The 57,671-nt window shown below is 73.0% G+C and carries 44 protein-coding genes (1 of these 44 cut by a window edge); 30 read left to right on the plus strand and 14 right to left on the minus strand.

Going from position 1 to position 57,671, the window contains the following annotated elements; all coding sequences use genetic code 11:
- The 11 genes from EAO73_RS11190 to EAO73_RS11240 form a co-directional block, all read left to right on the plus strand.
- Window positions 1–2,266: ATP/GTP-binding protein (locus EAO73_RS11190; RefSeq protein WP_224756233.1), on the plus strand; the 2,266-nt coding region annotated here is incomplete at its 5' end.
- A gap of 135 nt (window positions 2,267–2,401) precedes the next feature.
- The gene (locus EAO73_RS11195; RefSeq protein ID WP_147971211.1) at window positions 2,402–3,970 is read left to right on the plus strand and encodes a PucR family transcriptional regulator; all 1,569 of its coding nucleotides are present in this window, start codon (window positions 2,402–2,404) and stop codon (window positions 3,968–3,970) included.
- Between the two features lie 107 nt (window positions 3,971–4,077).
- On the plus strand, window positions 4,078–5,523 hold the full coding sequence (locus tag EAO73_RS11200) for an aldehyde dehydrogenase family protein (RefSeq protein ID WP_147971212.1): 1,446 nt from the start codon (window positions 4,078–4,080) through the stop codon (window positions 5,521–5,523).
- A gap of 205 nt (window positions 5,524–5,728) precedes the next feature.
- On the plus strand, window positions 5,729–7,675 hold the full coding sequence (locus tag EAO73_RS11205; protein ID WP_147971213.1) for an acyl-CoA dehydrogenase family protein: 1,947 nt from the start codon (window positions 5,729–5,731) through the stop codon (window positions 7,673–7,675).
- 92 nt (window positions 7,676–7,767) lie between these two features.
- A complete protein-coding gene (gene aroA / locus EAO73_RS11210; protein WP_147971214.1) occupies window positions 7,768–9,003 on the plus strand; it encodes a 3-phosphoshikimate 1-carboxyvinyltransferase in 1,236 nt (411 codons plus the stop codon).
- Window positions 9,004–9,078: 75 nt separating this feature from the next.
- Entirely contained in the window at window positions 9,079–10,341 is a 1,263-nt protein-coding gene (gene dxr / locus EAO73_RS11215; RefSeq protein ID WP_191133990.1) for a 1-deoxy-D-xylulose-5-phosphate reductoisomerase, read from the plus strand.
- The gene (locus tag EAO73_RS11220; RefSeq protein WP_147971216.1) at window positions 10,338–11,648 is read left to right on the plus strand and encodes a M50 family metallopeptidase; all 1,311 of its coding nucleotides are present in this window, start codon (window positions 10,338–10,340) and stop codon (window positions 11,646–11,648) included. The genes dxr and EAO73_RS11220 overlap by 4 nt, the downstream gene beginning before the upstream one ends.
- A 187-nt stretch (window positions 11,649–11,835) precedes the next feature.
- Complete coding sequence (ispG, locus tag EAO73_RS11225) at window positions 11,836–12,990, plus strand: flavodoxin-dependent (E)-4-hydroxy-3-methylbut-2-enyl-diphosphate synthase (RefSeq protein WP_147971217.1); 1,155 nt, start codon at window positions 11,836–11,838, stop codon at window positions 12,988–12,990.
- Between the two features lie 163 nt (window positions 12,991–13,153).
- The gene (locus tag EAO73_RS11230) at window positions 13,154–13,999 is read left to right on the plus strand and encodes a GNAT family N-acetyltransferase (RefSeq protein WP_191133991.1); all 846 of its coding nucleotides are present in this window, start codon (window positions 13,154–13,156) and stop codon (window positions 13,997–13,999) included.
- 40 nt (window positions 14,000–14,039) lie between these two features.
- Complete coding sequence (locus EAO73_RS11235) at window positions 14,040–14,606, plus strand: GNAT family N-acetyltransferase (RefSeq protein ID WP_147971219.1); 567 nt, start codon at window positions 14,040–14,042, stop codon at window positions 14,604–14,606.
- Between the two features lie 73 nt (window positions 14,607–14,679).
- On the plus strand, window positions 14,680–16,383 hold the full coding sequence (locus tag EAO73_RS11240; protein ID WP_147971220.1) for a proline--tRNA ligase: 1,704 nt from the start codon (window positions 14,680–14,682) through the stop codon (window positions 16,381–16,383).
- Window positions 16,384–16,438: 55 nt separating this feature from the next.
- Here EAO73_RS11240 and EAO73_RS11245 read toward each other — a convergent pair whose 3' ends face one another.
- From EAO73_RS11245 to EAO73_RS11255, 3 genes are read right to left on the minus strand one after another with little or no spacing between them, the layout of a single operon-like run.
- Entirely contained in the window at window positions 16,439–17,362 is a 924-nt protein-coding gene (locus EAO73_RS11245) for an aminoglycoside phosphotransferase family protein (protein ID WP_147971221.1), read from the minus strand.
- A 43-nt stretch (window positions 17,363–17,405) separates the two neighbouring features.
- Window positions 17,406–17,888 carry a ferritin-like domain-containing protein gene (locus tag EAO73_RS11250; protein ID WP_147971222.1) on the minus strand — a complete coding sequence of 161 codons (483 nt, stop codon included), beginning with the start codon at window positions 17,886–17,888 and terminating at the stop codon, window positions 17,406–17,408.
- Window positions 17,885–18,424, minus strand: coding sequence for a hypothetical protein (locus EAO73_RS11255; protein ID WP_147971223.1), 540 nt, complete (start codon window positions 18,422–18,424; stop codon window positions 17,885–17,887). Before EAO73_RS11255 ends, EAO73_RS11250 begins: the two co-directional genes overlap by 4 nt.
- A 175-nt stretch (window positions 18,425–18,599) precedes the next feature.
- Between EAO73_RS11255 and rimP the strand changes: the two genes are divergently transcribed.
- From rimP to EAO73_RS11300, 9 genes are all read left to right on the plus strand, one after another.
- Window positions 18,600–19,097: a ribosome maturation factor RimP gene (rimP, locus tag EAO73_RS11260; RefSeq protein ID WP_147971224.1), complete on the plus strand. Its 498-nt coding sequence runs from the start codon at window positions 18,600–18,602 to the stop codon at window positions 19,095–19,097.
- A gap of 2 nt (window positions 19,098–19,099) precedes the next feature.
- Entirely contained in the window at window positions 19,100–20,140 is a 1,041-nt protein-coding gene (gene nusA / locus EAO73_RS11265; protein WP_147971225.1) for a transcription termination factor NusA, read from the plus strand.
- A 119-nt stretch (window positions 20,141–20,259) separates the two neighbouring features.
- The gene (locus EAO73_RS11270) at window positions 20,260–20,538 is read left to right on the plus strand and encodes a YlxR family protein (RefSeq protein WP_191133992.1); all 279 of its coding nucleotides are present in this window, start codon (window positions 20,260–20,262) and stop codon (window positions 20,536–20,538) included.
- Window positions 20,539–20,685: 147 nt separating this feature from the next.
- Window positions 20,686–23,763 carry a translation initiation factor IF-2 gene (infB, locus tag EAO73_RS11275; protein WP_147971227.1) on the plus strand — a complete coding sequence of 1,026 codons (3,078 nt, stop codon included), beginning with the start codon at window positions 20,686–20,688 and terminating at the stop codon, window positions 23,761–23,763.
- A 137-nt stretch (window positions 23,764–23,900) separates the two neighbouring features.
- Window positions 23,901–24,197, plus strand: a complete 297-nt coding sequence (locus tag EAO73_RS11280) for a DUF503 domain-containing protein (protein ID WP_018521454.1) — start codon at window positions 23,901–23,903, stop codon at window positions 24,195–24,197.
- Window positions 24,198–24,221: 24 nt separating this feature from the next.
- On the plus strand, window positions 24,222–24,674 hold the full coding sequence (rbfA, locus tag EAO73_RS11285) for a 30S ribosome-binding factor RbfA (RefSeq protein ID WP_147971228.1): 453 nt from the start codon (window positions 24,222–24,224) through the stop codon (window positions 24,672–24,674).
- Window positions 24,671–25,624: a tRNA pseudouridine(55) synthase TruB gene (gene truB / locus EAO73_RS11290; RefSeq protein WP_224756234.1), complete on the plus strand. Its 954-nt coding sequence runs from the start codon at window positions 24,671–24,673 to the stop codon at window positions 25,622–25,624. Before rbfA ends, truB begins: the two co-directional genes overlap by 4 nt.
- 196 nt (window positions 25,625–25,820) lie before the next feature.
- Window positions 25,821–29,558 carry a S1 family peptidase gene (locus EAO73_RS11295; RefSeq protein ID WP_147971230.1) on the plus strand — a complete coding sequence of 1,246 codons (3,738 nt, stop codon included), beginning with the start codon at window positions 25,821–25,823 and terminating at the stop codon, window positions 29,556–29,558.
- A gap of 43 nt (window positions 29,559–29,601) precedes the next feature.
- Window positions 29,602–30,555 carry a bifunctional riboflavin kinase/FAD synthetase gene (locus EAO73_RS11300; RefSeq protein WP_147971231.1) on the plus strand — a complete coding sequence of 318 codons (954 nt, stop codon included), beginning with the start codon at window positions 29,602–29,604 and terminating at the stop codon, window positions 30,553–30,555.
- 75 nt (window positions 30,556–30,630) lie between these two features.
- Here the strand turns inward: EAO73_RS11300 and EAO73_RS11305 are convergent, their stop codons facing one another.
- From EAO73_RS11305 to eccE, 8 genes are all read right to left on the minus strand, one after another.
- On the minus strand, window positions 30,631–31,632 hold the full coding sequence (locus tag EAO73_RS11305; RefSeq protein ID WP_147971232.1) for an ABC transporter ATP-binding protein: 1,002 nt from the start codon (window positions 31,630–31,632) through the stop codon (window positions 30,631–30,633).
- Window positions 31,629–32,657 (minus strand): ABC transporter ATP-binding protein, encoded by a 1,029-nt coding sequence (locus EAO73_RS11310; RefSeq protein ID WP_147971233.1) that lies wholly within the window; start codon window positions 32,655–32,657, stop codon window positions 31,629–31,631. The genes EAO73_RS11305 and EAO73_RS11310 overlap by 4 nt, the downstream gene beginning before the upstream one ends.
- Window positions 32,654–33,604: an ABC transporter permease gene (locus tag EAO73_RS11315; RefSeq protein ID WP_147971234.1), complete on the minus strand. Its 951-nt coding sequence runs from the start codon at window positions 33,602–33,604 to the stop codon at window positions 32,654–32,656. Before EAO73_RS11315 ends, EAO73_RS11310 begins: the two co-directional genes overlap by 4 nt.
- A complete protein-coding gene (locus EAO73_RS11320) occupies window positions 33,601–34,680 on the minus strand; it encodes an ABC transporter permease (RefSeq protein WP_147971235.1) in 1,080 nt (359 codons plus the stop codon). The genes EAO73_RS11315 and EAO73_RS11320 overlap by 4 nt, the downstream gene beginning before the upstream one ends.
- Window positions 34,681–34,779: 99 nt before the next feature.
- Window positions 34,780–36,654 carry an ABC transporter substrate-binding protein gene (locus tag EAO73_RS11325; protein ID WP_147971236.1) on the minus strand — a complete coding sequence of 625 codons (1,875 nt, stop codon included), beginning with the start codon at window positions 36,652–36,654 and terminating at the stop codon, window positions 34,780–34,782.
- A gap of 197 nt (window positions 36,655–36,851) precedes the next feature.
- Window positions 36,852–39,803, minus strand: coding sequence for an SCO5717 family growth-regulating ATPase (locus tag EAO73_RS11330; RefSeq protein ID WP_147971237.1), 2,952 nt, complete (start codon window positions 39,801–39,803; stop codon window positions 36,852–36,854).
- A 353-nt stretch (window positions 39,804–40,156) separates the two neighbouring features.
- Window positions 40,157–40,876 (minus strand): hypothetical protein, encoded by a 720-nt coding sequence (locus tag EAO73_RS11335; protein WP_147971238.1) that lies wholly within the window; start codon window positions 40,874–40,876, stop codon window positions 40,157–40,159.
- Window positions 40,876–42,045 (minus strand): type VII secretion protein EccE, encoded by a 1,170-nt coding sequence (gene eccE / locus EAO73_RS11340; protein ID WP_147971239.1) that lies wholly within the window; start codon window positions 42,043–42,045, stop codon window positions 40,876–40,878. The genes EAO73_RS11335 and eccE overlap by 1 nt, the downstream gene beginning before the upstream one ends.
- 269 nt (window positions 42,046–42,314) lie before the next feature.
- Between eccE and eccB the strand changes: the two genes are divergently transcribed.
- The 4 genes from eccB to EAO73_RS11360 all read left to right on the plus strand — a co-directional run bounded on the left by eccB (window position 42,315) and on the right by EAO73_RS11360 (window position 45,864).
- Complete coding sequence (gene eccB / locus EAO73_RS11345; protein ID WP_147971240.1) at window positions 42,315–43,841, plus strand: type VII secretion protein EccB; 1,527 nt, start codon at window positions 42,315–42,317, stop codon at window positions 43,839–43,841.
- 22 nt (window positions 43,842–43,863) lie between these two features.
- Complete coding sequence (gene mycP, locus EAO73_RS11350) at window positions 43,864–45,051, plus strand: type VII secretion-associated serine protease mycosin (protein ID WP_147971241.1); 1,188 nt, start codon at window positions 43,864–43,866, stop codon at window positions 45,049–45,051.
- A gap of 118 nt (window positions 45,052–45,169) precedes the next feature.
- Complete coding sequence (locus tag EAO73_RS11355; RefSeq protein ID WP_147971242.1) at window positions 45,170–45,520, plus strand: hypothetical protein; 351 nt, start codon at window positions 45,170–45,172, stop codon at window positions 45,518–45,520.
- A 38-nt stretch (window positions 45,521–45,558) separates the two neighbouring features.
- A complete protein-coding gene (locus EAO73_RS11360; RefSeq protein ID WP_147971243.1) occupies window positions 45,559–45,864 on the plus strand; it encodes a WXG100 family type VII secretion target in 306 nt (101 codons plus the stop codon).
- 73 nt (window positions 45,865–45,937) lie between these two features.
- Here EAO73_RS11360 and EAO73_RS11365 read toward each other — a convergent pair whose 3' ends face one another.
- Window positions 45,938–46,171 (minus strand): DUF397 domain-containing protein, encoded by a 234-nt coding sequence (locus tag EAO73_RS11365; RefSeq protein ID WP_147971244.1) that lies wholly within the window; start codon window positions 46,169–46,171, stop codon window positions 45,938–45,940.
- A gap of 114 nt (window positions 46,172–46,285) precedes the next feature.
- Entirely contained in the window at window positions 46,286–50,197 is a 3,912-nt protein-coding gene (gene eccCa / locus EAO73_RS11370; RefSeq protein ID WP_191133993.1) for a type VII secretion protein EccCa, read from the minus strand.
- A gap of 217 nt (window positions 50,198–50,414) precedes the next feature.
- On the opposite strand from eccCa, the gene eccD reads away from it, so the two are divergent.
- The 6 genes from eccD to EAO73_RS11400 all read left to right on the plus strand — a co-directional run bounded on the left by eccD (window position 50,415) and on the right by EAO73_RS11400 (window position 57,508).
- Window positions 50,415–51,863 (plus strand): type VII secretion integral membrane protein EccD, encoded by a 1,449-nt coding sequence (eccD, locus tag EAO73_RS11375; RefSeq protein ID WP_147971245.1) that lies wholly within the window; start codon window positions 50,415–50,417, stop codon window positions 51,861–51,863.
- Window positions 51,864–52,038: 175 nt separating this feature from the next.
- On the plus strand, window positions 52,039–52,329 hold the full coding sequence (gene rpsO / locus EAO73_RS11380) for a 30S ribosomal protein S15 (RefSeq protein WP_003965855.1): 291 nt from the start codon (window positions 52,039–52,041) through the stop codon (window positions 52,327–52,329).
- Window positions 52,330–52,599: 270 nt separating this feature from the next.
- Window positions 52,600–54,813: a polyribonucleotide nucleotidyltransferase gene (locus EAO73_RS11385; protein ID WP_018521473.1), complete on the plus strand. Its 2,214-nt coding sequence runs from the start codon at window positions 52,600–52,602 to the stop codon at window positions 54,811–54,813.
- Window positions 54,810–56,189 (plus strand): M16 family metallopeptidase, encoded by a 1,380-nt coding sequence (locus EAO73_RS11390; protein ID WP_147971246.1) that lies wholly within the window; start codon window positions 54,810–54,812, stop codon window positions 56,187–56,189. The genes EAO73_RS11385 and EAO73_RS11390 overlap by 4 nt, the downstream gene beginning before the upstream one ends.
- A gap of 39 nt (window positions 56,190–56,228) precedes the next feature.
- Window positions 56,229–56,981: a 4-hydroxy-tetrahydrodipicolinate reductase gene (dapB, locus tag EAO73_RS11395; protein ID WP_147971247.1), complete on the plus strand. Its 753-nt coding sequence runs from the start codon at window positions 56,229–56,231 to the stop codon at window positions 56,979–56,981.
- An 11-nt stretch (window positions 56,982–56,992) separates the two neighbouring features.
- Window positions 56,993–57,508, plus strand: a complete 516-nt coding sequence (locus EAO73_RS11400; protein ID WP_147971248.1) for a tetratricopeptide repeat protein — start codon at window positions 56,993–56,995, stop codon at window positions 57,506–57,508.
- 67 nt (window positions 57,509–57,575) lie between these two features.
- Here the strand turns inward: EAO73_RS11400 and EAO73_RS11405 are convergent, their stop codons facing one another.
- Window positions 57,576–57,671, minus strand: partial view of a hypothetical protein gene (locus EAO73_RS11405; protein WP_147971249.1) — the end only. The gene runs 456 nt beyond the window's last position; 96 of the gene's 552 nt are visible here — the last part of the coding sequence; the start codon falls outside the window, past its right edge; it ends in the stop codon at window positions 57,576–57,578.

Genomic DNA, 57,671 nt, shown 5'->3' on the forward strand with positions numbered 1-57,671 from the left:
CGCGCACACCCCGGTCCCGGGTGGCGCCGCGCCCACCGCCGACTGGCTCGACGCGCCACGCCCCGAGGCCGGCCCCGGCATCTGGCGGTACCGCTTCGTGCCCCGGCCCGCCGAGCGCACGTCCCGCCCCTCGCTGGTGGGCCCCGCCGCCACCCTCGTCCTCTGGCTCCTGCTGTGGCTGCTGCTCACCGAACGCAGCGTCCCCTACGTCAGCAAGCCGATCGAGATCATCACCGGCCCCGAGTGGTGGTCCTTCGGCGGGCTCAGGGAGGACGCGCCCGCCCTCGTCGTCAACTCCACGACCCTCTACTACCAGGTCCTCATCCTCGGCCTCGGCTTCTGGGCCGCCCGGGTCGGCGGCTGGGCGGTCGTCTTCCGCCACTTCACCGGTCCGAACTTCGCCCGCGCCCGGCTCGTGCTCACCCTGGGCGGCGCGCTGCTCACCCTGTGGCTCGTCTGGACGCGCAAGGTCCCCCTCGCCGACCTCGTCTTCCCCGCGGTCCCCACCAGCTGGATGCAGGGCGGCGGCAACCAGTACGCCGCCCTGCTCGTCGCGCTCGTCCTGTACGCCCTGATCGCCTCGGCCATCGTCTGGCCCTTCGCCCGGACCGGCCACTGGTCGACGGAGCTGGGCCCGTTCCTGCGCCGCGAGCCCGCCCCGCAGGAGCCGTCCGCGGCCCCCGACCCGGAGGACGGCCCCCCGCGCGCGCAGTGGCCCGAGCTGCGCGCCGCCGGCTCCACCGACGCCGCCGAGGCGCTGACCGCCGCCGTGTACGCGGGCCGGCTGAACGACGTGGACTGCGTACGGCTGCGCCACGCCTGGACCGGGGCGCGCGGCCGCCCCGACCGGCTGGCGTCCTTCACCGACACCGTGCTCCGCAAGGGCGCCGACGCCTATCTGCACCCCTCCGGCCTGCGGGACGTGCCCCGGCGCACCGCCACCCACGACCCGCTGACCGGCCAGGTCCGGATCGGGGAGTGCGCCGACGACCCGCGCAACCCCTACCCGCGCCGGGGCTCCGGCCTGGCCCTCGAACCCGCCGCGCTCGGCACCTCCCTGCTGGCCGTCGGCCCGCCCGGCTCCGGCAAGACGGACCGGGTCGTCGCGCCCGTCGTCGAGGCCCTCGCCCTGCGGGCGCTCACCGGACAGGCCGCGGTGCTCGCCGTCGGCGGTGCGGGCGGTGCGCTCGGCCCGGACGACGCCTACGACGTGGTCATCCGGATCGGCGACCCCGCGTCCCTGCACGACTTCGACCTGTACGGCGGCACGAGCGACCCCGACGAGGCGGCGGCGGCCCTCGCGGAGGGACTCGCCGGGGACATCCCCACCCTGGACACCCGCCGCGCGGCCACCGCGCTCGGCCAGCTGCTCGGCCCGTTCCGTGCCGTCCACGCCCGCTTCCCGTCCGTTCCCGAACTCCGCGAACTCCTGGAGGGCTCCGCCGCCGCGCTGGGCAGTCTGCGCCAGACCCTGGAGACCGGGGGACACCACGCGATGCTGCGCGAACTGGAGGCCAGGGCCCGCCAGGCGGGCTCCGCCGCCGACCCGGCCGCCGTCCTGGCGGACCGGATCGCCACGCTCGACCGCCCCGCCTTCGCCGGCTTCTTCGCCACCGGTGAGGACGCCCGCCCCTTCTCCCTGCGCTCCCTGGGCCGGCACCCGCTGCGGGTCCGCGTCGACCTGCCCGAGCGTGTCCACGCCGAGGCGTCCCGCGTCCTGGCCCGTCTGGTGCTCGCCCAGTTCAACGCCGTCGCCGCCGCCCGCACCGACCGCTCCCTGTTCGTCTGCCTCGTCCTCGACGACGCCACCCACACCGTCACCGCCGACACCGTCCGGGGCATCCGGCGGCTGCGGTCCGTCAACGCCGGGGCGGTCCTCGCCCTGCGCACCCTGGACGACGTGCCCGAGGGACTGCACGCGGCACTGCTCGGGGCGTTCGGCTGCACCATGGTCTTCCCCGGCCTCACCACCTGGGACGGCAAGCGCTTCGCGGAGGCCTGGGGCAAGGAGTGGGTGGAGGTCCGCGAGGTCGCCCAGCACGGGGTCTTCGCCGACCAGCCGCTCACTCGCGCCCTGCACTCCCTGCGCAAGATGGCCACCGGCAAGGCCGTGACCACGGACGCGGTGACCGTGCGCCAGGTCGAACGGGAGCGCTGGTCCGCCTCCGCCCTCGCCTACGAACTGCCGCCCGGCCACGCGGTGCTCTCGCTGACCACGGTCGGCGGCGAGCACATGCCCCCGCTGCTCGTGCGGCTGGCCGGCTGACGGCGGGGCCGGGACGGAAGGGGCGGGAGCGGCGCGAGTGGCTGCGGTGACAGGGACTCTGCCACCCTGGCAGAATCGAAGTGAGCCGTTCATACGGGACGGCGAAATCGCCCCCTGCCGAAGGCTCTCCTCCCCATGCCGCCCACGCTCGCCTCGCTCGTCCAGCACTCGGCGCTCAGACTCACGGTGCGCGCGGGGGCGGACCGCCTCGACACACCGGTGCGCTGGGCGCACGCCAGCGAGCTGACCGACCCCGTCCCCTATATGGAGGGCGGCGAACTGCTGCTGGTCACCGCGACCAACCTGGACGCGGAGAACCCGGAGGCGATGGGCCGCTATGTGCGCCGGCTGGCCGGCGCCGGGGTCGCCGGGCTCGGCTTCGCCGTCGGGGTCAACTACGACGAGGTGCCCCGGCCTCTGATCGGGGCCGCCGAGGAAGCGGGCCTGCCGCTGCTCGAAGTGCCCCGCCGCACCCCGTTCATCGCCATCGCCAAGGCCGTCTCCTCGCAGATCGCCGCCGATCAGTACCGGGCCGTGACCGCCGGCTTCGAGGCGCAGCGGGAGCTGACGAGCGCAGCACTCGCCGGGGACGGCCCCGACGCGCTCCTGGCCCGCCTCGCCGCCCACGTCAACGGCTGGGCCGCCCTCTACGACGCCGCCGGGGCCGTCGTGGCCGCCGCCCCCGACTGGGCGGCCCGCCGTGCCGCCCGGCTCACCCCGGAGGTGGAGCGGCTGCGCGCCCGCCCGGCCCCGGCCAGCATGGTCGTCGGCGACACCGACGACCGCGTCGAACTCCAGTCCCTGGGCACCGGCCGCAGGGTCCGCGGCGCCCTGGCCGTCGGCACCGGAGCGGCCCTCGGCACCGCCGAGCGGTACGCCGTGCACTCCGCGGTCGCCCTGCTCACCCTCACCACCGCCCGCTCCCGCGCCCTCCAGGGCGCCGAACAGCGTCTCGGCGCTGCGGTCCTGCGGATGCTCCTCGCCGGCCAGCCCGATCACGCCCGCGCCGTCGCCGGGGACCTCTACGGCGGGCTGCTCGACGCCCCGTTCCGGCTGCTCATCGCCGAGGCGCCGGACCCGTCCGCCACGGCGTTGCTGGCCGACGCCATGGACACCGCCGCCGACCGGTCCGGCGAGACCCTGCTGATGGTGCCCGAGGGCGGACGCCTGCTGGTGCTGGCAGCCGACGGTGGCGAGGCGGTGGCCGCCTGCGCGGCGTACGCCCGAGCGCAGGACGATCTGACCCCGCGCGAGCCGGCCGCCGCCCAGGACACCGATGTCGTCGTGGGCATGTCCGCCCCGGCCGGCCCGGTCGCCGTGTCCGCCGCGTACAAGCAGGCCGAACAGGCCCTCTCGGTGGCCCGCCGCCGGGGCAGGGCCCTGGTCGAGCACGCGGAACTGGCCACCGGGTCCGTGCTGCCGCTGCTCGCGGACGACGCGGTCCGGGCCTTCGCCGACGGCATGCTGCGCGCGCTGTACGAACACGACGCCAAGGGCCGGGGCGACCTGGTCGCCTCCGTACGGGCATGGCTCTCGCACCACGGGCAGTGGGACGCGGCCGCCGCCGACCTCGGAGTGCACCGGCACACCCTGCGCTACCGGATGCGGCGGGTGGAGGAGATCCTCGGCCGCTCGCTGGACGACCCGGACGTCCGCATGGAGCTGTGGCTCGCCCTGAAGGTCACCACACCCCCTGGCCAATAAGGCGCACCCGGGTCGCGGTCCGCTCCACGCCGGACAAACGCCAGGCGACCTCCCCGGCCCTACCGTGGGGGCGGACACACCCCACGTCATCGAAGGGCCGGAACGCCATGACCTCCACCCACGCCTTCTGGCTGGCCGGCCGCCAGGCCACCGGCGAGGAAAGCTTCGACGTCACCAACTCCTGGGACGGGCGCCTCGTCGGCACGGTCTCCGTCCCGACCGAGGCCCAGGTCGAGGAGGCCGTCGCCGCCGCGCACGCCGTGCGCGAGGAGTTCGCCGCGACCCCGGCCCACGTCCGCGCCGCCGCGCTGGACCACGTGGCCCGCCGGCTGGCCGAGCGCACCGAGGAGATCGCCCAGCTGATCTCCGCCGAGAACGGCAAGCCCATCAAGTGGGCGCGCGGCGAGGTCGGGCGCGCCGTGTCCGTCTTCCGCTTCGCCTCCGAGGAGGCCCGCCGGTTCAACAGCGGCGAGGCCCAGCGCCTGGACACCGACGCCGGCGGCACCGGCCGGCTCGGCCTGACCCGGCGCTTTCCGCGCGGCACCGTCCTCGGCATCGCGCCCTTCAACTTCCCGCTGAACCTCAGCGCCCACAAGGTCGCCCCGGCCATCGCCGTCGGCGTCCCGATCATCCTGAAGCCCGCCCCGGCGACCCCGCTCTCCTCGCTGATCCTGGGCGAGCTGCTGGCCGAGACGGACCTGCCGGCCGGCTCCTGGTCCGTTCTCACGGTGCCCAACGACCGGATGCCCGCCCTCGTCCAGGACGAGCGGCTGCCGGTGATCTCCTTCACCGGGTCCGCCCCCGTCGGCTACGCGATCATGGACTCGGTGCCCCGTAAGCACTGCACGCTGGAACTCGGCGGCAACGGCGCCGCCGTCGTGCTCGGCGACTACGCCTCCGACGAGGACCTGGACTGGGCCGCGACCCGCATCGCGACCTTCTCCAACTACCAGGGCGGCCAGTCCTGCATCTCGGTGCAGCGCGTCATCGTGGACGCGGCCGTCCACGACCGGCTGCTGCCGAGGATCGTCGCCGCCGTGGAGGCCCAGGTCACCGGCGACCCGTCCGACCCTGCCACCGAGGTCGGTCCGCTCGTGGACGAGGCCGCCGCCCGGCGCGTCGAGTCCTGGGTCGACGAGGCCGTCGCCGCCGGGGCCCAGCTCCTCGCGGGCGGCAAGCGCGACGGGTCGACGTATGCGCCGACCGTCCTCGCCGACCTGCCCGACGGCGTCACCCTCGCCACCGAGGAGGTCTTCGGACCGGTCCTTTCGGTGCAGAAGGTGAACGGCGAGACCGAGGCGTTCGCCGCCGTCAACGCCTCGCAGTACGGGCTCCAGGCGGGCGTGTTCACCCATGACATCCAGGCCGCCTTCCGCGCCCACCGCGCGCTGGAGGTCGGCGGCGTGATCATCGGCGACGTCCCCTCGTACCGCGCCGACCAGATGCCGTACGGCGGTGCCAAGCAGTCCGGCGTGGGCCGCGAGGGCGTCCGCTACGCGATGGACGACTACACCTACGAGCGCGTCCTCGTCCTCACCGGCCTCGCCCTCTGACACTCACGCGGACGCATGCCGCATCCGGCGGCGGGCACTGGAGTGGCGGCCGACCCGATCGGCGCCCCGAGGCTGGTCGGGGCGGCCGTAATCGGGTACATACGGACGAGTAGAACCGGACAGGTACGCACGGCTCACGGCCCCCCGGGGCCGCCCGTGCGCCTGCCGGGTCCACCCACCCGACGACGCGGCGAGGTGAGCCCTCATGTCCGCTCCATCCGCACAACAGCCCACGCCCAAGGTGACCGAACGCGAAGCGCGCCAGGTGGCCGAGGACGCGCGGGAACGGGACTGGCGCAAACCCAGTTTCGCCAAGGAACTCTTCCTGGGCCGCTTCCGCCTGGATCTGATCCACCCGCATCCGCAGCCCGCCGGCGAGGACGTCCGGCGCGGCGAGGAATTCCTCGCCCGGCTCCGCGAGTTCTGCGAGACCCGGGTCGACAGCGCCCTCATCGAACGCGAGGCGAGGATCCCCGACGAGGTCGTCAACGGCCTCAAGGAACTCGGCGCGCTCGGCATGAAGATCGACGTCAAGTACGGCGGCCTCGGCCTGACCCAGGTTTACTACAACCGGGCCCTCGCCCTGGCCGGCTCCGCGAGCCCGGCGATCGGCGCGCTCCTCTCCGCCCACCAGTCCATCGGCGTGCCCCAGCCGCTGAAGACCTTCGGCACCCAGGAGCAGAAGGACACCTTCCTGCCCCGGCTGGCTCGTACGGACATCTCGGCGTTCCTCCTCACCGAGCCGGACGTGGGCTCCGACCCCGCGCGGCTCGCCACCACCGCCGTCCGGGACGGGGACGACTACGTCCTCGACGGCGTGAAGCTGTGGACCACCAACGGTGTCGTCGCGGACCTGCTGGTCGTCATGGCACGCGTACCGGAGTCGCCGGAGAGCAAGGGCGGCATCACCGCGTTCGTGGTCGAGGCGGACGCCCCCGGCATCACCGTCGAGCACCGCAACGCCTTCATGGGCCTGCGCGGCATCGAGAACGGCGTCACCCGCTTCCACCAGGTGCGCGTCCCGGCAGCGAACCGCATCGGGCCCGAGGGCTCCGGCCTCAAGATCGCCCTCACCACGCTCAACACCGGGCGGCTCTCGCTGCCCGCGATGTGCGTCGGCTCCGGCAAGTGGTGCCTCAAGATCGCCCGAGAGTGGTCCGCCGTCCGCGAGCAGTGGGGCAGGCCGGTCGCCCGGCACGAGGCCGTCGGCTCCAAGATCGCCTTCATCGCCGCGACCACCTTCGCCCTCGAAGCCGTGGTCGACCTCTCCTCGCAGATGGCCGACGAGGACCGCAACGACATCCGTATCGAAGCGGCGCTCGCCAAGCTGTACGGCTCCGAGATGGGCTGCCTGATCGCCGACGAACTGGTCCAGATCCGCGGCGGACGCGGCTTCGAGACCGCCGCGTCCCTCGCCGCCCGGGGCGAACGGGCCGTGCCCGCCGAGCAGATGCTCCGCGACATGCGGATCAACCGGATCTTCGAGGGCTCCACGGAGATCATGCACCTGCTGATCGCCCGGGAGGCCGTCGACGCCCACCTCAAGGTCGCCGGCGACATCATCGACCCCGACAAGCCGCTCTCCGCCAAGGCGAAGGCGGGCGCCAACGCGGCCGGCTTCTACGCCAAGTGGCTGCCGAAGCTCGTCGCGGGACCGGGGCAGCTCCCGACCACCTACGCCGAGTTCAACCCGGCGGGCCACCCGGACCTGGCCACGCACCTGCGGTACGTCGAACGCGCCTCCCGCAAGCTCGCCCGCTCCACCTTCTACGCCATGTCCCGCTGGCAGGGCCGGATGGAGACCAAGCAGGGCTTCCTCGGCCGGATCGTCGACATCGGCGCGGAACTCTTCGCGATGAGCGCCGCCTGCGTCCGCGCCGAGCACCTGCGCGCCACGGACGAGCACGGCCGCGAGGCGTACCAGCTCGCCGACGCCTTCTGCCGCCAGGCCCGCATCCGCGTCGAGGAGCTGTTCACCCGGCTCTGGTCCAACACCGACGACCTGGACCGGCGCGTCGTCGACGGTGTGCTGTCCGGCACGTACGGCTGGCTGGAGGAGGGCGTCGTCGACCCGAGCGGCGAGGGCCCCTGGATCGCCGACGCCACCCCGGGCCCGTCCACGAAGGACAACGTCCACCGGCCCATCCGCTGAGCCACCGTTCCGGGCCACAGCGCACCGCGGGGCGCGTCCAGTCGCTGGACGCGCCCCGCCGCACGTCCCGGTCCACGGCAGGATGGACGCCCGTGACCGTCATCCATGTCCCCGGTTCCAAGTCCGTCACCGCGCGCGCCCTCTTCCTGGCCGCCGCCGCGAACGGCCGCAGCACGCTCGTACGCCCCCTCGCCTCCGACGACACCGAGGGGTTCGCCGCCGGGCTGACCGCGCTCGGCTACGAGGTCGGGCGGGAGGCCGAGGCCTGGCACCTCACCGGCCGCCCGGACGGGCCCGCCGCCGAAGAGGCCGACGTCTACTGCCGGGACGGGGCCACCACCGCGCGCTTCCTGCCGACCCTCGCGGCGGCCGGCGCCCGCGGCAGCTACCGCTTCGACGCCTCCGCGCAGATGCGCCGCCGCCCCCTCGCCCCGCTCACCGAGGCCCTGCGCACCCTCGGCGTCGACCTGCGCCACGAGGAGGCCGAGGGCCACCACCCGCTGCGCATCGAGGCGGCCGGCATCAAGGGCGGCGAACTCACCCTGGACGCCGGGCAGTCCAGCCAGTACCTCACCGCCCTGCTGATGCTCGGCCCGCTCACGGAGACCGGGCTGCGGATCACCGTCACCGACCTTGTCTCGGCGCCCTACATCGAGATCACCCTCGCGATGATGCGCTCCTTCGGCGTCGAGGTCACCCGCAGCGGCCCCGGCGACACCGTCTTCACCGTGCCGCCGGGCGGCTACCGCGCCGCCACCTACGCCGTCGAACCCGACGCCTCCACCGCGAGCTACTTCTTCGCCGCGGCGGCCCTCACCGGCCGCGAGATCACCGTCCCCGGACTCGGTAAGGGCGCGCTCCAGGGCGACCTGCGCTTCACCGACGTGCTGCGCCGCATGGGCGCCGACGTGCACATGACCGCCGACTCCACCACGGTCCGCTCCACCGGCACCCTGAGCGGCCTGACCGTCAACATGCGTGACATCTCCGACACCATGCCCACGCTCGCCGCGATCGCCCCCTTCGCCTCGGGGCCCGTACGCATCGAGGACGTCGGCAACACCCGCGTGAAGGAGTGCGACCGGCTGGAGGCGTGCGCGGACAACCTGCGGCGCATGGGCATCACGGTCACCACGGGCCCCGACTGGATCGAGATCCTGCCCGGCACGCCCCTGCCGGTGGAGATCGAGACCCACGGCGACCACCGCATCGTGATGTCCTTCGCCGTCACCGGCCTGCGCACCCCCGGCATCACGTTCGACGACCCCGGCTGCGTGCGCAAGACGTTCCCCGGCTTCCACGAGGCGTTCGCCGCCGCCACCGGCTGAGGCGGGGCGCGGGGACGGGACACGAGCGGCGCGATCCGGGACGCCCTGTCCCCGCACACGGAACGAGCGGCGACAATGGGGGCCATGACCGACAGCCCTGCCCCCCTCGCCGACCCGCACCTCGTCTTCGACGCCACGGAAGGCCGCCGGGACCTCGTCCTCCTCGGCTCCACCGGGTCCATCGGCACCCAGGCCATCGACCTGGTGCTGCGCAACCCCGACCGCTTCCGCGTCACCGCGCTGTCCGCGGCCGGCGGCCGGGTCGGCCTCCTCGCCGAGCAGGCGCGCCTCCTCAAGGTGCGCACGGTCGCGGTCGCCTCGCCCGAGGCCGTACCCGCCCTGCGCGAGGCGCTGCGGCACGAGTACGGGACGGCCGAGCCGCTCCCCGAGATCCTCGCCGGCCCCGACGCGGCGACCGAGCTGGCCGCGAGCGACTGCCACACGGTGCTGAACGGGATCACCGGCTCCATCGGCCTGGCCCCGACCCTGGCCGCGCTGAAGGCGGGCCGGACCCTGGCGCTCGCCAACAAGGAGTCCCTGATCGTCGGCGGCCCCCTGGTCAAGGCGCTGGCGGCGCCGGGCCAGATCATCCCGGTCGACTCGGAGCACGCGGCCCTCTTCCAGGCGCTCGCGGCCGGCACCCGCGCCGATGTGCGCCGGCTCGTCGTCACCGCGTCCGGCGGCCCGTTCCGCGGCCGGACCAGGAGCGAGCTCGACGGTGTCACCCGGGAGCAGGCCCTCGCCCACCCCACCTGGGCGATGGGCCCGGTCATCACGGTCAACTCGGCGACCCTGGTCAACAAGGGCCTCGAAGTCATCGAGGCGCACCTCCTCTACGACATCCCCTTCGACCGCATCGAGGTCGTCGTCCACCCCCAGTCGTACGTGCACTCGATGGTCGAGTTCACCGACGGCTCCACGCTCGCCCAGGCGACCCCGCCCGACATGTCCGGACCGATCGCCATCGGTCTCGGCTGGCCGCAGCGCGTTCCGGACGCGGCCCCCGCCTTCGACTGGACGAAGGCCTCCAGCTGGGAGTTCTTCCCGCTGGACACCGAGGCCTTCCCGTCCGTCGGCCTCGCCCGGCACGTGGGTGCGCTGGGCGGCACCGCGCCCGCCGTCTTCAACGCGGCCAACGAGGAGTGCGTCGACGCGTTCCTGTCCGGCGCACTGCCCTTCAACGGCATCATGGACACGGTCACCGCGGTGGTGGGAGAGCACGGAACGCCCGCATCGGGAACTTCTCTCACCGTCGCGGACGTACTTGAAGCGGAGACCTGGGCGCGGACCCGGGCCCGGGAACTCTCGGCCAAGGCCACTGCGGAGGCACGCGCATGAGCATGACGACGATCCTGCTGACGATCCTCGGTATCGCCGTCTTCGCCCTCGGCCTGCTCTTCTCCATCGCCTGGCACGAGCTGGGCCACCTGTCGACGGCCAAGCTCTTCGGTATCCGCGTCCCCCAGTACATGGTCGGCTTCGGCCCGACCGTCTGGTCGCGCAAGAAGGGCGACACCGAGTACGGCATCAAGGCCATTCCGGCCGGTGGCTACATCCGCATGATCGGGATGTTCCCGCCCGGCGCCGACGGCAAGCTGGAGGCGCGCTCCACCTCGCCCTGGCGCGGCATGATCGAGGACGCCAGATCCGCCGCCTTCGAGGAGCTGGAACCGGGCGACGAGACGCGCCTGTTCTACACGCGCAAGCCGTGGAAGCGCGTGATCGTCATGTTCGCCGGACCCTTCATGAACCTGGTCCTGGCCGTGGCGATCTTCCTCGGCGTCGCCATGTCCTTCGGCTTCCAGACCAACACCACCGAGGTCGCCGGCGTCCAGAAGTGCGTCATCCCGCAGAGCGCGCAGCGCGACACCTGCAAGAAGTCCGACGCCGTCTCGCCCGCGCAGGCCGCAGGGCTGAAGAAGGGCGACAAGATCGTCGCCTTCGACGGCGTGCGGATGGACTCCTGGGACGCCCTCTCCGACCGCATCCGCGACACCATCGGCCCCGCCACCATCACCGTGGAACGCGACGGACAGGAGAAGGACCTGCACGCGGTCCTCCTGAAGAACGCCGTCGCCAAGAAGGACTCGCACGGCGAGGCGGTCGCCGGCGAATTCGTCTCGGCCGGCTACCTCGGCTTCGCCGCCCAGACGAAGATCCTCCCGCTCTCCTTCGGCGACTCGGTCGTGCGCATGGGCGACATGGTGGAGAACGGCGTCGACTCGATCATCGCCCTGCCCTCCAAGATCCCCTCCCTGTGGGACGCGGCCTTCGGCGACGGCGAGCGAGCGGCGGACTCCCCGGTCGGCGTCGTCGGCGCGGCCCGCATCGGCGGCGAGGTGATGACGCTGGACGTCCCGGCGGAGAACCAGATCGCGATGATGCTGTTCCTGCTGGCCGGCTTCAACCTCTCGCTGTTCCTCTTCAACATGCTGCCGCTGCTCCCGCTCGACGGCGGCCACATCGCGGGGGCCCTGTGGGAGGCGCTGCGCCGGAACACGGCACGCGTCTTCAAGCGCCCCGACCCCGGCCCGTTCGACGTCGCCAAGCTGATGCCGGTCGCCTACGTGGTCGCCGGGGTCTTCATCTGCTTCACCCTGCTCGTCCTCGTCGCCGACGTGGTCAACCCGGTCAAGATCACCTGACGGGTGCCGGCCGGACGCGCCGCATGCACCGCGAGTGACGGGTGGTGCGCGGGCTGCGTCCGGCCGGGCGGACATTCCGTGCGGGGCCGGACGCGGTGTGCTCCCGGCCGCCCCCGGTGACGTAACCTCGAAGGCCGGAGCCCGCCGATACCGGGACCTCGATCCACACCTTGGGGATGCTCAGCGCATGACTGCGATTTCTCTCGGAATGCCCACCGTTCCGACCAAGCTCGCCGAACGGCGGGTCAGCCGCCAGATCCAGGTCGGCTCGGTGGCGGTCGGCGGGGACGCGCCGGTCTCGGTCCAGTCGATGACGACGACGCGTACGTCGGACATCGGCGCGACGCTTCAGCAGATCGCGGAACTGACCGCGTCCGGCTGCCAGATCGTGCGGGTGGCCTGCCCGACGCAGGACGACGCGGACGCCCTGAAGACGATCGCCTCGAAGTCGCAGATCCCGGTGATCGCGGACATCCACTTCCAGCCGAAGTACGTGTTCGCCGCCATCGACGCCGGCTGCGCGGCGGTGCGGGTCAACCCCGGCAACATCAAGCAGTTCGACGACAAGGTCAAGGAGATCGCGCGGGCCGCGAAGGACGCCGGCACCCCGATCCGGATCGGCGTCAACGCCGGTTCGCTCGACGCGCGGCTGCTCAAGAAGTACGGCAAGGCCACGCCCGAGGCGCTCGTCGAGTCGGCGCTCTGGGAGGCGTCGCTCTTCGAGGAGCACGGCTTCCGCGACATCAAGATCTCGGTCAAGCACAACGACCCGGTCGTGATGGTCAACGCCTACCGCCAGCTCGCCGCCCAGTGCGACTACCCGCTGCACCTCGGCGTCACCGAGGCCGGCCCCGCCTTCCAGGGCACCATCAAGTCGGCCGTCGCCTTCGGCGCCCTGCTCAGCGAGGGCATCGGCGACACCATCCGCGTCTCGCTGTCCGCGCCCCCCGCCGAGGAGGTCAAGGTCGGCCTCCAGATCCTGGAGTCGCTGAACCTCAAGCAGCGCCGCCTGGAGATCGTCTCCTGCCCCTCCTGCGGCCGTGCCCAGGTCGACGTGTACAAGCTCGCCGACCAGGTCAGCGCCGGTCTGGAGGGCATGGAGGTCCCGCTGCGCGTCGCCGTCATGGGCTGTGTCGTCAACGGCCCCGGCGAGGCCCGCGAGGCCGACCTCGGCGTCGCGTCCGGCAACGGCAAGGGCCAGATCTTCGTCAAGGGCGAGGTCATCAAGACCGTGCCCGAGTCGAAGATCGTGGAGACCCTCATCGAGGAGGCCATGAAGATCGCCGAGCAGATGGAGAAGGACGGCGTCGCCTCCGGCGAGCCCGAGGTCTCCATCAGCTGACCCCGCACGACCTCCGACAGCGCCCCGCCGGACACCCCGGCGGGGCGCTGCCGCGCGCGGGCCCCCGGCGGTCCGCGCACAGCTGTTCCCGGGCACGGGCGGCGTCGCTCAGGCTCTTCGGTTACAGTGCGGAAATCAGCAGACCGCATGGTGAGGCCCCCTCGTGTTGACGCACACCACTACCCGGGTCCTCGAACCCAGCGACCTCGGCGCCGCCCTCGCCGTCCTGGAGAGCGAGCCCGTGGCCAACGCCTTCGTGACGTCCCGCGTCCAGATCGCCGGACTCGACCCCTGGCGCCTCGGCGGCGAGATGTGGGGCTGGTACGCGGACGGCCGGCTGCGCTCCCTGTGCTACTCGGGCGCCAACCTCGTCCCCATCTGCGCGGGCCCCGAGGCCGTACGCGCCTTCGCCGAACGCGCCCGACGGGCCGGCCGCCGCTGCTCCTCGATCGTCGGCCCCGCAGAGCCCACCGCCCAGCTGTGGCGGCTCCTCGAACCAGGCTGGGGCCCCGCCCGCGACGTCCGGGCCAACCAGCCGCTCATGGTCACCGAGAGCCCGTCCGCCGAGGTGGAGCCCGACCCGCTCGTCCGCCGCGTCCGCAAGGACGAGATGGACATCCTGATGCCCGCCTGCGTGGACATGTTCACCGAGGAGGTCGGCGTCTCCCCGCTGGCCGGCGACGGCGGACTCCTCTATCAGGCCCGCGTCGCCGAACTCGTCGCCGCCGGGCGCTCGTTCGCCCGGATCGACGACGGCAAGGTCGTCTTCAAGGCGGAGATCGGCGCCACCACCCCGCAGGCCTGCCAGATCCAGGGCGTGTGGGTCGCCCCCGAGTTCCGCGGCCGCGGCCTCTCCGAGACCGGCATGGCCGCCGTGCTGCGATACGCGCTGGCCGACGTCGCCCCGGTCGTCAGCCTGTACGTCAACGACTACAACACCCCCGCGCGCAAGGCGTACCGCCGCATCGGCTTCCGGGAGACCGGCGCCTTCATGAGCGTGCTGTTCTGACCGGGCCACGCCACGGCGGCCCGGACAGTAGGGTCGGTCCATGGCAGCAGCTTCCGGGGGCGGCCCCCGCACCACCGGCGTCCACGTCGGGCCGATCGACCTCGCGGCGCGCGTCGACGAGGCGCTCGCCGTCCAGGCCGTCGCCTTCGGCCTGAGCGCCGAGGAGATCGAGGTCCGCCGCCACATCGTGCTCCGGCACCTCGACCACCCGCAGGCCCGCGCGCTCGGCGCCCTGACCCCCGGGGGCCGGCTCGTCGGCTTCGTGTACGGCATGCCCAACGAGCGCGGCCACTGGTGGTCCACTGTCGTGGAGCCCTATCTCCGCGCCACCGGCAGCGCCCACTGGCTCGACGACGCCTTCGTGATCACCGAACTCCACGTCCACCCGGACTTCCAGAACCGGGGCATCGGCCGCACGCTCATCACCACCGTCACGGACGCGGTGCCCGAGCCCCGCTCGATCCTCTCCGCGATCGACACCGACAGCCCGGCGCGCGGCCTCTACCGCTCGCTCGGCTACCAGGACCTGGCCCGCCAGGTGCTGTTCCCCAGCGCACCCAAGCCGTACGCGGTGATGGGAGCGCCCCTGCCACTGCGCCGTGCGTGAAGGAATGGATTTCCGCCCGCACGGGCCGCCCCGCTAACCTCGGGCCCATCACCCTTCCGAGCAGGAGTTCACCATGGCCCAGGTCCAGCGCATGTCCCGATTGATGATCAAGACACTGCGCGACGACCCGGCGGACGCCGAGACGCTCAACCACAAGCTCCTCGTCCGAGCCGGCTACGTACGACGCACCGCCGCCGGAATCTGGTCCTGGCTCCCGCTCGGCAAGAAGGTGCTGGAGAACATCACCCGCGTCGTCCGCGAGGAGATGGACGCCATCGGCGGCCAGGAGGTCCTGCTCCCCGCCCTGCTGCCCAAGGAGCCCTACGAGGCGAGCGGCCGCTACGACGAGTACGGCGACCTGCTGTTCCGCCTCCAGGACCGCAAGGGCTCGGACTACCTCCTCGGCCCCACCCACGAGGAGATCTTCACCCAGGTCGTCAAGGACATGTGCTCGTCCTACAAGGACCTGCCCGTCATCCTGTACCAGATCCAGACGAAGTACCGCGACGAGGCCCGCCCCCGCGCCGGTGTGCTGCGCGGCCGCGAGTTCCAGATGAAGGACTCGTACTCCTTCGACACCACGGACGAGGGCCTGGTCGAGGCGTACCAGCTGCACCGCGCCGCCTACATCCGGATCTTCGAGCGGCTCGGCCTGGACCACCGCATCGTCTCCGCGGTCTCCGGCGCCATGGGCGGCTCCGCCTCCGAGGAGTTCCTGGCCCCCGCGCCCGCCGGCGAGGACACCTTCGTCGACTGCCCGAACTGCGACTACGCGGCCAACACAGAGGCCGTGACGTTCAACGCCACCGCCGGCGACGCCTCGGGAGCCGGGCCCGTCGAGGAGCTGGACACCCCCGACACCCCGACCATCGAGACCCTGGCCGCCCACCTCGGCGTGGAGGCCTCGGCCACGCTGAAGAACCTGCTGGTCAAGGTGGACGGCGAGATCGTCGCCGTGGGCGTGCCCGGTGACCGCGAGGTCGACCTCGGCAAGCTCGGCGAGCACCTGGCGCCCGCCGTCGTCGAGCTGGTCACCGCCGAGGACTTCGTGGGCCGCCCCGACCTCGTACGCGGCTACGTCGGCCCCCAGGGCCTGGAGAAGGTCCGCTACATCGCCGACCCCCGCGTCGCCGCAGGCACCGCCTGGATCACCGGCGCCAACAAGGAGGGCAAGCACGCGAAGAACGTCGTTGCTGGCCGCGACTTCGAGGTGGACGACTACCTGGACGTCGTCGTCGTCGAGGCGGGCGACCCCTGCCCCAAGTGCGGCACCGGCCTCCAGGTCGACCGCGCCATCGAGATCGGCCACATCTTCCAGCTCGGCCGCAAGTACGCCGACATCTTCGCGCTGGACGTGCTCGGCCAGCAGGGCAAGCCCGTCCGCGTCACGATGGGTTCGTACGGCATCGGCGTCTCCCGCGCGGTGGCCGCCCTCGCCGAGCAGACCGCCGACGACAAGGGCCTGTGCTGGCCCCGCGAGGTCGCCCCGGCCGATGTGCACGTGGTCGCCGCCGGCAAGGCCCTCCAGACCGAACTGGCCCTCGACGTCTCCGAGAAGCTGGGCGCCGCCGGCCTGCGCGTCCTGGTCGACGACCGCGCCGGCGTCTCGCCCGGCGTCAAGTTCACCGACTCCGAGCTGATCGGCGTTCCGAAGATCCTGGTCGCCGGCCGCCGCTCGGCCGAAGGCGTCCTGGAGCTGAAGGACCGCCGCACCGGCGAGCGCGAGGAGCTGACCGTCGACGAGGCGATCGCCCGCCTCACCGAGCAGCAGGACTGATCCCACGTGTAAGGGCCCCGCACGGAACACTCCGTGCGGGGCCCTCGCGCATGACCTACAGCCAGCCCGCGAACTCCAGCGTCACTTCGCCCTCCTGGCGGCGTCCGGCGGCCAGCGCCCGGGTGCCCGACTCCACGGCCCGGAACAGCGTCCAGCCGTGCAGCCGTCCCTGGTCCACGTCCAGCGACTCCGCGAGCTTCTTGATCCGGCGCCGGGCCGTCGTCGCTCCGGCGGGCGAGGCGATCAGGTCCTCGACCCGGTCCCGGACCAGCCGCGCCAGATCGTAGGCCCGCTCGCCGACCAGCGGCTCCGGCCCGACCGTCAGCCAGGGCGCCCGCTCGCCCGCGAGCACCTTGCTCTGCCGGAAGTTGCCGTGCAGCAGCAGCGTCTCGGGGGAGTCGGCGACCAGTTCCTCGCGCGCCGCCAGGGCCGCCGTGACCATCGGCTCCAGCGCCGGGTCGGCCGCGGCGGCGGCGCGCATGGCGTCCGTGCGCCGCCCGGTCCGTTCCCCGACCGTCTCGAAGGCGTGCCCGGCCGGCGGATCGACCCACAGCCGCCGCACCGTCCCGGCCGCCTCCAGCAGCGCCTTCGCCTCCGGCAGCGAACGCAGCGACATCTCCGGATGCAGCCGCTCCAGCAGCAGCGTGCCCTCGACGGGGCGCCCGGTGTCCACGGGATCGAGCAGTTGTACCGCGCCCCAGCCGTTCCAGTGCGCCAGCGCCGCCAGCTCCAGGCCGGGCGCGGCACCGGCCGGGGCGAGCTTCAGGGCGGCCGGGGTGCCGTCGGCCCCCCGGACCAGCAGGACCAGACTGCTGCGCCCGCCGGGGGCGGCGACCCGCTCCACGACCGGGGCGCGCCCCGTCGCGGCCAGCGCCTGTTCGGTCAGTGCGGGAAGGCCCGCGAGCCAGTCCCCGGCGGCCGTATCCCCGTACGACTCGCCGAGCGCTCGCACCAGACGCCGCGGCGGTTCAAAACCCATACGTGCCGTGTTCCCTTTCAGAGCCTTCTTGTGTGCGCCTTCTTCAGTGCGCGGCGGCGGCCCCGGCCCGCGTGTCCGTTCCGGCCTTCGCCCCGGCCCGCTCGGCGAGCCCGGGAAAGGGTACGCCGCTGCCCCGCCAGCGCGCCGCGCGTACGGCGGCCTCCCGCAGCGCGTCGGCGGCGGTGCGCCGCAGCGACCCCTCGGCGGCCCGGACCAGGTCGGAGTAGACGTACGCGACGCGGTCCTCCAGCACGGCGGCCAGACGCACCGCGGCCGCCGCGTCCGGCACCGCGAACGGCAGAGCGTACGCGGCGTCCGAGACCACCGGCTCACCGCCCAGGTCCCGGACCGTGCGCACCAGGGCGTCCCGGCGGGCCCGGTGGGCCTGGTGTGCGGTGGTGGCCTCGGCCCGGCGCGCCGCGGCGACCCGGCCGCCGGCGACCCCGTAGCCGTAGATGGCGGCGTGCTCGGCGGCCAGCGCCGCCTGGGCCGCTTCCAGGGCGCCGTCGCCCGTGCCGTCGCTCATGCGGAGGTCTCCTTGGCCAGTTCGGTGAGCAGGTAGGCGTGCGCCGCGCTGGCGGCGGCCACCGAGGCCAGCAGCCGGGCCAGCTCCCCGGGTGCCTCCAGGACCAACGCGGTGTAGGCGTCCGCCGCGGTGCGCTCGGCGGCGGCCAGCTCCTTGACCGCGGCGGCAGGGCCGGTGGCGAGCGAGCGGGCCGGGGCGAGCGCGGGGGCCTTGCCGGGGGAGACGGCCGTCAGATGGGCGCGGACGGCGTCACGCAGGGGGGTGAGCCCGGCCGCCGTCGACGGATGGGTCCTGAGCACGTGCTCGTAACCGGCGAGCAGAGTCGCCGTGGTGCGCGAGGCACTGGTGCGCAGCGCCGTCTGTGTACGCACGGAGGACGTGCCGTCGGCGGCGGTCCGCGCGCCGCCGTGCGCGGAACCCTTGCGGGCCCCGCCCGTGTCGTCGGCGTCGCTTCCGCAGCCCGGCAGCACAGCCCCGGCGGCGAGGGCGCCCGTCGCCGCGAGCACGCCCCTGCGCGTCGTCCCCGTACGCCGCACTTGTTCTCCTTCGGGCTGGACCTGTCTTGACTGGATCTGTCCGGAAGTGATCACCGCCTGTGAGCGTACCCGCGCGCGGGGGGCCGGCGGACAGCAACACCCCTTGCGACCGGATACCCTTTGACCAGACACGCGAGATACCCACAACAGCACACGCGGCCGAGGAGTCACCCGGATGAGCACCACCCAGAGCGAGAGGCTGCGCGGGCTGGTCGAACCGCTCGTCAGCGCCGAGCAGCTGGAGCTGGAAGAGATCGAAGTCTCCCGGGCAGGCCGCCGCCGGGTGCTGAGGATCGTCGTGGACTCCGACGAGGGTGTCGAGCTCGACACCTGTGCCGAGCTGAGCCGGGCGATCTCCGCGAAGCTCGACGAGACCGACGCGATGGGCGAGGACGAGTACGTCCTGGAGGTCAGTTCCCCCGGGGCCGACCGCCCGCTGACGGAGCACCGCCACTACGTACGCAACACCGGCCGGCTGGCCAGGCTGACCCTGAGCGAGGGCGGCGAGCTGGTGGCCCGCATCCTCGCGGTCGACGAGGACGGTCTCGACCTGGAGGTGCCGGGCGTCAAGGGCCGCAAGCCCACCGCCCGCCGGATCGCCTTCGACGAGATCGCCAAGGCCCGCGTGGAGCTGGAATTCAACCGCAAGGACAAGAAGGAAGAGGAGGCGTAGCCGTGGACATCGACGTGAAGCTCCTGAAGGGCTTGGCGCAGGACAAGGAGATCCCGTTCGACGTCCTCGTCGAGGCGATCGAGTCGGCCCTCCTCATTGCGTACCACCGCACGGACGGCAGCCACCGCAGGGCCCGCGTGGAGCTGGACGAGCGCGGCCATGTGACGGTGTGGGCCAAGGAGGACCCCGCCGACCTGGAGGAGGGGCAGGAGCCCAAGGAGTTCGACGACACCCCGTCGGGCTTCGGCCGGATCGCCGCCACCACCGCCAAGCAGGTCATCCTCCAGCGTCTGCGCGACGCCGAGGACGACCGCACGTTCGGCGAGTACGCGGGCCACGAGGGCGATGTCGTCACCGGCGTCGTCCAGCAGGGCAAGGACCCGAAGAACGTCCTGGTCGACATCGGCAAGCTGGAGGCCATCCTGCCGGTGCAGGAGCAGGTGCCGGGGGAGGAGTACACCCACGGCCTGCGGCTGCGCACCTATGTCGTGCGCGTCGCCAAGGGTGTGCGCGGTCCCTCGGTCACGCTGTCGCGGACCCACCCCAACCTGGTGAAGAAGCTCTTCGCGCTGGAGGTCCCGGAGATCGCCGACGGTTCCGTCGAGATCTGCGCGATCGCCCGCGAGGCCGGCCACCGCACCAAGATCGCGGTCCGCTCCACCCGCTCCGGCCTCAACGCCAAGGGCGCCTGCATCGGCCCGATGGGCGGACGCGTCCGCAACGTGATGGCCGAGCTGCACGGTGAGAAGATCGACATCGTCGACTGGTCGGACGACCCGGCGGAGATGGTCGCCAACGCGTTGTCACCCGCACGGGTGAGCGAGGTCGAGGTCGTGGACCTCGGCGCCCGTTCCGCCCGGGTGACCGTGCCGGACTACCAGCTCTCGCTGGCGATCGGCAAGGAGGGGCAGAACGCCCGTCTCGCCGCCCGCCTGACCGGCTGGCGCATCGACATCCGCCCGGACACCGAGACCGACGCCGAGCGCGATGTCGCCGACCGCGAGCGCGCCGAGCGGGCCAGGGAGCGTTCCGAGCGGCGCTGACGAAGCTCCGGGCGGCCCCGAGGGAATAGATCACGTCGGCACGCCGCTGAGATCACGACAACGTACGTTCGATTTTTGCCCCAAAGGGGTGAGGTCGGTGCGGGGAGGTAGACTTAAGCGTGTCTGGCCGGACGCACGCCCGCGCTTGCCCTGAGCGAACCTGTGTGGGATGCCGGGAGCGGGCGGCCAAGAACGCGTTGCTGCGCATCGTCGCGGACGGGGACGCCTGCGTCCCCGATCCTCGCGGTACGCTGCCCGGCCGGGGTGCGTACGTGCACCCCGTCCCCGAATGTCTGGACCTGGCGGTTCGCCGCCGGGCGTTCCCCCGGGCCTTCAAGGCCAAGGGGCCGTTCGACCCCACCGCGGTACAGCGGTTCGTCGAGCGGGTGACACCGTAAGAAATGAACGGCACGGGTCCCCGTGCGGTCAGGTACCTCGCGAGTTGGAAGTAGGTCGAGATTGCGATGAGCACTCGATGAGTACGCGATGAGTACGCCCATGAAGTAGCGACGGTCCGGCGGTAACCCGGACCTAAAAGGAGCGAAGTGGCTAAGGTCCGGGTATACGAACTCGCCAAGGAGTTCGGTGTGGAGAGCAAGGTCGTCATGGCCAAGCTCCAAGAACTCGGTGAATTCGTACGTTCGGCGTCCTCGACGATCGAGGCGCCGGTCGTACGCAAGTTGACTGACGCACTGCAGGGGCCCGGCGGCAACGCCGGCAAGTCCGCTGCGAAGCCGGGCGCGCCCCGTAAGGCCGCGCCCGCCAAGCCCGCGGCGCCGTCCCCGGCCGCCGCGGCACGTCCCGCTGCCCCGAAGCCCGGCGCCCCGGCCCCCAAGCCGGCCGCCGCCGAGGCCCCGAGCAGCACCCCCTCCGCCCCGTCGGCGCCGGCCCCCGGCCCGCGTCCGGGTCCGAAGCCCGCGCCGAAGGCCCCGGTCGCACCGGTGCCCGCCGCGGAGTTCTCGGCTCCGGCCCCGGCCCAGCCGACCACGCCGCAGGCACCGCGCCCCGCCGGCGCGACCCCCGGCCCCCGTCCCGCCCGTCCGGCCCCCGCGGCCGGTCAGCGCGACGGCGGCCAGCGTGACGGTGGCCAGCGCGGTGGCGACCGCCCCGCGCGACCCGCCGGCCAGGGCGCCCCGCGCCCCGGCGGCGCCCGTCCGGCCGGTCCCCGTCCGGGCAACAACCCCTTCACCTCCGGTGGCTCGACGGGCATGTCCCGTCCGCAGGCACCCCGTCCCGGCGGCGCCCCGCGTCCCGGTGGCGGCCAGGAGCGTCCCGGCGCCCCGCGTCCGCAGGGCGGCCCCGGCGGCGCCCCGCGCCCGCAGGGCCAGGGTGGCGCCCGTCCGAGCCCGGGTGGCATGCCCCGGCCGCAGGCGCCCCGTCCGGGCGGTGCTCCCGGTGGTAACCGTCCCAACCCGGGCATGATGCCGCAGCGTCCCGCTGCCGGCCCGCGTCCCGGTGGTGGCCCCGGCGGTGGCCGCGGTCCCGGCGGCGGCGGTCGTCCGGGCGGCGCGGGCCGTCCCGGCGGCGGTGGCTTCGCGGGCCGTCCGGCCGGTCCCGGCGGCGGTGGCGGCGGCTTCGCCGGCCGTCCCGGTGGCGGCGGTGGCGGTGGCGGCGCGGGCCGTCCCGGCGGTGGCGGTGGCTTCGGCGGCCGTCCCGGCTTCGGTGGCCGTCCCGGCGGTCCCGGTGGCCGTGGTGGCACGCAGGGCGCCTTCGGCCGTCCCGGCGGTCCCGCGCGTCGTGGCCGCAAGTCGAAGCGGCAGAGGCGCCAGGAGTACGAGGCCATGCAGGCCCCGTCGGTCGGCGGCGTGATGCTGCCTCGCGGCAACGGACAGGCCGTCCGGCTGTCGCGCGGTGCCTCGCTCACCGACTTCGCCGAGAAGATCAACGCCAACCCGGCGTCGCTCGTCGGCGTGATGATGAACCTCGGCGAGATGGTCACGGCCACGCAGTCCGTCTCCGACGAGACGCTGAAGCTCCTCGCGGACGAGATGAACTTCGTCCTGGAGATCGTCAGCCCGGAGGAGGAGGACCGCGAGCTGCTCGAGTCCTTCGACATCGAGTTCGGCGAGGACGAGGGCGGCGAAGAGGCCCTGGTCTCCCGTCCGCCGGTCGTGACCGTCATGGGTCACGTCGACCACGGTAAGACCCGGCTGCTCGACGCCATCCGCAAGACGAACGTCATCGCGGGCGAGGCCGGCGGCATCACGCAGCACATCGGTGCGTACCAGGTCGGTGCAGAGGTCAACGGCGAGGACCGCCGTATCACCTTCATCGACACCCCCGGTCACGAGGCGTTCACCGCCATGCGTGCCCGTGGTGCGAAGTCCACCGACATCGCGATCCTCGTGGTGGCGGCGAACGACGGTGTGATGCCCCAGACGATCGAGGCGCTGAACCACGCCAAGGCGGCCGACGTGCCGATCGTGGTCGCGGTCAACAAGATCGACGTCGAGGGTGCCGACCCGACCAAGGTGCGCGGCCAGCTCACCGAGTTCGGTCTGGTGGCCGAGGAGTACGGCGGCGACACCATGTTCGTCGACATCTCCGCCAAGCAGGGTCTGCACATCGACCAGCTGCTGGAGGCCGTGGTCCTCACCGCCGACGCCTCGCTCGACCTGCGGGCCAACCCGGAGCAGGACGCGCAGGGCATCGCGATCGAGTCCCACCTCGACCGCGGCCGCGGCGCCGTCGCGACCGTCCTGGTCCAGCGAGGCACCCTGCGGGTCGGCGACACGATGGTGGTCGGCGACGCCTACGGCCGTGTCCGTGCGATGCTCGACGACAAGGGCGAGAACGTCGAGGAAGCGGGTCCCTCGACCCCCGTCCTCGTGCTGGGTCTCACCAACGTCCCGGGTGCCGGCGACAACTTCCTGGTCGTCGACGAGGACCGTACGGCCCGTCAGATCGCCGAGAAGCGTGCCGCCCGCGAGCGCAACGCCAACTTCGCCCGCAAGGGTGTCCGGTTCTCCCTGGAGAACCTGGACGAGGCGCTCAAGGCCGGTCTGGTCCAGGAACTCAACCTCATCATCAAGGGCGACGCGTCCGGTTCGGTGGAGGCTCTCGAGTCCTCGCTGCTCCAGCTCGACGTCGGTGAAGAGGTCGACATCCGGGTCCTGCACCGCGGTGTGGGTGCGGTCACCGAGTCGGACATCGACCTGGCGACCGGCTCCGACGCCATCGTGATCGGCTTCAACGTGCGCGCCGCCGGGCGTGCGCAGCAGATGGCCGACCGCGAGGGTGTGGACGTCCGCTACTACTCGGTCATCTACCAGGCGATCGAGGAGATCGAGGCGGCCCTCAAGGGCATGCTCAAGCCGGAGTACGAAGAGGTCGAGCTCGGTACGGCGGAGATCCGCGAGATCTTCCGCTCGTCCAAGCTGGGCAACATCGCCGGTGTGCTCGTCCGGTCCGGCGAGGTCAAGCGCAACACCAAGGCGCGCCTGCTGCGTGACGGCAAGGTCGTCGCGGAGAACCTCACCATCTCCGGTCTGCGCCGCTTCAAGGACGACGTCACCGAGATCCGCGAAGGGTTCGAGGGCGGTATCAACCTCGGCAACTTCAACGACATCAAGATCGACGACGTCATCGCGACGTACGAGATGCGCGAGAAGCCGCGAGGCTGACCCGTACCTCAACAGTCGGGGCCGGTCGACGGGACCTATTTCCGTCGATCGGCCCCGGCCGTTCCGTGTACGGTTCTGGTGTCCCCGCCGATCATCGGCGGGGCACGAACCCGAACCGGCGGGACATCCGGACATACATGTATGTGGGGACACTGTCCTTCGACCTGCTTCTCGGCGACGTACGGTCGCTGAAGGAGAAGCGTTCCGTGGTCCGTCCGATCGTTGCCGAACTCCAGCGCAAGTACGCGGTGAGCGCGGCGGAGACGGGCGGGCAGGATCTCCATCGCAGGGCCGAGATCGGCCTCGCCGTGGTCTCCGGGGACACCCGGCACCTCACAGACGTACTCGACCGGTGCGAGCGCCTTGTCGCCGCCCGGCCGGAAGTGGAACTGCTGTCCGTACGACGGCGGCTGCACAGCGACGAAGACGATTGAGCAAGGCGAGAAGGAGACGGACCAGTGGCCGACAACGCGCGGGCTAAGAAGCTGGCGGACCTCATCCAGGAGGTGGTCGCCGGGAAACTGCAGCGCGGCATCAAGGACCCGCGCCTCGGGACGCACGTGACCATCACGGACGTCCGGGTCACCGGTGACCTGCGGGAGGCCACGGTCTTCTACACGGTCTACGGGGACGACGAGGACCGGGCGAGCGCGGCGGCCGGCCTGCAGAGCGCCAAGGGCATCCTGCGGTCCGCGGTCGGCTCGGCGGCGGGGACGAAGTTCACCCCGACGCTCACCTTCGTGGCGGACGCGCTCCCGGAGAACGCCCGCGCCATCGAGGACCTGCTCGACCGGGCACGGGCCTCGGACGCCAAGGTGCGCGAGGCGTCCTCGGGCGCCACGTACGCCGGCGGGGCGGACCCGTACCGCAAGCCGGAGGACGAGACCGACGAGGACGCAGCCTCCGAATGACGCAGAACAGGACGCCTCAGGAAGGGGGCGGGAGCGCAGCGACCCCGGGCAAGGGTGGTGGCGGGCGACGGGAGGGCGGCTTGGTCATTGTCGACAAGCCGTCCGGCTTCACTTCGCACGACGTCGTCGCCAAGATGCGCGGCATCGCCCGGACCCGCCGCGTCGGTCACGCCGGCACGCTGGACCCGATGGCGACCGGGGTGCTCGTGCTCGGCGTCGAGAAGGCCACCAAGCTCCTCGGCCACCTCGCGCTGACCGAGAAGGAGTACCTCGGCACGATCCGGCTCGGCCAGAACACGGTCACGGACGACGCGGAGGGCGAGATCACCTCGTCCGCCGACGCGTCCGGTGTGACACGCGAGGCGATCGACGCCGGAGTCGCCGCACTCACCGGCGACATCATGCAGGTGCCCTCCAAGGTCAGCGCCATCAAGATCGACGGCAAGCGGTCCTACGCGCGGGTGCGCGGCGGCGAGGAGTTCGAGATCCCGGCCCGGCCGGTGACCGTCTCGTCCTTCCGCGTCTACGACGTCCGCGAGGCCGTGGCCGAGGACGGCACCCCGGTGCTCGACCTGATCGTCTCGGTGGTCTGCTCGTCCGGTACGTACATCCGGGCCATCGCCCGCGATCTCGGTGCCGGGCTCGGTGTGGGCGGTCATCTGACCGCGCTGCGGCGTACCCGCGTCGGGCCGTACGGGATCGACGCCGCACGGACGCTGGACCAGCACCAGGAGGAGCTGACCGTGATGCCGGTGGCCGAGGCCGCCGCCTCCGCGTTCCCCCGCTGGGACGTCGACGAGCGCAGGGCCGGGCTGCTGCTGAACGGCGTACGGCTGGACATGCCCGCCTACCCGCCGGGGCCGGTCGCCGCCTTCGGCCCGGACGGCCGGTTCCTGGTGCTCGTCGAGGAGCAGAAGGGCAAGGCCAAGAGCCTCGCCGTCTTCGGCTGACCACCCCCTGCGGACCCCCTGTCGTGGAGCGGGCAGAGCCCCTGTGCCCGCTCCACGTTCCCCCACCGGTTCCTGTCCACCGAACACCCCGGATTCACCCCAACGGGCAGGCGCTCGGAGTGAATCAGGGGGGTGACGGGGGCGCTTTCGCCCGGAGTGGTCCGCGCGGGGATCTTCGTCGGCCTACCGTCGGATCATGGGATGCGGGGACCGGGCGACGCTGGTACGACTGTGCGATCCGGCCGGCCGGCCGCGAGGGACCGGCTTCGTCGCCGACGACCGGGGGACGGTCCTCACCAGCCACGAGGCCGTCGACGGTCTCCCGTACCTCCTGCTGCACGGCACGGACGGCCGCAGCCGCCGGGTCGAGGCCGCCGACATCACCGCCGTACCGGAGCGGGACCTCGCCCTCCTGCCCACCGGCGGACCCGACACCCTCGGCGTCCGGCCGCTGCCGGTCTGCGCGCGGGAGCGCATCGACCCCGGTACGTATGTGACGGTCGCCGCGCACGGTCTGCGCGAGGCGCGGATCCTGGGCCGTACGCCGGTGACGTACACCAGCCGCGGCCGCACCCACCGCATCGACCGGGCGCTGGAACTGGCGCTCGGCACCGACGGCAGCGACGCGCTCCGGCTGGGCGGGACCGCGGTGGGCGGGCCCGTCCTCGATCCGGACAGCGGGGCGGTCATCGCCGTCCTCGGGCTCGCCCTGCGGGCCTCCCACGCCACCGCCGGCTGCGCCACACCGCTCGCCGGTGCGCCGGACGACGGGCCGCTGGGCGAGCTGCTGCGGCGCAACGCCGCGACCGTCCCCGGCTACGGAGCCGATCTCAACCTCGCCGGGGCCCTCCAGCTCACCGCCATGTCCGTGGGCTCGGCCGGCGGCCCCGAAGACCGCCACGAGACGGTCGAGCGGCCCGACATCCGTACCGAGTCCGAGGCGTTCGCCACCGCGGGCCCGGAGGCGCCGGCCGTGATCCTGGGCCTCGTCGGCGAGCCGGGCACCGGCCGCACCACGGAACTCGCCGCCATCGCCGGGCGCCGGGCGACGGGCCCCGTACCCGCGCCCACGGTGTGGCTGCGCGGCGCCGACCTCCTCGCCGACGACACCTCCGTCGCGGACGCCGTCGGGCGCACGCTCCAGCAGGCCGGGCGCATCGTCAGCGCCGCCGGGGCCCCCGGCGCCATGGCGAGCGCCACCCCCGAGCGGGTCGCCCGGCTGGCCGCGGACACCGGAGTGCCCCTGCTCGTCCTGCTGGACGCCCCGGAGGAGATGCCGCCCGTCCTGGCCCACCGCCTGGCCGCCTGGACCACGGGCACGGCCCGCTGGCTGCGCGGGAACGGCGCCCGGCTCGTCGTCGGCTGCCGGCCCGAGCACTGGGAGACGGCCGGTTCCCTCTGCCCGCCCGGGTCGCTGCACCGGCCCGCCAGGCCCGCCCGGCGGCTTCCCCCGGCCGTCCGCGTCACCGACTTCACCGCGAGCCAGGCGGAGCGCGCCCGGGAACGGCTCGGCCTGCCGCCCGACGTCCTCGCCGCGGGCCACGACCGCCACCCGCTCACGCTCCGGCTGCTCGCGGAGGTACGCGGGGCCCTGCCGCCGGACACACCGGGGCGCCCCTCTACGGAGGAGGTCTTCGCCGCCCACCTCGACCTGATGTGCCTGCGCGTCGCCGTGCGTATCGCCGCCGGAAGCCGTCCCGGCGGCCCGGCGGTGCGGCGCCTGGCCGCCCGGGCGGCGGGGCAGGTACACGAGGCGGCCCGGCGCTGCCTCGGCCCCGGACAGGGCGAGCTGGACCGCGCCTCCTTCGAGCAGCTCTTCCCCTGGCGCACGGGCTGGGCCCCGGCGGTGCTCACCGAGGGGCTCCTCGTCCCGGCCGGCGCCGGCTACCGCTTCGCGCACGAGGAGGTGGGGGACTGGATCCAGAGCACGCACCTTGATCTGGACGCCGCGCTGCGGGCGCTGGTGCACCGGTGGCACACGGAGCCGGCGGAGGACGACGACCGGGTGCCGCACCCCCGCCGGGGCGGGCAGGTGGCGCCGGGTGAGGCGCCCCGTCCGGCGGGCCCCCGCAGCCTTCCCGTGCCCCGGCACCGGATCGGCCCGGTGATCCAGGCCCTGCTCCTGCTGGCCCGCCGCCAGGGCGCGGCCGCGCTGGCCCACCGAATGGCCGACCTGATCGAGGCGCTGGACCGGCTGCCGGAGGTCACCGGGGGCGCCACGACGGGCGGCGGGCCGGTGGACGTGGCGGGCGGCGGGCCGGTGGAGGCGGCCGACGGCACGGGTGATCCGGTGGGCTCCGTCGGCGGGCCGGCCGACGCAGGCGCCGGGGGAGCACCGCTCGCGCCCGCTCGCGCCCCGCTCCCCGATGCCCGCTGGTGGGCCGCGCGCCTGCTCGCCGAGACGCTGCTGCGGGTGCCCGACGCCCGGCCGTACCTCGGCGTGCTCCGGCTGCTCGCCGGACGGGTCGTGCGGAGTGCGGCCGATGCGGGCGCGGGCGGAGCGCGCGGGGCGTACGCCGGGTTCGGGCCCTGGTTCTGGCGGGGGCTGCGGCTGCCCGAGGCCGACCGGATGGACCTGTTCCGGCGGCTCGCCCCCGCCGACGGGCCGCCCGGCACCGCGAACGGCGACGACGGGCGGTTCCTGGACGCCGTCGCCCGGCGGCTCGCCGACCGTCCGCGGACGCTCATGCCCCTCCTGTGCGCCTGGTTCACCGACGAGCGCCCGCTCGCCGCCGGCCCGGACGGGACGGCGGACCGCCCGACCGTCGCCGCCGCCGCGCAGGCCCTGCTGTACGCCCGCCGGGACCTCGCCGTCGACGATCTGGCCGACGCGCTCGTCTCGGCCGGGCACCCCCGCGCCGATGAACTGCTCGCCGCGCTGGCCGGGGACGAGCCCGCCGCGCTCTGCCGGACCGTCGAGCGGTGGGCCGGTGACGAGGAACGGCGCGGCCGGCGGGTGGCCGCCGCCTCCTGCGCGGCGCTCGTCGCCCCCCGGCTGACTTTCGACGCCGACCGCGACCGGCTTCGCAGGGCCGCGCTCGCCCTGCTGGCCCGCCCGGCCGACAGCGAGCTGCACGGGACGGCCCTCGCCCTGCTCGTGGGCGACCCGCGCACCCGGGACCGCTATCTCCCGCAGGCCGTCCGGGCGTTCACCGCCGGCGGGCCGCAGGACGTGCGGGTGCCGGCCGCCGCGCTCGCCGCGGCCCTGCCCACGCACCCGGAGATCGTGGTGCTGGCCTACCGGGACCGGCTCGGGCGCCCGGACCAGGGAGCGGGCGAGGTGCTGCGCGCGCTGGCGGGGATCGACGCGCCCGAGCTGGCCCTGCACGCCGCCGGACTCGTACGCGCCTACGCCGACGGCCACCCGGAGGACACGGCGCACATCGCCGCGTATCTCGACCGCAGGCTGGAGCACGGGCCCGCCGCGCGCGCCCTGCTGCTGCCGCTGCTGACCGGACTGCTCCGGGACCGCCCGGCGGCCCCGCCGGTCCGGGGCTCGCTGGCCGCGGTACTGGCGTCGCCCGGCAGCCCCGCCTCCCAGCCCGCCCGGGACGAGCTGCTGGAAGTGCTGCTGGAGTTCGAGCAGGGCGGGGGCGCCCCGGACCCGGTGGTGCTGGAGGCGCTGCTGCGGTCCGCGGCGGCCGGATGCGCCGGGCGGTCACCGGTGCGCACCAGGGCGCTGGTGCACCGGACCGGGATGCTCCTCGTGCGTACCCCCGAAGGGGCCGCGCTGTTCGACCGGCGGCTGGTCGCGCTCGTCCGCGAGGCCCCCGGCTTCGCAGCCCTGGTCGCGGGCTGGCTGGCCGACGCCCCCCAGGAGTGGGCGGCCGTCGTCGGGCCCAGCGCGCGGCGGACGGTCGAGGCCCTGCGGAGCGCGATGCCCATGCCGATGCGGGCCGCAGGGCGTGAGCATGGCAGTCTTAGACCTGCGTAAGCGACATACCCACGTACACAGGTTCGGGCGAGGAGCGGTCAGAGTGCAGCGCTGGCGAGGCTTGGAGGACATCCCCCAGGACTGGGGGCGCAGCGTCGTCACCATCGGCTCGTACGACGGAGTGCACCGCGGACACCAGCTGATCATCGGCCGTGCCGTCGAGCGGGCACGCGAGCTGGGCGTGCCGTCGGTCGTCGTGACCTTCGACCCGCACCCCAGCGAGGTCGTCCGGCCCGGCAGCCACCCGCCGCTGCTCGCCCCGCACCACCGGCGCGCGGAGCTGATGGCGGAGCTGGGCGTCGACGCGATGCTGATCCTGCCCTTCACCACGGAGTTCTCGCGGCTGGCACCGGCCGACTTCATCGCGAAGGTGCTCGTCGACAAGCTGCACGCCCAGCTGGTCATCGAGGGCCCCAACTTCCGTTTCGGCCACAAGGCAGCGGGGAACGTCGAGCTGCTGACCGAGCTGGGCGCCGAGCACGACTACCGGGTCGAGGTCATCGACCTGCGGGTGCGCGGCGAGGCGGGCGGCGGTGAGCCGTTCTCCTCCACGCTCACCCGGCGCCTGGTCGCCGAGGGGGACATGGCCGGGGCCGCCGAGATCCTGGGCCGCCCGCACCGCGTCGAGGGCGTCGTCGTCCGGGGCGCCCAGCGCGGCCGCGAGCTGGGCTTCCCCACCGCCAACGTGGAAACCCTCCCGCACACCGCGATCCCCGCCGACGGCGTCTACGCGGGCTGGCTGCACGCGAACGGCGAGGCGATGCCCGCCGCGATCTCGGTCGGCACCAACCCCCAGTTCGACGGCACCGAGCGCACGGTGGAGGCGTACGCGATCGACCGCGTCGGCCTCGACCTGTACGGCCTGCACGTCGCCGTGGACTTCCTGGCGTACGTGCGCGGGATGCTGAAGTTCGACACGATCGACGACCTGCTCGTGGCGATGGCCGCCGACGTGAAGCGGTGCAGTGAGCTGGTCGAGGCGGCCGAGCGCGGCTGACCGCGCGGGGTTTCCCGGCCGGTGCGGCCGGGAAACCCGTACGGCCCTCAACCGGCCGGGATGTCCGTACGCCCGTCAGGAAGCGGGCGCGGTCACCTTCGCGGTGGCCCAGTGGCACGCCACCTGCGTTTCCCCGCCGCCCGCCAGCACCGGCAGGTCCTGCGTACGGCACGCGTCCGCGACGCCCGCCCGTTCCGCCTCGCCCGAGGCCAGCACCTGGCAGCGCGCGTGGAAGCGGCAGCCGGACGGCACCTTGGACGGGTCCGGCGGCTCACCGGTGAGGACCACCGCATCGCCCTCCGCCTCCGGCAGCACCGACAGCAGCGCCTGGGTGTACGGGTGGCGCGGGGCCGTGAGGATCTGCTCGACGTCGCCCGTCTCCACGATGCGGCCCAGGTACATCACCGCGACCCGGTCCGCGATGTTCCACGCCAGACCGAGATCATGCGTGACGACCAGCGCGGAGAGCCCCAGCTCCTCGCGCAGCCGCAGCAGCAGCGCCAGGATCTCGCCGCGCACCGACGCGTCCAGCGAGGCCACCGGCTCGTCCGCCACGATCAGCTCCGGCTCCAGGACCAGCGCCCCGGCGATCACGACGCGCTGGCGCTGACCACCGGACAGCTCGTGCGGGTAGCGCAGGAAGAACCGCTCCGGGGGCCGCAGACCGGCCCGGGACAGCGCGTCGTGCACCGCCTGCCGCTCGTCGCCCGCGTATCCGTGGATGCGCAGGCCCTCGGCCACCGCGTCGTACACCGTGTGGCGCGGGTTCAGCGAGCCGCTGGGGTCCTGGAGGACAAGCTGCACCCGCTTGCGGTACGCCTTGAGCGCCCGGCTCCCGTAGTCGAGCGGCTTCCCGTCGAACGTGACCTGGCCGGCCGTCGGCGGGACCAGGCCCAGCAGCGAGCGGGCCAGCGTCGTCTTGCCGCATCCCGACTCGCCGACGAGAGCGACGATCTCGCCGGGCCGGATGTCCAGATCGACCCCGTCCACCGCGCGGGCCGGCTCGGCCCCGTGCCGGCCGGGGAAGGTGATCCGGAGCCCCTGCGCGCTGAGGAGGTCCACGGAGGTGGTCGTCATGTCGTGCTCCTTGCTTCCTCTGCGCCCGGCAGGACCGGCGCCGCCGCCCCCTCCGGACCCACCAGCACACACGCGGCCTGCCGGCCCGGCCCCGCGTCCCGCAGTTCCTGGTCCAGCGTGGAGCAGGAGTCCAGGGCCACCGCGCAGCGCGGGTGGAAGGTGCAGCCGGCCGGCAGCGCCGACGGGTCGGGCGGGTCGCCGGGCAGCCCGCGCGGCGCGAACCGGGAAGCCGGGTCCCCGATGCGGGGGAAGGCGCCGGACAGCGCCCTGCTGTACGGGTGGTGCGCGTTCTCGTAGACCTCGGACGCGGGGCCCTCCTCGACGACCCGGCCCGCGTACATCACGGCGAGCCGGTCGCAGGTGTCGGAGAGCACCGCGAGGTCGTGGCTGATCATGATCAGGCCGAGGTCCTGTTCGGAGACCAACTGCTCGATCAGCCGCAGGATCTGGGCCTGGATCATCACGTCCAGGGCCGTCGTCGGCTCGTCGGCGATGATCAGACCGGGGTCGCAGGCGAGCGCCATCGCGATCATCACGCGCTGCCGCTGCCCGCCGGACAGCTCGTGCGGATAGGCGTCCACCCGGGCGGCGGGCAGCCCCACCTGCTCCAGCAGCTCACCGGCCCGCTTGCGCGCAGCGGCCTGGGTGACCTTCTTGTGCAGCAGGATCGGCTCGGCGATCTGGTCGCCGATGCGGTGCACCGCGTTCAGCGAGTGCATCGCGCCCTGGAAGACGATCGAAGCGCCCGCCCAGCGGACGGCCCTGACCTGGCCCCACTTCATCGCGAGGACGTCCTCGCCGTTCAGCAGGATCTCGCCGGTCACCTTCGTGCCCGCGGGCAGCAGCCGCAGCAGGGCCAGCGCCAGCGTGGACTTGCCGCAGCCGGACTCCCCGGCGATGCCGAGCTTGCGCCCGGCCTCCACCTCCAGGTCGACGCCGCGGACGGCCCGGGCGCCGCCGGCGTACGTCACCGTCAGGTCGCGTACCTCCAGCAGAGGCGTCTTGCGGATGCTCGTCGTGCTCAACGGGCCACCCCCAGCTTGGGATTGAGGACGGACTCGATGGCACGGCCGCACAGAGTGAACGCGAGCGCGACCAGGGCGATGGCGATGCCGGGCGGGGCCAGGTACCACCAGTCACCGGCGCTCACCGCCCCCGCGGCGCGCGCGTCCTGGAGCATGCTGCCCCAGGAGGTGATGGTCGGGTCGCCGAGGCCGAGGAAGGCCAGCGTGGCCTCGCTCAGGATCGCGCCGGAGATGGCCAGCGTGGTCTGCGCGAGCACCAGCGGCATCACGTTCGGCAGGACGTGCCGCAGCATGATGTGGCCGTGGCCGCCGCCCAGCGCGCGGGCGCGCTCGATGTACGGGCGGGACTCCACGGCGAGGGTCTGCGCCCGCACCAGGCGGGCGGTGGTGGGCCAGGTCGTGACGCCGATCGCGATGACGATGGTCCACAGCGACCGGTCCATCACCGAGGCGAGGGCGACGGCCAGTACCAGCGTCGGCATCACCAGGAACCAGTCGGTCACCCGCATCAGCACGGTCGAGTACCAGCCGCGGAAGTGGCCCGCGACGATCCCGACGATCGTGCCGATGGCGACGCACAGGAACGCCGCGAGCAGCCCCACGGTCAGCGAGACGCGCGCGCCCCACACCAGCAGCGCGAGCACGCTGCGCCCGAACTGGTCGGTGCCGAGCGGGAACTCGCCGCTCGGCGACTCCAGCGCGCCGCCGGGCGCCTCGGTGACACTCTGCGAGTCGGCGCCGACGAGCTGGGGCGCCGCGAGGGCGACCAGCGCGATCAGCACCAGGCCGGCCAGGCCCCACATCCCGCCCCTGTGCGTGCGGTACTCCCGCCAGAAGCGGGCCACGGACTGGCGTTTGCGGGCCCGTGCCAGGGCGCGGGCGCTCCTGACCGGCTCGGGCGGGGCCGGCGCCGGGGCCGGCGTGGGCATGGAATCGGTCGTGGTCATCGGCCCACCCGGGGATCGAGCAGCGGATACAGCACATCGGCAAGGGTGTTCGCCAGGATCACCGCGGTGGCGAAGACGAAGAACAGCCCCTGGACGAGCGGCAGGTCGGGGGTGCTCAGGCCCTGGTAGAAGAGCGAGCCGAGACCCGGCCAGGAGAACACGGTCTCCACCAGGATCTGCCCCGCCACCACATGGCCCAGGTTGACGAACATCAGGGTGAACGTGGGCAGCATCGCGTTGGGCACGGCGTGCTTGCGGCGCACCACGTCGTCCCGCAGCCCCTTGGCGCGGGCCGTCGTCAGATAGTCGCTGCCCATCTCGTCCAGCAGCGAGGACCGCATCACCAGCAGGGTCTGCGCGTAGCCGACCGCCACCAGGGTGATGACCGGCAGCACCATGTGGTGCGCCACGTCGATCACGTAGTCGAAGCCGCTCGTGTCGCCCGACGTCATCCCGCCCGTCGGGAACATCCCGGGGATCGGGCCGACGCCCACCGAGAAGACGATGATCAGGAGCAGCCCGAGCCAGAACGAGGGCACCGAGTAGAGCGTGAGCGCGAGCGCGGTGTTGAACCGGTCGCTCGCCGAGCCGTTGCGCCAGGCGGTGCGGGTGCCGAGCCAGATGCCGATGAGGCTGTAGAGGACATAGGCGGTGCCGGTGAGCAGCAGCGTGGCCGGCAGTTTCTCGACGATCTTGTCCATGACCGGTGCGTGGTACGCGTAGGACGCGCCGAAGTCGCCGGTGAGCGCGTCCCCGATGTAGCTGGTGAACTGCTGCCACATCGGCTGGTCGAGCCCGAACTGATGGCGCATCGAATCCAGCTGTTCGGCCGATACGCGCCGGCCGCCGGTCATCTGCTTGACCGGGTCGCTCGGAATGAGCCGGAAGAGGAAGAAGCTGGTGACCAGAACCGCGAACAGCGAGACGACGGCGCCCGCGATCTTGGCGGCCACGTACTTCAGATAGGCCTTGGTGTTGCGCGCCCGTGGACCGCGTGCGGCCGAGGGGCCGGCCGGAGGGCCGTCCTTGGCCGCGTCCGCCTGTTGCACGAGCGCCGGAGTGCTGTCAGCTGTCATGGGGAACTCTCGTTACTCGTGTCGTTCCTGGAAGAACCGGCCGGCGCGGGCCTCGTACCGCACCCGCGCCGGCCGGTTCCTCTCATCCCGTTCGAGAACCTACTCGCGATCGTCCGCGGTGGTGCGGCGGCGCCGCGAGATCAGGAACCCGCCACCTGCGAGGACCACGACCGCGACGACGACGCCGATGATCACACCGGTGGAGGAGCCGGAGCCGCCACCGTCCGAGTCGCCGCTGCCGCTCGCCGGCACGGCCGACCACCAGCTCCAGTAGCCGTCCTGGCCGTAGATGTTGCCGGCCGCCTCGGGCATGGTCGTGATCGACTTGATCTGGTCGGTGCGGTACGCCTCGACCGCGTTCGGGTACGCGATCACGTTCATGTACCCGGAGTCGTACAGCCACGACTGCATCTGCCCGACGATCTCGGCCCGCTTGGCGGGGTCGTACTCGGCGAGCTGCTTCTTGTACAGCTCGTCGTACGTCTTGTCGCAGATGAAGTTGTCCGTGGCCGCGCTGGCCTTGGCCTTCGTCGGCAGGGCCGCGCAGGTGTGGATGCCCAGGACGAAGTCCGGGTCCGGGTTGACCGACCAGCCGTCGAAGGCGAGGTCGTACTCACCGGCGTACCAGGGCACGGAGACGTCGTCGAGGCAGTCGACCTTCAGCCCGACCCCGAGCTTGCCCCACCATTCCTTCAGGTACTTGCCGATCGCCTTGTCGTTCGGGTCCGTGGCGTGGCACAGGATGCGCAGGTCGAGCGGCTTGCCGTCCTTGCCGACGCGCTGGTCGCCCTTGAGCTTGTACCCCGCCTGGTCCAGCAGCTGCGCCGCCTTGTCGGGGTCGTACTTCATGGCCTGGTCGGCGGACGGCTCCCACGCGTACGCGGAGAAGCGCGGCGGGATGTAGCCCTTGCCCTCGACGGCGTGGCCCTGGAAGACCTTGTCGATGATCGTCTCGCGGTCGATCGACAGGAACAGCGCCTGACGGACCTTCTGGTCCAGCAGCGCCTTGTTGCCGTTGCCGAACTTCTTGCCGTCCTTGGTCTGCGCGCCCGGGTTGGTGGCCAGCGCGAAGAAGCGACGGCCCGGACCCTCGTTGACCTTGATGTTCTTGTCGCCCTTGAGCGAGTTCGCCTGAGCGGGCGTCAGCGCGGGCGAACCGGCGACGAAGGAGACCTCACCCTTGCGCAGGGCGGCGACGGCGGCGTCCTGGTCCTTGTACGTCTTGAAGACCAGCTCGTCGAACTTCGGCGCGCCGCGCCAGAAGTCCTTGTTGGCCTTGAGCTTCACGTACTGGTCGACCTTGTAGTCCGTCAGGATGAACGGTCCGTTGCCGACGATGGGGAACTTCGTGTCGTTGTTGAACTTCGAGAAGTCCCCGACCTTCTCCCACACGTGCTTGGGCACGATCGGCACGTCGAGCGCGGCCATGGTGGCCTGCGGCTCCTTGAGCTCGATGACGAGCTTGGTGGGGCTGGGGGCCGTCACCTTCTTGAAGTTGGTGACGAAGCTGCCGTTGGCCTGGGCCGCGGCCTCGTCGTCCATGATCTTGTTGAACGTCCAGGCGGCGTCCTCGGCCGTCGCCTGCTGCCCGTCGGACCACTTGGAATCGGCCCGAATGGTGTACGTCCACGTCAGCTTGTCGGCGGACGGCTCCCACTTGGTGGCGAGGCCCGGGATGGCGTGGTTGTCCTTGGCGTCGTAGTTCGTCAGGAAGTCGTACATGAGCCGCGAGACGCTCGTGCTCAGCAGCTTCTGGGCGAGGAACGGGCTCAGTGAGTCGACGCTCTGCGCGACCGCGACGGTGAGTGTCTTGCCCCCACTGTCGGCGGCCTGCGCCTGCTGGGGCGCGGCCCCGAGGGGCATGCCCGGTACGACCGACCCGGCTGCGAGAGCGAGTGCGGCGGCACCGGAGGCCAGCAGCACACGCAGACGTGAGCGTGGCTGGGCGGAGGATGGTGGAACTCTTACGACCATGGTCTGGGACCTCGCGTCATGACTCGCATGGAGAAGGCGGGTTGAACTCTGGTTCGCCGGCTGGTGATGCGAAGGTCTATCAGCGGGGGTCGAGCCGCGTCAACGGTCCTCGAAACGGCGTGTGGTCTGCGGATATGCCAAAAGGGTCCGCATCGCGGAGGCGATGCGGACCCTCATTGGTTCAGACCTCTGACGCCCTACTGCTGAGGCGCTGACGGCGGCTGCTGCTGCCATCCGGTGGGCGGTATCGGCCCCTGCAGCTCGGGGTGCGCGGACGGTCCGGACTGACCTTGCTGACCCGGCTGACCTGGCCCGCCCGGCTGGTCGGCGTGGGGCTGGGGCTGCGCGTACGGCTGCCGGCCGGCGGGCTGCTGGGCCTGCGCGGGCGGCGGCTGCTGCTGCCAGCTCTGCCCGGCGCCGGGGGCCGGCTGCGCGGGGTAGGGCTGCTGCTGGCCGCCGTACGGCTGCTGCGGGTACGGCTGACCTGGCTGCTGGGGCGCGTACGGCTGACCGGGGTACTGCGGCTGCCCCGGCTGTTGGGGCTGCTGAGGTGCGTACGGCTGCTGGCCGGCGGCCTGCTGACCGGGCGTCGGCTGTCCGGGGATCTGCTGTCCCGGAAGCTGCTGACCCGGCAGCGGCGGGGCGTACTGCGGCGGCGGGCTGCTGCCGTCGGACGTCCACAGGCCCTGCTCCCGCTGAGCGCGCGCGAAATCCTCGGCGACGAGGGCGGAGAGGGTGAAGTACGCCTCCCGGGTCTTCGGCCGCATCATGTCGAGGTCGACCTCCGCACCGGCCGACAGGTGCTCGTCGAACGGGACGACGACCACACCGCGGCAGCGCGTCCGGAAGTGCTGGACGATGTCGTCGACGTTGATCATCTTGCCGGTCTCGCGCACCCCGGAGATGACGGTGAGGGACCGCTGCACCAGCTCCGCGTACCCGTGTGCCGACAGCCAGTCCAGGGTCGTGGAGGCACTGGAGGCGCCGTCGACCGAGGGCGTCGAGACGATGATCAGCTGATCCGCCAGGTCCAGCACGCCGCGCATGGCGCTGTAGAGGAGACCGGTGCCCGAGTCCGTGAGGATGATCGGGTACTGCTTGCCGAGCACGTCGATCGCGCGCCGGTAGTCCTCGTCGTTGAAGGTCGTCGAAACCGCCGGGTCCACGTCGTTGGCGATGATCTCCAGACCGGAGGGCGCCTGCGAGGTGAACCGCCGGATGTCCATGTACGAGTTGAGGTGCGGGATGGCGTGGACCAGGTCGCGGATCGTCGCCCCGGTCTCGCGCCGCACCCGGCGGCCCAGCGTCCCGGCGTCCGGGTTGGCGTCGATGGCGAGGATCTTGTCCTGCCGCTCGCTGGCCAGGGTCGCACCGAGCGCGGCGGTCGTCGTGGTCTTGCCGACCCCGCCCTTGAGGCTGATCACCGCGATCCGGTAGCAGGAGAGGACCGGCGTACGGATGAGGTCGAGCTTGCGCTGCCGCTCCTGCTCCTCCTTCTTGCCGCCCAGCTTGAAGCGCGATGCGGCGGAGGGGCCGCGGCTGCTCCGGGTCTTCTGCTTGCCCCGGATCAGCCGGTCGGACGTGAGCTCGACCGCCGCGGTGTACCCGAGCGGGGCGCCGGGGTTCGAACGCTCGCGCTGGTCATGGGTGACCGGCGTGGGCCACGCGCTGCCCGCACGCGGGTCGACGGGCCGGCCCTGCGGCTGCTGCTGGACCTGCGCGGGGAGGTTCGGGGTACCGCCCTCGGCCGCCGGGTCCGGGGCACCCTGGGCCGGCGGCTGCGCGGCCTGCGGGAAGCCGTAGCCGCCCTGCGCCGGCGGTTGGGTGGCCGGTGGCTGCGCGGCTTCGGGCTGCGGGGCCTGCGGCTGGGGCGCCGCCGGCTGGGGGGCCGCCGGCTGGAAGGCGGGCGGCAGCGGGGGCAGACCGCCCTGCGCCGGGGCCGCCGCCCAGGGAGAGGGTGACACGTCCTGCGGCGCGCTGTCGGCCGGTACGTCACTGGGCGCCGCGTCGGGGAAGGCGTCGGAGGGCGCGGGGCTGGACGGCGGGGCGTCGGAGAGCGCGGGCTCGGACGGCTGGGCGTCGGACGGTGCGGGGTCGTACGGCTCGGCGTCGGACGGTGCGAGGTCGGAAGGCTCGGCGTCGGATGGTGCGAGGTTGGAAGGCGCGGCGTCGGACGGTTCGTCGTCGAAGGCTGAGTCGTTGACGGCCGGTGCGTTGTCGAACGCTGAGTCGTCGACCGGTTCGTCGTTGTCCGGTGCGTCGTTGTCCGTCTCCGTGGAGTCGGCCTCGGAGACGGCGGCCGCCGGGAAGCCCGCCACGGAGGCGGAGGTTTCCGGGAAGCCTGTCTCGGAAGTTCCGGCGTCGGAGAACCCGGCGTCCGAGAACCCGGCTTCGGACGAGCCCTCCTCCGCGGAGTCCGTCGCGGCGCTGCCGAGCGACACCGCCTCGGCGGGGGCCGTGTCGGACGGAACGGCGTCGACCGGTTCGGACGGGTACGGCTTGGGGCTGTACGGCGCCGGGGCATACGGCTTCGAGGACGCGGCGGCGGGCGCGAGGCCCGCCTCGTCGTCCTCGTCCTCCACGTCCACCCGCTCCGAGGAGCCTTCCGCGAGCGCGTCGGCAGGCTCCGGGGTCCCCTCCGCCTCCTCCTCCGGCTCGAAGCCGAAGACCTTGCCCGGGACGTCGTCCCGGTCGTCCGCGCCCGGCGTACCCGTCACCGCGTCGTCCGAAACGGAACCGGCGGCGGGGGAGTCGTCACCCTCGCCCTCGGAGGTGGAGGGCGCGCCGCCGTCGGCCGCCTCCCGCTCCGCGATCTCCCGCTTCAGCGCGGCGGCCGAGAACCGCATGGTCGCGCCGCTCTCCAGGTCGCCGCTGTCGGCGGGCTCCGGCGGGGCCGGTGCCCAGTCGGGGTCGAAGCCCCGGTGCGTCACCGGCGGGGGCAGCGGCACCGGCTCACCGCTGGGCGGCGGGGGCGGTGCCAGCGGCGCGCCCGCGCCACCCGAGGAGTCGCCCGGCGCGTTCTGCGTGTACCAGGCGGGCGGGGTGTAGTCGATGGTGAACTCACCCGTCGCGTCGGCGGGCTCCGCGTCGGACGACTCGTCGACGGGCTTGTCCCAGCCCCCGCGCATCTCGTCCCGATCGCCGTTCACTTTGCCTCCTGGTGTGGTCGAGCACCCTTGTGCCGTGGTGGGTGGGGGCGTTCCCGTAACGCGAACCGCCCGGCTCTCCCCCTGGGACGCACCTGGCCTGCCCGCAGGTTCTTCTGCCGCGTCCGGGCCCAGCCTAATCGCCATGAGGGGCGCCACGGCAGGCCGTACGGCATCGCGAATGCTGTCCCGTACGTCACGTACTGCACCCAAGTGGGCCGAGTACGGCAAGGAATGGCCCCCAAAGCGGTCAAAGGAGCACAACTGGACGGGGGTTTGCGACTGTCTCGCCCCGGTATCGCTCAGCACCGCTCACGCGGGCCCCGGACCGGGCCGGTCTCCCGGGCGCCGGGCCGTCAGTCCATCCGGCGTGCGGCGCCCAGCAGTCCCGACTCGACATCGGTCGCCCGGGTCGTCACCAGCCGGCTCTCCCGCCGCGTGCACCAGAGGGTGGCCCCGTCGTCCAGAGCGGGCAGCGTGCGGACCATGCCGGCCGGCAGACGCATGAGGTGCGCGACCTGCTCCGCCTCCTCGGGCGACACACGCTGGACGCCCACCAGCGACGCCTCGCCCAGCAGTCCGGGCGCCGCCGGGCCCAGATACGGCAGCAGCGTCAGCACCGACTGCCAGGGCCCGGACACGGCCCGCCCGTGCGGGGGCCGCATGCCGCAGTCGCGGACCACGACGACCGGCGAGGCCGCCGAGGCGCCGTGCGGTCGCACGCGGCCGACCTCGTGCAGCGCCACACACGCGCTGCCGCCGGCGGCCCGCGCCACATTCCTCCAGGCATGCGCCCGCCCCGTCTCCACCACCACCCGGGCACCCGTCGCCACCGCCCGCAGGGCGAACACCTGGGCCGTCCACAACCCGCCGACGAGCACGATGTCGTACGGGGACGGCCGGTTGAGGCCGAGTACGGCGGGGAAGCCCTCCTCGTCCACGCCGATCACCACTCCGTCGTCGCCCACCGGCAGGGCCAGCGACGACAGTTGCTCGGGCCCGATGGTGTAGCGCCGCCCGCGCGGCCCGACCGGCCCGAACCCCAGCCGGCCCCGCACGCGCCCGGCCGCCGCCATCAGTGGGCCCCGCCGAGCGGCAGCGTGGCGAGCACCCCGGGCAGCTGCTCGCGGTCGAGCCGCACGAGCGACACCCGTACTCCGCGCGCGACGCGCTCCAATTCCCCGCGCGCGGTGCGAAGTTCCTCACCACTGCGCGCGCTGATCCGCAGGTGCCCGGCGGCGCAGACCTCCTGCCGGTCGCCGCGCGCCAGCGTGAGGCTGAACGTCGTGGCCAGCGCGGGGACCGAGGTGAGCAGCGCGACGAGCCGGGGCATCGGCGCGCTGCCGGAGCGCGGCCAGCGGCGCACCCAGTACGCGGTGTGCCACCGCCCGTCGCAGCTCCAGGTCCGTGAGGTCTCCCGGGTGCGGCGGACCGTCGGCGCGGAACCGCCGGCACCGGCCGTTGCCGTGGTGTCCGCACAGGCCGAGGCGGCGAGCGCCGAGCCGAGCTCCCGCTCCGTCAGCACCGTCGCACCGAACCCCGCTCCGGACAGCCGGCCGGACAACTGCTCGGCCACCCGCAGGAGACACCGCTGCGCCCCGGTGAGGCCACCGCCACGGGCCCGTACGGCCTGCGGGCAGAGTTCCGGGTCGAGCGTCAGCGTGATCCAGGTGAGGCGTACCGCCGGTGACCCGGTACGCGCCTGCAGCGGTGCGTAGTTGAGCGCGGCGGCGGAGTCGGCGGCGAGATGCGCGGCGGGGGCGGGCCGGGTGTGCTGCACGATGCGTGCCGACTCCAACCGGATGCCGTCGACGTCCATCACCTCCCGCACGAGCGCGGGCGGCAACGGCCGTACGGTCCGCTCCGCCCGCAGCACCGCGTCCGCCGCGTCGACACGGAGGACCACCGTGAGGTGCCTGCCGTCGCCGACCATGCCGGCCGGCCGCCGGTCCCGGTGGGTGAACGAGCAGGTGCGCAGGGCCGGTGCGCACTCGGTCAACGGGGCGACCGGAGAGCCGGGATCTCCGGCCGTCGCCGGCGGCTGCGCGGCGGCCCTGCGGGTACGCATCCGCATCGCGACGACCGTACCCAGCCACGCCGGGAGCGAACGGCGGCGCCTGCGTACGACGGCGAGCACCACGAGCGCCGCGGCCGTCATCCCCGCAGGGCCGAGCAGGACCGGTCCGGCGACCCAGGCGCACAGCAGGACGGCGCCCGCGATTTCGAACAGCACCAGCTGTTGCAATCGAAAAGTTCCGATCGGTCCCGCGCGTCGGTTCAGTCGCGCTCCACCCCTGGCCGCCATCGTGCCCTGCCCCCGTCCGCCCGGACCCGCCCCGTGCCGCTGCCGCCCCGCCGGGGCCTCCGGCGGGACCGCTCAGCGTACCTGTCCCCGGCCAACAGCCAGGCGCAGGAGGCATAGTGGTCGCCGACAGAGGGAAGCCCCGCCGGGGGTACGCGGGGCGAGCGGCCGTCGGTGTGCGGCACGGGCGGACAGGGAAGGCGGGCCGGGGCATGGCGACCCGACGGGACGAGCTGAACGCGTACACATTTGCGAAGAGGCGCACGCTGGCCGCCTTCCTCCAGCCCTCGGCCTCCGGCTCCGACGAGGGCGCCCCGCGCCCGCTGCGCGCCGTGCTGCCGGGCGTCCTCACCGGCGCTCTGCTCCTCGCGGGCTTCGGGGCCTACGGCATGTTCCGTCCGGCCGCGCCGAAGGACTGGGACCGCCCCGGCGTCAACGTCGTCGTCGGCAAGACCTCCACCACCCGCTACGTGGTCCTCACCACCGGCCGGGGCACCCATCGCCGTACCCGGCTGCACCCGGTGCTGAACCTCGCGTCGGCCCGGCTGCTGCTCGCCCCGGACAGCTACGGCGTCGTTCAGGTCGCCGACGACGTCCTCGACGCGGGCAAGCCGCCACGCGGCCCGGTGCTGGGCATTCCGTACGCCCCCGACCGGCTCCCCGGCAAGGAGGACGCGGGCACCGCCAAGCGGTGGGCCGTCTGCGTACGGCAAGGAGGCGGCGAGGAGGCCGATGTGGAGAAGGCCGGCTTCGTCCTCGCCGCCCGCGACCACCGGCTGACCGAGGGCCCGGACCGGCTCACCGGTGGCCAGGTGCTCTACGTGCGGGATCCACGCGGCACCCGGTACCTCGTCGACGCCCGGGGCACCAAATACCGCGTCGACGAACGGTCCGCCGACCGAGGACACCTCACCGACGCCCTGGTCGGCGGCGCCCCGCCGAGACCCGTCACCGGCGACTGGCTCGCAACCCTGCACACGGGCAGCCCGGTCGCCTTCCCCGTGGTCCCCGGGCGGGCCGGCGCCCCGGCCCGCGTCGAGGGCCACCTGTCCGCGCGCCAGAACCGGATCGGCGCGGTGCTGCGGACCAGGACCGGCGCGGGCACCGCCTACCACGTGGTGCTCGGCGGACGGGTCCAGCGGGTCTCGGAGTTCACCGCCTGGCTGCTCATCAACTCCCCGCAGACCGCCGCCCTCGACCAGGCCGGCGCGGCGTACCCCGCCGGCCTCCAGGACTTCGTGCCCGACCCCGCGCCCTTCGCGGGCCAGGCCGCGCACTGGCCCGCGCACCGGGCCGTCCGGGTCGACAGCACCCGCCGGAACACGGTCTGCTCCGTACTGCGCGGGACCGACGGCGAGGGCCGCACCACCCTGAGCACCTGGGCGGGCACCGCGTACCCCGCGTCCGTCGGCGCGGGCGGCACGAGCACGTACGTGACCCCCGGCAGTGGGCTCCTGTACACCCAGGTGCGAGGCAGGCAGACCAGGCCCGACGGATCACTCTTCCTGGTGACGGACACCGGATTGAGGTACGCGGTTCAGGGGAACGGCGACGGCGAAACCAGCCGCCTCGCGCCCGACGACCGGCCCCACGGAGGGTTGGCGCAGGGCAACGAGGCGCAGATCCGGCTCGGCTACGGCCGGGTGCGACCCGCCCTCGTACCGGCCGCGTGGTCGGAGTTCCTTCCCCGGGGCCCACGCCTCGACACCAGCGGCGCGCGCCGCCCGCAGGGTTCCTGACGGCCGAGGAGAACGAGGCCCCATGACGTACCGGACGACGAAGAGGCTGGGCGCGGCCCTTGCCGTGTTCACTGCCCTGGCCTCCGCCCAGCCGGCACGCGGGGCCACCGGTCCGGACGGAGGCGGGTGCGCCTTCCCGGCGAAGCGGCAGTTCGAGGGCCGCCCCTGGCCGTTGCAGCGTGTGCTCCTGGACGAGCTGTGGCACGACACCCGGGGCGAAGGCGTCCGCGTCGCCGTCATCGACACCGGGGTGGACAACACCCATCCGCAGCTCGCCGGCGCGGTCGACGCCTCCGCCGGCGCCGACACACTGGGCGGCGGTGACGGCACCGACGACGCGGTGGGCCACGGCACCGAGGTCGCCGGCATCATCGCCGCCCGCCCCCGCGAAGGGACCGGCTTCGTCGGGCTCGCCCCCGGGGCGACCGTCCTCCCCGTCCGCCAGAACGACACGCGGGACAGCGGCACCGACGCGTCGATGGCCGCGGCGATCCTCCACGCCGTCGCCCGGGGCGCCCAGGTCATCAACATCTCCCAGGAGACCACCCGGCCGCAGAGCCCCGGCTCGGTCCTGGCCCGCGCGGTCGCCGAGGCCGTCCGCCGGGACATCGTGGTCGTCGCCTCCGCCGGCAACGACGGCGCGGACGGCACCCGCACGCCCACCTATCCCGCCGCCTTCGACGGCGTCCTCGCCGTCGGCGCGTCCGGCCGTGACAACGAACGCGCCCCCTTCTCCCGGCCCGGGAGCTTCGTCGACGTCGCCGCGCCGGGCGTCGACATCGTCTCCACCGTTCCCGGACGCGGTCACTGCGCCGACAGCGGAACGAGCTTCTCCGCCCCGTACGTCAGCGCGGTCGCCGCACTGATGCGCGCCAGGTACCCGCGCTGGACGGCCCGGCAGATCGCCGCCCGTATCGAACAGACCGCGGAACGCTCCGTCAACGGCCGTGACGACTTCGTCGGATGGGGTGTAGTCGACCCGGTCCGCGCACTCTCCGGGGACGACGCCCCGCAGGACGCCCCGCACCCCGACACGCCGCCCGCCGGCGTCCGGGCACCCGACCCGGCGCCCCTGTCCGCGGCGGATACCCGGGAGGAGCGCGACCGGCGCTACGCCGCCTGGGCCATGGCCCTCACGCTCCTGCTGACCGGTGCGGTGGCGGGCGCGGCGGCCGTCGCCCGGGACCTGCGCGGACGTCGTACGAGGTGAGCCGGAGAACCCCGGCGGGCCCGCTCGGCGAGCCCGCGCGGCGCCTCCGCGGTGGCCGGGGCGGGGCGCCGGACTGACTAGCCTGAGCCGCCTGAACGGCCCAGCGAGAGGACCCCATATGACAAGCCCCGCCAGTGGATTCGCGCTTGCCGACGATCCGGTCGTCCAGGCCAGGAACAAGATCGTCCACACCGCCGAGGCGGTGTCGCGCCAGGCCCGGGAGCTGGCCGACGTCCTCGCGACGGTCGGGGCCGGCTGGACCGGTGCCGGCGCCTCCGGATTCACCTCCGCCCAGCTAGTCGTCAACGAGGACCACGACGAGATCCGCCGCCTGCTCGGCGTACTGCTGCACGCCGTGGACGGCACCCGCAACCTCAGCAACGCCAACGACGAGGAGGTCCGCGCGGCCTTCAAGGCGGTACGGGAACCGGCCTCCGCGGGCGGCTCCTCCGCCCTCAACGGCGTCTGAACCGGACGCCGTACCCCCACACGACCAGAGGAAACCCGATGGGGCACGACCCGCACACCAAGGTCAGGTACGAGAGCGTCCAGGAGGTCGCCAACCGCATCCGCGCGGTCTCGCGGAACATCTGCCGGGACCTGGAGGAGATGGACGGCGCGCTCAAGGTCGTCACCGACACCTGGGACGGCCAGGCACACGCCGAGTACGTGACCCTCCAGCACAAGTACCGGAACAAGGCGGACCACATGAGGGGCCGGCTGGAAGAGGTCGCGAGGCTCATCGAGACCGGCAAGGACCACTACCGGGCCACGGACCTGCGCTCCTCACGCCTGTTCACCGAGGCCTACTGAGCCGGGCCGGGAGGGCCGGACACACGAAGGGGCACGTTCACCCGAACGTGCCCCACGCGTACCCCGGCCCCCACTAGTTCAGGTCGAACTCGCCGTCCCTGGCACCCAGGACGAAGGCATGCCACTCAGCCTCCGTGTACCTGAGCACGGTGTCCGGGTCCAACGAGGACCGCATGGCCACCCCACCGCCGGGAAGGTGCGCGATCTCGACGCGCTCCTCGTCCTGCTCGGTCCCGGGCGCACTCGTCCACTCCACCCCGGAGATGTCGCGTGCGTACAGCTCGTCCTTCTCCGCCTGCGTGCCCATCGTGAGGGTTCCTTTCCGTACCTGGCTCTGCACGGCACCGTACAGGCAACGCGGCGGCGGGGAAGCCGGTCCGCCGAACCCCGGCGACCGGTCGCTTCCCCGCCCCGGCAACGCTCAACCCCGCTCCGGCAACCAGCCAGTCTGCACCAGTCTGTTCCCGCCGCGCCGGGTCACCAGACACGCGCGCCCCGGCGGCATCGGACGCCCGCGCACCGACCCGACGAGATCGCCCTCCGCCGGATCGCCGGACAGCACCACACCCTGTGCGCCCAGCTCCCTGACCCGCTGCAGGAACGGCTCGTACATCGCCCGCGAGGCACCGGCGCAGCTGCGCGCGACGACGAAGCGCACCCCGGTGTCCCGTGCGAACGGCAGGCACTCCGCCAGCGCGGCCAGAGGACTGCCCGTACCCGTCGCGACCAGGTCGTAGTCGTCGACGACGACGAAGATCCGCGGGCCCGTCCACCAACTGCGCTCCCGCAGCTGCCGGGGCGTGACATCCGCGGGTGGCCGGCGCCGCGCGAACACCCCGGCCAGCGCCTCCATATGCGTCCTCAGCGTGTCCGGAGAGGGCGCGTACTCCAGCAGATGGCTCTCCGGAAGCGCGCCCAGCAGCCCCCGCCGGTAGTCACCGACCACGAGCTTCGCCTCGTCGGGGGAGTAGCGGCGGGCGATCTGCCGGGCGAGCAGACGCAGCAGCGCCGTCTTCCCCGATTCGCCGTCACCGAAGACCAGAAGGAAGGGATCGGCGTCGAAGTCGACGAACACCGGCTCCAGATCGCTCTCGGCGATACCGATCGCGACGCCCCGCTCCGGGAACTCGTCCCCCTTGGGCAGCCGTTCGGCGGGCAGCACGGCGGGCAGCAGCCGTACGGGAGGTGCCGGCGGACCCGCCCAGTCCGCCCGCACCCGCTCGACCAGGGCCGCCGTACGGCCGGCGAGACAGGTCGCGTCGTCCGCCGGGCTGATGCACGGCAGGGCGGCCATGAAATGCAGCCGCTCCGCCACCTGGCCGCGCCCCGGCACACCGGCGGGCACCTGGGCGGCGACCTTCCGGTCGAACTCGGAGTCCGACACGTCACCGAGCCGCAGTTCGAGCCGCCCGGTCAGCTGGTCCTTCAGCGCGGCCCGCACCTCCAGATAGCGGGCGGCCGTGAGGACCACATGCACCCCGTAACCCAGGCCCCGGGCGGCGATATCGGTGACGACCGGCTCCAGTTCCTCGTACTCCGTACGGAAACCGCCCCAGCCGTCGACCACCAGGAACACATCGCCCCACGGCTCACCGGCCGGCCCGCCCCGGGCCCGTTCCCGCCGGTACGCGGCCATGGAGCCGATGCCCCGCGCGCGGAACAGCTCCTCGCGCCCCCGCAGCACCCCCGCCACCTCGGCGACCGTACGCCGCACCCGCTCGGGGTCCAGCCGGGAGGCGATCTGCCCCACGTGCGGCAGCCCCGACAGCGCCGCGAGCCCGCCACCGCCGAAGTCGAGCCCGTAGAACTGGACCTCGCGCGGGGTGTGGGTGAGCGCGAAGGACAGCACCAGCGTGCGCAGCACCGTCGACTTGCCGGACTGCGGCCCGCCGACCACCAGCATGTGTCCCGCCGCCCCCGAGAAGTCCCGGCGCAGCACCTCGCGCCGCTGCTCGAACGGCTTGTCGACGACCCCGAGCGGCACGGTCAGTCCGCCATCCCCCATACAGGTGAACCCGCGCTCCGGATCCGTCGCGAGATCCGGCAGCAGCTCGTCGAGACCGGGGGACCGGTCCAGCGGCGGCAGCCACACCTGATGGGCGGGCACCCCCTGCCCGTCGAGGCGCCGCACCACCACATCGAGCACGGTGTCGGCGAGCGCGTCCTCCGAGCGCGGGGGAGGAGCCGCGGCCGGGACGAGGGGCGGGTCCGCCACGGGCACCGGCAGCGCGCGGAACAGCGTCGCTTGTCCGCCCGGCATCCGCCCCACCGCCGCCCCGCGGCCCTCCGGCCGGTACGGCCCCGAGACGTACGCCGCTTTGAAGCGCGTCATTTCCCGCGTACCGGCCTTCAGGAACCCCGAACCGGGCACCGGCGGCAGGTCGTACGCGTCCGGCACACCCAGCGCTGCACGCGACTCCTCCGCGGAGAACGTCCGCAGCCCGATCCGGTACGAGAGATACGTCTCCAGGCCCCGCAGCCTCCCCTCCTCAAGGCGCTGGGACGCCAGCAGCAGATGCACACCCAGCGACCGGCCGATGCGGCCGATCCGGATGAACACATCGATGAAGTCGGGTTTCGCGGTGAGCAGTTCGGAGAACTCGTCGATCACCAGCACCAGGGAGGGCAGTGGCTCCAGCGCCGCTCCCGCCGCCCGCGCCCGCTCGTAGTCGTGGACACCGGCGAAGTTGCCCGCCGCCCGCAGCAGCTCCTGACGGCGCTGGAGTTCGCCGCGCAGCGCGTCGCCCATGCGGTCGACCAGCGCCAGATCGTCGGAGAGATTGGTGATGACGGCGGCCACGTGCGGCAGCCCCGCCATCCCGGCGAACGTCGCCCCGCCCTTGAAGTCGGCGAGCACGAAGTTCAGCGTCTCGGAGGAATGGGTGACCGCGAGACCGAGCACCAGCGTCCGCAGCAGTTCGGACTTCCCCGAACCGGTCGCTCCCACACACAGACCGTGCGGCCCCATCCCGTCGAGTGCCGACTCCTTCAGGTCCAGCACCACAGGGCCGCCGTCCTCACCCACCCCGATGGGCACCCGCAGCCGCTCCGCCACCGGACGTGGCCGCCACGTCCGCGCGACCTCCACCGCACCCGCGTCGCCCAGCTCCAGCAGTTCCGTGAAGGCCGGCTCGGCCGACAGCGGTCCGTCCCCGTCCCGCCCACCGGCACGCAACGGGGCCAGCCGCCGGGCCAGCGCCTCCGCGGCGGGCAGCGAGAGCCCGTCCGGCACCCCGGCCTCGGACCCCACGCGCAGCGAACCGGGCCCTACCCGCACGCACAGCGCACCGGGCGGCCCCTCCGCGTCACCAGGGGCCACCTCGACCAGTGTCACCCCCTGCACACCCCCGGCCGCACCCAGCACCGCACCGGACGCCGCCCCGTCCAGGACCACCACCACATGCGGCCGGTCCGCCGGCACCCCCTCCGACCCGAAGCGCCCCCGCCCCTCCAGCAGACCGCCGAGCAGAGACTCCGGACCGGCCGGCTCCCGCGCGAACAGCCGCTTCGCACCGGCCCCGTCGGCCTCACCCGGCACCTGGACGTGCGGCAGCCACTTCACCCAGTCCCAGCACCCCACCGCGTTCGGCGCCGCCACGACCGCCACCACCAGATCCTGCGGCGAGTGCAACGTGACCAGCTGGGCCACCAGGGCCCGCGCCACCGACCGCACCGCCGCCGCGGAACCGCTCAGCCGCACCCGGTACACCTCCCGCAGTGGGACGCACAGCGGCAGGCCGTCCAACGCGGCGTGCACCGCCACGAACCGCCGCACCGCGTCTGCGCACACCGGCTCCGGCTCACCCGGCACCTCCTCCGGCGCGCACAGCGGCACGGCCAGCGGCTGCCGGCCGAGCCCGATCCGCACCAGCCCGAAGTCCGCGTCCCCGGACCGCCGCTCCCACACCCGGCGGCCCTCGGCGACCACCGACCACAGCTGGTCCGGCGCGGGATGCGTGTACAGCAGAGCGTCGCGCTGCGCCCGCGCCGTCCGCCGCACCGCACGGCGGGCCCGCGCCAGCCGGGCGAGGTAGTCGCGCCGCACGTCCGCCGTCCGCCCCTGTGCCCCACGCCGGTATCTGACGACCTGGGTTACCACCATGGCCAGCGTCGACACCAGCATCAGCACACCCATCACCCGCATGAACCGCGGCGCCTGCGGCGAAAAGAAGAACACCACCGACGCACCCATGCCCAGCACCGGAAGAAGCTGCATCAGCACCCCCTCCCGCTGCCCGCGCGGCAGCACCGGAGGAGGCTCCAACAACACCTCTTTCGTGGGAACTTCCGGCGGCAGGAGGCGGGGCGGACGCTTCACGACGATCTGGCTCACCGGGGCATCGATCCTTGGGTACGGGCGGGTGTGGGGCGAGGCGAAGGGGGGAAGAGCGAGGCGGCCGGGCCGCACACAGGAGGAGCAGCCCCCCACGGCCCCCGCTCGAAGCGCCCGTGATCCTACGCACTGTCAGACTTCGCCCCGATCCGCCCGATAGGGTGGCCCGCCATCGTGCGGACACCGCCGACCAGCGACGAACAGGGGCCCCCGACACGTGAGTCCGACCGCAACGACCGGCTTCTGCCGGGTCACCGTCGTCACGCCCGACAGCCGGATCGACGTCGCCCTGCCCGAGGACATCGCCGCCGCCGACATCTGGCCGGAGATCCTGCGCCTCACCGGTCCGGCCGGGGCCCCCACCGCACCCACCGGCCACCACCTCGTGCGGCTCGACGGCACGGTCCTGGACGGCGACCGCACCCTTGCCGCACAGCGCGTCCTCGACGGCGAACTCCTCACCCTGCGCCCCTTCGCCGCCTCGCTGCCCCCGCCCGTCTTCGACGACGTCGCGGACGCCGTCGCCTCCGCCGCCGGCCGCGACCGCCACCTGTGGAGCGACGACCTGCTGCGCGGCGCCGCCCCCGCGGCCGGCGCGCTGCTCCTCCTCCTGGCGGCCCTCGTCCTGTGGCAGGCCGACCCGGTCCGCCACGACATGCACGGGCCGCCGGGAGCCGTCGCGGGGATCGCGGGTCTCCTGTTGCCGGCCGTCGCGGTGGTACGCGCCCGGGTCCACGCCGACCGTGCCACCGCCGCCGCGCTCGGGCTCGGGGCGCTGCCCCTCGTCCTCCTCGCCGGCTCCGGCCTCGTCGCCCCCGACCCGGACCGGGGCGCGGGGCGCCTGCAGTTCCTGCTCGGCTGCGCCGCCGTACTCGTCGCCGCCGCCGTCCTGACCGCGCTCACCCCCTGCGGCGACGCACCCTTCGTCGCCGCGGCCTTCCTCGCGGGCACCGGCGCGCTGGCCTCCTTCACCGCGATCCTCACCGGGGCCTCCGCCACCGCCACGGCCGCCGTCTGCGTCCCCGCAGCCCTCGGCCTCATCGCGTTCCTGCCCGGCCTCTCCGCCCGTTTCGCCCGGCTCCCCATCGGGTACGCCCCGCCGCGGCCCGACGGCCCGTCCACCCGCGCGGAGACGGACCCGGAGGCGGACGCGGGCCCACCCGCCGACCCCGTCGACACCCGTCTCGTCACGGACCGGGCCCGGCGCGGCCACGAACTGCTGCTCGGGCTGGCCGGCGGCTGTGCGGGCCTGGCCGCGGCGGCCGCCGCCGTACTCGGCGCTTCCGGCGACCCCTGGGGCCGTCTCCTCGCCCTCGCCGCCGGGCTCGCGCTGCTGCTGCGCGCCCGCCTCTTCCGCTACACCGCCCAGGTCGTCTGCCTGCTGGCCGCGGGCATCGGAGCCCTCGCCGCCCTGGTCACCTGCCTCGCCCTGACCGGCGACGGAAGCGGCCCGGCACCCCATCCCCGTACGCTCGGACTATGCGCGGTGCTCGCCGCGGGCGCCGTACTCCTCACCGCCGCCGGGGCGTCCGTCCCGCGCAAAGGGCTCTCCCCGTTCTGGGGGAGATTCCTCGACCTGGCGGAGAGCGCGCTCCTGCTCTCGCTCGTGCCGCTCTGCCTCGCGGTCCTCGATCTCTACACGCGCGCGAGGGCCCTCACCGGCTGACACCCGTCGGGGCCGGTCCGGGCGGCTGGTAGTCTGGCTGTGGCCGTTTGTGTACGCGTTCCCGGTTCGCTCTGGGAACTGCGCTCATCGGACCCTCGCTCCCGAGTCACCCAAGCTCCCCTGAGAACAAGACCAGGGGCACTCGTGGGCGCATCGAAGACCAAGAGGAGTACGCGTGCCGCTCGACGCCGCTACGAAGAAGCAGATCATGTCCGAGTTCGCGCAGAAGGAGGGCGACACCGGATCCCCCGAGGTCCAGGTCGCCATGCTCTCGCGCCGCATCTCGGACCTGACGGAGCACCTCAAGACGCACAAGCACGACCACCACTCCCGTCGTGGTCTGCTGATCCTGGTCGGCCAGCGTCGCCGCCTCCTGCAGTACCTGGCCAAGAAGGACATCCAGCGCTTCCGTGCGCTCGTCGACCGCCTCGGCATCCGCCGCGGTGCGGCCGGCGGCGCCAAGTAAGGACGCTGCGCAAGGGAGCGGTTCCCTCACCCAGGGGGCCGCTCCCTTTGCCGTACGTGCGGGACCGGGGGCAACCTCAGTAACCTGGACGTACAACAACAGACGAGGAGAGGCGCCGCACGGCCGCCGCCGGTCCTCGGTAGTGGCCCCCGGGACAACGCCCGGGAGCTTCGATCGAAGACCGGCCCCGCACACACGGCACGCCTCTCCGCTCCGTCCGGCGCCACACGGGCGCCCGGACGAAAGACGACGAGTATGGAGAATTCACTAGTGGAGAACGAGACCCACTACGCCGAGGCCGTCATCGACAACGGCACCTTCGGCACCCGCACCATCCGCTTCGAGACGGGCCGCCTGGCCAAGCAGGCCGCCGGCTCCGCCGTCGCGTACCTGGACGACGACACCATGGTGCTGTCGGCCACCACCGCTTCCAAGCGGCCCAAGGACAACCTCGACTTCTTCCCCCTCACGGTGGACGTCGAGGAGCGGCAGTACGCCGCCGGCAAGATCCCCGGCTCCTTCTTCCGCCGGGAGGGCCGCCCCTCCGAGGACGCGATCCTCACCTGCCGCCTGATCGACCGCCCGCTGCGCCCCTCCTTCAAGAAGGGCCTGCGCAACGAGATCCAGATCGTCGAGACGATCATGGCGCTCAACCCCGACCACCTGTACGACGTGGTCGCGATCAACGCCGCCTCCGCCTCCACGATCCTGGCGGGCCTGCCCTTCTCCGGCCCGATCGGCGCCACCCGCGTCGCCCTGATCAAGGGCCAGTGGGTCGCCTTCCCGACGCACACCGAGCTCGAGGACGCCGTCTTCGACATGGTCGTCGCCGGTCGCGTCCTGGAGGACGGCGACGTCGCGATCATGATGGTCGAGGCCGAGGCCACCGAGAAGACCATCCAGCTCGTCAAGGACGGCGCCGAGGCCCCGACCGAAGAGGTCGTCGCCGCCGGTCTGGAAGCCGCGAAGCCCTTCATCAAGGTGCTCTGCAAGGCCCAGTCCGACCTCGCCGCCAAGGCCGCCAAGCCCACCGGCGAGTTCCCGGTCTTCCTCGACTACCAGGACGACGTCCTGGAGGCCCTCACCAAGGCCGTCAGCACCGAGCTGGCCAAGGCGCTCACCATCGCCGGCAAGCAGGAGCGCGAGGCGGAGCTCGACCGCATCAAGGAGATCGCGGGCGAGAAGCTCCTCCCGGCCTTCGAGGGCCGCGAGAAGGAGATCTCCGGTGCCTACCGCGCGCTGACCAAGAAGCTGGTCCGCGAGCGCGTCATCAAGGACAAGGTCCGCATCGACGGCCGCGGCGTCACGGACATCCGTACGCTCGCCGCCGAGGTCGAGGCCATCCCGCGCGTGCACGGCTCGGCGCTGTTCGAGCGTGGCGAGACCCAGATCCTGGGCGTCACCACCCTCAACATGCTCCGGATGGAGCAGCAGCTGGACACCCTCTCCCCGGTGACCCGCAAGCGCTACATGCACAACTACAACTTCCCGCCGTACTCCGTCGGCGAGACCGGCCGCGTGGGCTCGCCCAAGCGCCGCGAGATCGGCCACGGCGCGCTCGCCGAGCGCGCGATCGTGCCGGTGCTGCCGTCGCGCGAGGAGTTCCCCTACGCGATCCGCCAGGTCTCCGAGGCGCTGGGCTCCAACGGCTCGACGTCCATGGGTTCGGTCTGCGCCTCCACCATGTCGCTGCTGAACGCCGGTGTGCCCCTCAAGGCCGCCGTCGCCGGTATCGCCATGGGCCTGATCTCGCAGGAGATCGACGGCAAGACCCACTACGTCGCCCTCACCGACATCCTCGGTGCCGAGGACGCGTTCGGTGACATGGACTTCAAGGTCGCCGGTACGAAGCAGTTCGTGACCGCGCTCCAGCTCGACACCAAGCTCGACGGCATCCCCGCCTCGGTCCTGGCCGCCGCGCTGAAGCAGGCCCGTGACGCCCGTCTCCACATCCTCGATGTGATGAACGAGGCCATCGACGTCCCGGACGAGATGTCCCCGAACGCCCCGCGGATCATCACCGTCAAGATCCCGGTGGACAAGATCGGTGAGGTCATCGGCCCCAAGGGCAAGATGATCAACCAGATCCAGGAGGACACCGGCGCCGACATCACGATCGAGGACGACGGCACCATCTACATCGGTGCCCAGCAGGGCTCGCAGGCCGAGGCCGCCCGCGCCACGATCAACGCGATCGCCAACCCGACCATGCCGGAGGTCGGCGAGCGCTACCTGGGTACGGTCGTCAAGACCACCACCTTCGGTGCGTTCGTGTCGCTCATGCCGGGCAAGGACGGCCTGCTGCACATCTCGCAGATCCGCAAGCTCGCCGGTGGCAAGCGCGTGGAGAACGTCGAGGACGTGCTCGGCGTCGGCGCCAAGGTCCAGGTCGAGATCGCCGAGATCGACTCGCGCGGCAAGCTCTCCCTCATCCCCGTCATCGAGGGCGAAGAGGACGAGAAGAAGGACGACACCGACAAGTGACGTCCCGTAGTTCCGCGACGACGGCCCGCCCCTCCTCGGAGGGGCGGGCCGTCGCCCGTACCCAAACGCTTCTCAAGGGCAGCAACGGCATCGGCACCGTCCGCCGTACGGTCCTCCCCGGCGGCCTCCGCGTCGTCACCGAGACCCTGCCCTCCGTACGCTCCGCGACCTTCGGTATCTGGGCCAACGTCGGATCACGCGACGAGACGCCCGCCCTGAACGGCGCGACGCACTACCTCGAACACCTCCTGTTCAAGGGCACCGCCCGGCGCAGTGCCCTCGACATCTCCTCCGCCATCGACGCGGTCGGCGGCGAGATGAACGCCTTCACGGCGAAGGAGTACACCTGCTACTACGCGCGGGTCCTCGACACGGACCTGCCGCTGGCCATCGACGTCGTCTGCGACATGCTGACCGGCTCGCTGATCGCCGCCGAGGACGTCGACGCCGAGCGCGGTGTCATCCTCGAAGAGATCGCGATGACGGAGGACGACCCGGGCGACTGCGTGCATGACCTGTTCGCGCACACGCTGCTCGGCGACACCCCGCTCGGCCGCCCCGTCCTCGGCACGGTCGACACGATCAACGCCCTGAACCGGGGCCAGATCGCCCGCTTCTACAAGAAGCACTACGACCCGACCCGCCTGGTCGTGGCCGCCGCGGGCAACATCGACCACGCCACCGTCGTACGCCAGGTCCGCAGGGCCTTCGAACGGGCCGGCGCGCTCACCCGCACCGACGCCGTCCCCACGGCGCCCCGCCAGGGCTCCCGCACCCTGCGCACGGCCGGACAGGTCGAGGTGCTGGGCCGCAAGACCGAGCAGGCGCACGTGGTCCTCGGCATGCCGGGACTGGCCCGTACCGACGAGCGCCGCTGGGCCCTAGGGGTCCTCAGCACCGCCCTGGGCGGTGGCATGAGTTCCCGCCTCTTCCAGGAGGTACGGGAGAAGCGCGGCCTCGCCTACAGCGTCTACTCGTACACCTCCGGCTTCGCGGACTGCGGCCTGTTCGGCGTGTACGCGGGCTGCCGCCCGAGCCAGGTCCACGACGTCCTGAAGATCTGCCGCGACGAGCTCGACCGGGTCGCGTCGGACGGGCTGAGCGACGAGGAGATCGGCCGCGCCATCGGCCAGCTCTCCGGCTCCACCGTTCTCGGCCTGGAGGACACCGGCGCGCTGATGAATCGCCTCGGCAAGAGCGAGCTGTGCTGGGGCGAGCAGATGTCGGTCGACGAGATGCTGACGCGTATCGGCGAGGTGACACCGGACGACATCCGCTCGGTGGCGGGCGAGATCCTCGGACACCGCCCCTCGCTGTCCGTCATCGGACCGCTCAAGGACAAGCAGGCCGCCCGTCTCCACGAAGCGGTCGCCTAAAACCTCCGTGCCCAGATCCTCCCGTAAGGAAGCAGAGCAATGAGCAAGCTGCGCGTGGCCGTTCTCGGCGCCAGGGGCCGTATCGGCGCCGAAGCGGTACGAGCCGTCGAGGCCGCCGACGACCTGGAGCTGGTGGCCGCACTCGGCCGGGGCGACAAGCTGGAGACCCTTGCGGAGACCGGTGCCCAGGTCGCCGTCGAGCTGACCACGCCCGCGTCGGTGATGGAGAACCTCGAGTACTGCGTCGGCCACGGCATCCACGCGGTGGTCGGCACCACCGGCTGGACCGACGAACGGCTCGCGCAGCTGAACACCTGGCTCTCCGCCTCCCCGGAGACCGGTGTGCTCATCGCGCCGAACTTTTCCATCGGCGCGGTCCTCACCATGAAGTTCGCCCAGCAGGCGGCCCGCTACTTCGAGTCCGTCGAGGTCATCGAGCTGCACCACCCGAACAAGGCCGACGCCCCCTCGGGCACCGCCGCCCGCACCGCCCAGCTGATCGCCGCCGCCCGCCGCGAGGCGGACTGCGCCCCGCAGCCGGACGCCACCAGCACCGCGCTGGACGGGGCACGCGGCGCCGACGTCGACGGCATCCCGGTCCACTCGGTCCGGCTCCGCGGCCTCCTGGCCCACCAGGAGGTGCTGCTCGGCGGCGAGGGCGAGACCCTCACCATCCGGCACGACTCCCTGCACCACAGCAGTTTCATGCCGGGCATCCTGCTCGGCGCCCGCCGCGTGGTGACCACTCCCGGCCTCACGTTCGGCCTGGAACACTTCCTCGACCTGAACTGACTGGCCCCGCCATGCGCGCAAAGATCACTTACGTCGTCACCGCTGCCGTCCTGGTCTTCTACTTCGTCCTGGTCGGCAGCCGTGGCGTCCTGCTCATCGAGCACGGCACGCTGATCACCGTGACCTTCGGGGTCGCCGTGCTGGTCCTGCCGGCGATCGGCGTCTGGTTCCTGTGGAAGAACACCCAGTTCGTCCGCAGGGCCAACGCACTGGCCGCCGAGCTGGACGCGGAGGGCGGCCTGCCGGTCGACGAACTGCTGCGTACGCCCAGCGGCCGGATCGACCGGGCCTCCGCCGACGCGGTGTTCGAACGCCGCCGGGAGGAGACGGAGGACGCCCCGGACGACTGGCGCTGCTGGTTCCGCCTGGCCGTCGCCTACCAGGACGCCCGCGACACCCCCCGAGCCCGCAAGGCCATGCAACGAGCCATCGCCCTGCACCGAGCCACCCCGTCGGGCGACCACGCCACCGCGTCCGGCGACCACGCCACCCCGTCCGGCGACCATTCCAGCCCGTCCGGCGTTTGAGGACAAAAGAGAGCCGTCCGGCGATTGAGGACACCTCACTCACCGGACGGCTCCGCGCCGCGTACGACTACCGCGGCCGATACTCGTCCCCCCACGCCTCAATCGTGTCCGCGGCACGATCGAACGCCTCCCCCCGCGCAAGAAAATCCGCGTTGGAGTCCGT

This window comes from Streptomyces sp. col6 (assembly GCF_008042035.1).
Classification (GTDB): Bacteria; Actinomycetota; Actinomycetes; order Streptomycetales; family Streptomycetaceae; genus Streptomyces.

What these genes read in the sequence shown, in the direction of transcription:
- EAO73_RS11325 (WP_147971236.1), bottom strand. Translation starts at nt 36,654, where the DNA reads ATGGTCGTAAGAGTTCCACCATCCTCCGCCCAGCCACGCTCACGTCTG.
- EAO73_RS11245 (WP_147971221.1), bottom strand. Translation starts at nt 17,362, where the DNA reads ATGGGTTTTGAACCGCCGCGGCGTCTGGTGCGAGCGCTCGGCGAGTCG.
- ispG (WP_147971217.1), top strand. Translation starts at nt 11,836, where the DNA reads ATGACTGCGATTTCTCTCGGAATGCCCACCGTTCCGACCAAGCTCGCC.
- EAO73_RS11400 (WP_147971248.1), top strand. Translation starts at nt 56,993, where the DNA reads ATGCGCGCAAAGATCACTTACGTCGTCACCGCTGCCGTCCTGGTCTTC.
- truB (WP_224756234.1), top strand. Translation starts at nt 24,671, where the DNA reads ATGACGCAGAACAGGACGCCTCAGGAAGGGGGCGGGAGCGCAGCGACC.
- EAO73_RS11235 (WP_147971219.1), top strand. Translation starts at nt 14,040, where the DNA reads ATGGCAGCAGCTTCCGGGGGCGGCCCCCGCACCACCGGCGTCCACGTC.
- eccB (WP_147971240.1), top strand. Translation starts at nt 42,315, where the DNA reads ATGGCGACCCGACGGGACGAGCTGAACGCGTACACATTTGCGAAGAGG.
- rimP (WP_147971224.1), top strand. Translation starts at nt 18,600, where the DNA reads ATGAGCACCACCCAGAGCGAGAGGCTGCGCGGGCTGGTCGAACCGCTC.
- EAO73_RS11280 (WP_018521454.1), top strand. Translation starts at nt 23,901, where the DNA reads ATGTATGTGGGGACACTGTCCTTCGACCTGCTTCTCGGCGACGTACGG.
- EAO73_RS11365 (WP_147971244.1), bottom strand. Translation starts at nt 46,171, where the DNA reads ATGGGCACGCAGGCGGAGAAGGACGAGCTGTACGCACGCGACATCTCC.
- EAO73_RS11195 (WP_147971211.1), top strand. Translation starts at nt 2,402, where the DNA reads ATGCCGCCCACGCTCGCCTCGCTCGTCCAGCACTCGGCGCTCAGACTC.
- mycP (WP_147971241.1), top strand. Translation starts at nt 43,864, where the DNA reads ATGACGTACCGGACGACGAAGAGGCTGGGCGCGGCCCTTGCCGTGTTC.
- EAO73_RS11355 (WP_147971242.1), top strand. Translation starts at nt 45,170, where the DNA reads ATGACAAGCCCCGCCAGTGGATTCGCGCTTGCCGACGATCCGGTCGTC.
- EAO73_RS11200 (WP_147971212.1), top strand. Translation starts at nt 4,078, where the DNA reads ATGACCTCCACCCACGCCTTCTGGCTGGCCGGCCGCCAGGCCACCGGC.
- EAO73_RS11315 (WP_147971234.1), bottom strand. Translation starts at nt 33,604, where the DNA reads ATGACCACGACCGATTCCATGCCCACGCCGGCCCCGGCGCCGGCCCCG.
- EAO73_RS11295 (WP_147971230.1), top strand. Translation starts at nt 25,821, where the DNA reads ATGGGATGCGGGGACCGGGCGACGCTGGTACGACTGTGCGATCCGGCC.
- EAO73_RS11250 (WP_147971222.1), bottom strand. Translation starts at nt 17,888, where the DNA reads ATGAGCGACGGCACGGGCGACGGCGCCCTGGAAGCGGCCCAGGCGGCG.
- EAO73_RS11240 (WP_147971220.1), top strand. Translation starts at nt 14,680, where the DNA reads ATGGCCCAGGTCCAGCGCATGTCCCGATTGATGATCAAGACACTGCGC.
- dapB (WP_147971247.1), top strand. Translation starts at nt 56,229, where the DNA reads ATGAGCAAGCTGCGCGTGGCCGTTCTCGGCGCCAGGGGCCGTATCGGC.
- EAO73_RS11220 (WP_147971216.1), top strand. Translation starts at nt 10,338, where the DNA reads ATGAGCATGACGACGATCCTGCTGACGATCCTCGGTATCGCCGTCTTC.
- EAO73_RS11320 (WP_147971235.1), bottom strand. Translation starts at nt 34,680, where the DNA reads ATGACAGCTGACAGCACTCCGGCGCTCGTGCAACAGGCGGACGCGGCC.
- EAO73_RS11360 (WP_147971243.1), top strand. Translation starts at nt 45,559, where the DNA reads ATGGGGCACGACCCGCACACCAAGGTCAGGTACGAGAGCGTCCAGGAG.
- dxr (WP_191133990.1), top strand. Translation starts at nt 9,079, where the DNA reads ATGGGGGCCATGACCGACAGCCCTGCCCCCCTCGCCGACCCGCACCTC.
- EAO73_RS11305 (WP_147971232.1), bottom strand. Translation starts at nt 31,632, where the DNA reads ATGACGACCACCTCCGTGGACCTCCTCAGCGCGCAGGGGCTCCGGATC.
- EAO73_RS11335 (WP_147971238.1), bottom strand. Translation starts at nt 40,876, where the DNA reads ATGGCGGCGGCCGGGCGCGTGCGGGGCCGGCTGGGGTTCGGGCCGGTC.
- EAO73_RS11205 (WP_147971213.1), top strand. Translation starts at nt 5,729, where the DNA reads ATGTCCGCTCCATCCGCACAACAGCCCACGCCCAAGGTGACCGAACGC.